The sequence below is a fragment of the Streptomyces sp. NPDC044719 genome, assembly GCF_056433405.1.
Window position 1 is genome coordinate 221632 of sequence record NZ_JBWKHE010000008.1, and the last position, 57671, is coordinate 279302.

Below are 57671 nucleotides of genomic sequence, written 5' to 3' on the forward strand. Positions count from 1 at the left end.
GCTCGTGATCGCGACCGGCGCCCGGCCGATCCGGCCGGACCTGCCCGGGGTCGACGCGCCCGGGGTGCACGGGGTGCAGACGCTGGACGACGGGCAGGCGCTGCTCGACACGCTGGCACGCACGCGTGGCCGTCGAGCGGTGGTCGTGGGGGCCGGCTACATCGGCGTGGAGATGGCCGAGGCGCTCATCAACCGCGACTACGAGGTGACGGTCGTCAACCGCGGCAGCGAGCCCATGTCGACCCTCGACCCCGACATGGGCCGCCTGGTGCACGAGGCCATGGAGGGCCTGGGCATCACGATGGTGAACGACACCGAGGTCACCGAGATCCTGACGGGCGACGACGGCCGGGTACGCGCGGTGGCCACGAAGGACCGCGACTTCCCGGCGGACGTCGTCGTGCTCGGCATCGGCGTGCGCCCCGAGACGACGCTCGCGAAGGCGGCCGGCCTCCCGCTCGGCACGCACCACGGTCTGCTCACCGACCGCTCGATGCGGGTGCGCGGGTACGAGAACATCTGGGCCGGCGGCGACTGCGTCGAGGTCCTCGACCTGGTCTCCGGCCAGCAACGGCACATCCCGCTCGGCACCCACGCCAACAAGCACGGCCAGGTCATCGGCACCAACGCCGGCGGCGGCTACGCCACGTTCCCCGGCGTGGTCGGCACGGCGGTCAGCAAGGTCTGCGACCTGGAGATCGCGCGCACGGGACTGCGCGAGAAGGACGCCCACCGCGTGGGCCTGCGCTTCGAGGCGGTCACCATCGAGTCGACGAGCCGCGCCGGTTACTACCCGAACTCCTCCCCCATGACGGTCAAGATGCTCGCCGAACACCGCACGGGCCGCCTCCTCGGCGTGCAGATCGTGGGCAGGGAGGGCGCGGGCAAGCGCGTCGACATCGCGGCGGTCGCCCTCACCGCGGGCATGACGGCGGAACAGATGACGACCCTGGACCTCGGCTACGCCCCACCGTTCTCCCCCGTCTGGGACCCGGTCCTGGTAGCGGCCCGCAAGGCGGCGGCGAAGGTCCGCGAGACTTCATAGCGGCGGCGGGGCCATGCCCTTTTTTCAGGGGCGCGGGGAACTGCGCGAACAGCCACGAAGGCGCCGCACCCGGCCGCGCACCCGCACCCCCACGGCGAGCCCCCTACGCGGTCCCAGCCGTACCGTTGATCCGGTCGATCGCCTGCCGCGCCTGCTCCGCCGGCGGCCGCGACGGCAACGAGGACACCGACGCCGAAGCAGCCGTCACCGCCGGCGGCTGCTCCCCCGCCGGCTTGGCGTGCGAGGCCACGCGGGTCGACCGCAGCCGATGACTCACCGCCTCCTCCAGCGTCACGGGCCGCCGCATCTGGGACGCCAGCCGCCCGGCCTCCTGGCCGAGGCGGGCCACGTCCTCCCAGGGCAGCCGCACCACCAGCGTGAGCTCCGCCTCGCCGTCGGGCAGTGCGTGCATCGCGGGAGTAACTCGGTCGTTCATCGCCTGTTCCTCACGTCGGCCCCGCGACCCGCCTTCCCCGCGCCGCGGGCGGTTGCCGACACATACGCACGCCCCGACGGCAGCGTTCACCGGACTCGGCGATTGCCGGGCTCACCGACGCACGGGCAGCAGCAGGACATAGCGAAGCTCCTGCCGGTACGCGGGAAGCAGCACCTGCGAGGTGACGGTGAGAGTCTCCGGACAGACGTGGGGCAGGCGCAGTTCGTAGCGGTGGCCGTGCCGGTAGGCGAGGACCTTGGGGCTCTGGTCCCAGAGGTCGCGGCACACGCGGTCGTCGAGGACGGCGTCGCGCAGCGCGCCGAGGTCGGCGTCGTCGGGACGGGTCACCAGCGCGAACCGCAGCAGGGCGAGGTACTGCGCGGCGTGCCGGGGCCAGTCCACGATCTGCTCGCGGGCCTCGGTCGTGGTCAGTGCCCAGCGCATCAGGTTGGCACCGGGCTCCAGGACCCAGGGGAACCAGCGGGCCATGGCCGCGTTGTGGTCGAGAAGGTTCCACGCCTGGTCGGTGAGGTAGGTGGGGAAGCCGGTCTGCGCCGAGGCGAGGGCGTCGGTGGCCTCGTCCTGGTCCCCACCCCCGGCCGGCTGCCCACCGGCACCGCCGAGGGCGTGCCCGTAAAGGGCCATGCGTTCGTCGGGGCCGAGCAGCAGGGCCCTGGAAAGGCGCTCGAGTATTTCACCGGAAAGCGGGGCGTGCAGCCCGGTTTCGAGATTCCGATACCAGCGTTCGCTGACACTCATGCGGTCTGCAACCTCTTTTTGAGGTAACGGTCTCCCTCTGTTCATTTTGTTTCCCGCGTCGACGCGCCAGGCGCGCAGCAGATCGGGCAGCGAAGAAACAGACTGGACGTGACGGGACACCGCTCGGAAACACTCCCTCTGCGTATTACCGGGGGAACACACCGTAACAAGCGCTGGGGTGGCAGGCGAGGCTTCCGGCAAAAAGCTGCCGGTTGACGCATCTCGTCGACCGCTGACAGCATCGCCGACGTAAGGCGATCACGCATTCCCCACGTCCCCACGTAATGCGGTCCGAGCGTTTATTCGGCCCGGCAATCAATTCGCATTCCACACCCATGCGCGCGTTCGCGCCAGGATTTCCCGCTGTCTGAACGCCTATCCGAACGCAAGGAGTACGCATGACCGTCTCCACCGCCGAACCCGGCACGATCACCGGCTCCCTCCTCCTCGGCGACAGCCGCAGCCTGCACCGCGTGACCGAGAATCTCGCCCGGGGCATGCGGGTGGCCCAGCCCTTACGGGACACCCTCGCCAACCGGGAACTGGCGAAGACCCTCTCGTCGTGGAACTCCGCCCCAGGGCGTCCCGACGCGTTCGTCGCCTCCCTCTTCCCCGAGCCGTCGCAGGTGCCGAACGTCCCCTTCCTGCCGAAGGAACGGCTCCTGTCACCGGCGGAGAAGAGCGCCGCCGCCGACGCCTTCACACGGGTACTGGAGAGCTGCGAGTTCACGAGCGGTCCCGCCGTCACGGCCTTCGAGGACGCCGTCGCCGACCACGCCGGGCTGTCCTGCGCCGTCGCGACCGGCAGCGGGACGGACGCGCTCGCCATCGCCCTGCGTGCCGTGGGCGTCGAGCCGGGCGACGAGGTGATCTTGCCGGCCAACAGCTTCGCCGCCACCGAGAACGCGGTGTTCGCCTGCGGTGCCGTACCCGTACTCGCCGATGTGACCACTCCGGACGGCAACCTCGACCCCGAGTCGGTGGCGGAGCGGATCACCCCGCGTACCGTGGCGCTGCTCCCCGTCCATCTCTACGGCAAGCTCGCCGACATGGCCGCACTGCGGGCCGTGGCCGACCGGCACGGGCTGCGGGTCGTCGAGGACGCCTGCCAGGCGATCGGGGTGACCGGTGTCGGGCGGTACTCCGACGCGGCGGCCCTCAGCTTCAACCCGTACAAGAACGTGGGGCTGTGCGGGAAGGCCGGTGCCGTGGTCACCGGCTCGGCCGAGATCGCCGAGCGCTGCCGGGTGCTCGGCTACCACGGCTTCGCGCCGGGCCGGAAGAACGTCAAGTGCGAGGCGTTCGGGCTCAACGCGCGCATCGACAACACCATGGCCGCGATCGGTCTGGCCCTGCTGCCCTGGACCGGTCTGCGCGGGCTGCGGCGTACGTATCTGGCCCGGCGCTACGTCGAGGCGCTGCGGCCGCTGGCCGAGGAGGGCGTGATCGAGACTCCCGCCTTCGCTCCCGACCACTCCTGGCACCTCTTCCCCGTCCTCGCGGCCGGGGGCGCCGCGGCCCGTGACGCGCTGCTGGAGCGGCTGGCGCGGGCGAGCCGGGTGGAAACGGACGTCTACTACCCCGTCCTGACACACCGGCAGGAGACACCGGTGCGCGAGCGGTTCTTCGGGCAGGCGCACCTGCCGCGGACCGAGTGGCTGCACGACCGGGTGCTGCACCTGCCGCTGCACGCGGGTCTTTCCCTCGGCGAGCAGGACCGCGTGGTCGAGGCCCTGTACGCGGCGACGCACAGGGCGGCGGCATGACCGGCACCCTGCCGTTCGACACCGCCGGTGCCCCGGGCCTCGGTCCGTCGGCCCATCTGCGCCTGCCGGACCCGGTGGGCTGGGCCGCGTTCTCCGACTTCGACGAGACCTACCTGGCGCATGCCGCGACCTCCGCGCAACGCGCCCACCTGGCCGCGCTGGAGGAGTTCCTGCTGACCGAGGCCGTGGAGCACGGTCTGCTGTTCGGCTGGGTCACCGGCAGCTCGCTGGCCTCCGTACAGGAGAAGATGGCGCGCTGCGGCGCCCGCGTCCTGCCGCACTTCGTGGCCGGCGCGCTCGGCACCGAGCTGACGTTCTTCCCCGACGGCGTCGCCCGCCCCGACCCCGAGTGGCGGCAGCTGCTGCGGGACAGCGGGTTCGACCGGGGCCGGGTGGAGGGGGCCGTGGAGCAGCTCGCCCGGCACGGGACCGCGTTGTTCCCGCAGCACGACCCGCACACCGGGCACCCCACCGAGTTCCTGGTCAACTACTACTTCCGCTCCCTCGGTGACCCGCGGCGCGACGAGCGGAGCCTGGACCTCGTGCGCGAGGTCGCCCGCGAGTACGGCCTCGGGCTCAACATCAGCCGCTGCAACCCGGCCACCGGGGACCCGGCCGACTGCTACGACGTCGACTTCCTCCCGCCGGTGTGCGGCAAGCGCAACGTCGTCCGGCATCTGTGTGCCCGCTACGGCGTCGCACCGGAGCGGACCCTGGCCTTCGGCGACAGCGGCAACGACCTGGAGATGCTGGGCGCCGTGCGCCACGGCTACCTCGTCGCCAACTGCACGCCCGAGGCCAGGAGCCGCTTCGCGCGGGTGTCGCCGCACCCGCACGCCCAGGCCCTCCTCACCGCCTTCCGTCACCACCTCGGCCACTGAACCGCTCCCCCGGCCCGGTGCGCCCGGGCCGTCGGGCCGTCCCTGAAAGAGGCAGACCATGCAGTTAGGAATCATCGGCGCCGGCGGCATCGCCCTCGCCCACCTGCGCGCCGCCGAGACCGTCCCCGGCGTCGTACCGGCCGGCGTGTACGACGTGCTGCCCGAGAAGGCCGCGGAGCTGGCCGAGCGCTTCGGCTGCCCCGTCTTCTCCTCGACGACCGAGCTGTACCGGCATGTCGACGCGGTCGTCATCGCCTCGCCCAACCACACGCACGCCGACTACGCCGAGGAGGCCGTCCGGCACGGCCGGCACGTGCTGTGCGAGAAGCCGATGACGACGACGGTCGCGGAGGCCGAGCGCATCACCGCGCTGGCCGAGGAGAGCGGCCTGGTGTGCGCCATGGGCTTCAACTACCGCTATCTGGAGGCCATCGGCGAGATCAGGAACCTGGTGCGGAACGGGGAGCTGGGCTCCATCCTCTTCGCGGAGGCCGGCTTCCGGCGCGGCAGCGCCCTGACCCGCTCCCGCTTCACCTGGCGGGACAGCGCCCTGGGCCGCTCCACGAGCGGCTCCCTCGGCGACCTGGGTGTGCATCTGGTCGACATGCTCGACCGGCTCTTCGACAGCCCCGTGGACAGTACGAGCTGCCGCACCAAGCTCCAGGTCAACGTGCCGCAGAAGGAGGGCCAGGACGTCCAGGTGGACGACTACGCCTTCGTCAGCGGCCGGCTGGAGAACGGCACCTTCTTCAACCTGGTCACCTCCAAGTCCTCACTGCCGGAGGAGCTCGGCTTCTCGCTGAAGATCATCGGGGATCGCAAGGAGCTGTACTACCACTCCAAGGACGACACGACGTACTTCCTGAAGTCCCGTGTCACCTGGGAGCAGGGCACGTTCGCCCGCGAGGAGAGGCTCGCCTCGCCGCCCGGTGAGGTGCCCGGGTGGAGCGACACGTTCCGGCACCAGTTGCGGGAGTGGCGCGACGCGGTCTCCGCACAGGACACCGCCGGCGCGCGCGGCGACGGCAGCGCGCTGGCCCGCTTCGGCGACGGGCTGCGCAGCCAGCGGGTGCTGGAGCGCCTGCTGGCGGGCGACGAGCAGGACGCGCTCGCCGCCGCGGTGCCCTCGTGACACCGCGCGACGCACGGGGCAGGGGAACCGCGGGGAAGAGGAACGTCTCTTGACCGGGACCTCGGCGCGGGCCGCGCCGCACGACACCGCTGTGGCGCGGCCCCTGTTCAGTCCGTTCGCCGTCGTCGCCTCGTGCGTGGGCTTCGCCCTGATCGGGGCCCTGCAGGCACTGTACGGTCCGGCGATCCCGGCGTTCCGCACGGAGTTCGGCCTGTCGCCGGCCGCCGCCGGGCTGAGCCTGAGCGCTCACTTCGTCGGCGGTGTGGCCGGTGTGCTGCTGCTCAACCGGGTGCACGGGCGGCTGGGCAACAGAACCCTGCTGTCCGCCTCGTACGCGCTGATGGCGCTCGGCGGGGCCGGCTTCGCGCTGGCCTCCGCCTGGCCGTGGGCGCTGGCCTGCGCGCTGCTGACCGGGGTGGGCTTCGGCGGCATCGACTACGGGCTCAACCAGCTGTTCTCGGTGGGGTTCGGCCGCCGCAGTCCGGCGATGCTCAACATCATCGGCGCGGCGTACGGTCTCGGTGCGGTGGGCGGTCCCGCGCTGCTGGGGCTGCTGGGCCCGGGCGAGTATCCGGCCGTCTTCGCCGGGTTCGCCGCGCTGTCCGCCGTGCTGGTCCTGGGGCAGCGCGGCGTCCGGGAGGGCGGGGAGACACCCGCGCCACCGGCGCCCGGCCAGGAGGACGACGAGGACGAGAAGGGGACGCCCGGACTGCGGACTTCGGCGGTCCTGGTCGTCACGGTCTTCATCGCGCTGTACGTCCTGATGGTGGCGGTGGAGACCGGGGTCGGCGGCTGGGAGCCGACACATCTGGAGTCCGTCGGGCACGACGCGGCGACCGCGGCCACGGCCACCTCGGCCTTCTGGCTGATGGTGACCGTGGGGCGGCTGCTGGTCGCACCGCTGACCCTGCGCTGGTCGGTTCAGACGATCATGGTGGTCAGCTCCGTCGGCATGGTGGTCTGCCTCCTGCTGGCCCTGATCCCGGCGGCGGCCCCGTACGCGTACGCCGGTGTCGGCCTCTTCCACGCGCCGATCTTCCCCACGGGGCTGCCGTGGCTGTCCCGGGCGGTGCCGCGGGCGCGGCGGGCCGGGGCCTATGTGATCGCCGCCTCGATGATCGGCGGGGTCGCGGCCGGGCCGGTGCTGGGCAAGGGCATCGAACTGGCCGGGGTCGACGCCGTACCGGTGCTGCTGGCCCTGCCCGCCGCGGGCTGCCTGGCGGCCACCTGGTGGCTGATCCGGGCGACCCGCGCGGGTACCTGAGGTCCGGGTCGGGTCAGCGCCCGGTGTGCGTGTGGACGTACTCCACGAGCCGCGTCAGCGCGTCCGGGTCGGTGGACGGCATGACGCCGTGGCCGAGGTTGAAGACATGGCCCTCCAGACCCGCCGCCGCGTCCAGGACCTCCCGGGTCTTCGCCTCGACGGCCTCCGTCGGGGCGAACAGCACGGTCGGGTCGAGGTTGCCCTGGAGCGCCTTGCCGGGGCCGACGCGGCGGACGGCCTCGTCCAGCGGGACGCGCCAGTCGACGCCGACGACGTCCGCGCCGGCCTCGCCCATGAGGCTCAGCAGTTCGCCGGTGCCGACGCCGAAGTGGATGCGCGGGACGCCGTAGCCGGCCACGGCCTCGAAGACCTTCGCCGAGGCGGGCAGCACCGAACGCCGGTAGTCGACGGGGGCCAGAGCGCCGGCCCAGGAGTCGAACAGCTGGACCGCTGAGGCGCCCGCCTCGATCTGCACCTCGAGGAAGGCGGTCGTGATGTCCGCGAGGCGGTCGAGCAGGTCGGCCCAGAGCTCGGGGTCGCCGTACATCATCGCCTTGGCGTTCTCGTACGTGCGGGACGGGCCGCCCTCGACGAGGTAGCTGGCGAGGGTGAACGGGGCGCCGGCGAAGCCGATGAGGGGCGTGGCGCCGAGCTCGCGCGTCAGCAGGCCGATGGCCTCGGTGACGTAGGAGACGTCCTCGGGGGTCAGGTCGCGCAGCTGCGCGAGGTCCGCCCGGGTGCGGATCGGGCGCTCGACGACCGGGCCGACGCCGGGCTTGATGTCGAGGTCGACGCCGATGGCCTTGAGCGGGACGACGATGTCGCTGAAGTAGATCGCCGCGTCCACGTCGTGCCGGCGCACCGGCTGGAGCGTGATCTCGGTGACCAGATCCGGCCGCATGCAGGACTCGAGCATCGGAACGCCCTCGCGGACCTTGCGGTACTCCGGCAGTGAGCGCCCGGCCTGCCGCATGAACCACACCGGAGTGTGCGGCACGGGCTCGCGCCGGCAGGCCTTGAGGAAGGCTGAGTCGTACGTGGCGGACGGCTGCTGGGCCCGGGGGGCGTCGTTGGCACTCACGGGCCAAGTTTCGCACGGCGTCAAGGAGCGCGATTCAGCCCCTGGAGCGGCGCGGGGTGTCTAGCCCGGCACCCGGGGCCCGGTCCCCGTAACCTTCCCGCATGGCTGCGGCTCAGGGACGACTGTCGGACGGCGCTGGCGGAATGGACGAAGCGAAGGACACCGAGAACGACCGGAGGGAGGCGGACACCGCCCCGCTGCCCTTCCGGTCCGCCGTCGACGCGCTCAGGACGGCGCGGCTGCGGCCCCAGATCGAGATCGAGCCGACGCGCCCGCCGCAGCGGCTCGCCCCCTACACCTACGCGCTGGAGGCGGCGGTCGTCGACGGCGACCAGGACCTGGCCGACGGCCGGCTGGTGCTGCTGCACGACCCGGCGGGGCACGAGGCCTGGCGGGGCACGTTCCGGCTGGTGACGCTGGTACGCGCGGAGCTCGAGCCGGAGATGGCTGCGGACCCGCTGCTGCCGGAGGTGTGCTGGTCCTGGCTGACCGGCGCGCTCCAGGCGCGCGGGCTGGCGTGCGGGGAGCCGAGCGGCACCGTCACGCGCGCGAGTTCGCACTACTTCGGCGGTCTGTCCGCGCGCCCTGCCGCCTCGCAGATCGAGATCCGCGCGTCGTGGACGCCGCGTGAGGGCATGGGCGGGGTTCCGGACACGGCCGGGCACCTGGCGGCCTGGTGCGATCTGCTCGCCCAGGTCGCGGGACTGCCGCCGGCCGGTCCTGGCGACGCGTCGGTGGTGACCCTGCCGCAGCGGCGGGGACCCCAGTCCCGCTGACCGCGGGCCCCTGACCGACCCCTGACCGCCCCGCACTGATCGACCTTGTGCGGGGCGGTCAACCATGTCCGGTCGACGATCACACCCGCATCCCCCTCTTGGCCGAATCACTTTGTCGATACGGCCACTTTCGACCGCGTAGCGACGCAGAGCGAAACCGTTCGACCTTCGAATGATCGACCGCGTGTCCGAATTGCACGGATTGTTATCACCGAATCGTGATCATTCTCTAAAGGCGGGCGGGTTCGGTGCCGAAGACGACTGTGACCTTGAAAGCACGGTTCGTCCCGGCTTCATCCCCACGAGCCGGCCCCGTCCCGCACCCCAGGAGGCCTGGTGTCCGTTCTCCTCGAGCAGCCCGCAAGCCTGGTCGCCTACCGCCCGAACAAGCCGACCGCCATGGTGGTCGTGGCCGACCCGCGCGTCCGCTCCACCGTCACCCGCCACCTGTGGGCGCTCGGTGTGCGCGATGTCATCGAGGCCTCGTCCATCGCGGAGGCTCGTCCCCGCATCGGCAACCCCCGCGACATCTGCGTCGCCGACGTCCACCTGCCGGACGGCTCCGGCCTCACCCTGCTGTCGGAGACCCGCGCGGCGGGCTGGCCCAACGGCCTCGCCCTCTCCGCCGCCGACGACATCGCCGCCGTGCGCAACGCGCTCGCCGGCGGGGTCAAGGGCTACGTCGTCACCGGCACCCGCACCAACGTCGGGCTCCCCACCCGGCCGGGCGCCGCCCCCATCGGAGCCGCCGCCGCGCGTCTGCACCGCCGCCCCCCGGGTGCCCCGAGTCACCCGGGCGGCTACCGCGAACTGTCCGGCCGTGAGGTCGAGGTGCTGCGACTGGTCGCGGAGGGCCAGTCGAACAAGGCGATCGGCGTCTCGATGGGCCTGTCCGCACTGACCGTCAAGAGCCACCTCGCCCGCATCGCCCGCAAGCTCGGCACGGGCGACCGCGCCGGCATGGTGGCGGTGGCGCTGCGGACCGGGATCATCCACTGATCCGCTCCGCCATGACCCTTTGTGATCATTCACTCACCTGAACGGGATCGGCCGCCGGTCCCCTCCACCCCAGGCGTGGCTCGCGAACCCCGTACTTCCCCGACGTGACTGGTTTGCGACCCTCGGGCGCCCGTCGACGGAACGTTCCGTCGGCGGGCGCTGTCCATACATGGATACCCTTGACATGTGACCGACGCCCACGACACCGCAGCAGACAGCCCACTGCGAACCACCGGAGGCGCCCCTCCGGACGACGGCGGATCTTCTGCTACGGAGGCGCCGATCCCCTTGCTCGAGCCGCGCGAGGGCATTCCGCCCGTGATCGCGGACGAGACCGCCCTGGCCCGGGTGATCGCCGCCTTCGAGGCGGGGACCGGCCCGGTAGCCGTCGACGCGGAGCGGGCGTCCGGCTACCGCTACGGCCAGCGCGCCTACCTGGTGCAGCTGCGCCGCGAGGGCGCCGGCTCGGCTCTGATCGACCCCGTGGCCTGCCCCGACCTGTCCGCCCTGGGCGAGGCCCTCTCCGGCGTCGAGTGGGTGCTGCACGCCGCCACCCAGGACCTGCCCTGTCTGCGCGAGATAGGCATGGTGCCGACGCGGCTCTTCGACACCGAGCTGGCCGGGCGGCTCGCCGGCTTCCCCCGGGTCGGCCTCGGCGCGATGGTCGAGGGCGTGCTCGGTTTCGTCCTGGAGAAGGGACACTCCGCGGTCGACTGGTCCACCCGGCCGCTGCCCGAGCCCTGGCTGCGGTACGCGGCGCTGGACGTCGAGCTGCTCGTCGACCTGCGCGACGCGCTGGAGAAGGAGCTGGACCGGCAGGGCAAGCTGGAGTGGGCCCGCCAGGAGTTCGACGCGATCGCCTCGGCCCCGCCGCCGGAGCCGCGCAAGGACCCGTGGCGTCGTACGTCGGGCATGCACAAGGTGCGCCGGCGGCGGCAGCTGGCCGTCGTGCGGGAGCTGTGGCAGGCCCGGGACCGGATCGCGCAGCGGCGGGACGTCTCGCCCGGCAAGGTGCTCGGGGACGCGGCCATCGTGGAGGCCGCGCTTGCCCTGCCGGCCAACGTGCACGCGCTCGCCGCGCTGAACGGTTTCGGACACCGGACGGGCAAGCGGCAGCTGGAGCAGTGGCAGGCGGCCGTGGACCGGGCGAAGGCGCTGACCGAGGCGCAGCTGCCGCAGCCGGGGCAGCCGGTCGCGGGGCCGCCGCCGCCGCGGGCCTGGGCCGACAAGGATCCCGTCGCCGCGGCGCGGCTGTCCGCCGCCCGGGCGGGCGTTTCGGCGCTGGCCGAGCAGATCAATATGCCGCAGGAGAATCTGATCACGCCGGATACGGTGCGGCGGGTTTGCTGGGAGCCGCCGGGTGTCGTGGATGCGGAGTCTGTGGGCGCTGCCCTTGGGGGATATGGGGCTCGGGCTTGGCAGGTGGAGTTGGTGACACCGGTGCTGGTGGAGGCGCTGGCCGTCAAGGAGGCCTAGCCGCCGTAGGGCTTCGCGTCGTACGGCGGCTGCGGGTCGCATGTGGTTGTTCGCGCAGTTCCCCGCGCCCCTAGGGCATCGTCACTTGGTCGCTCCCCTGGTGAAGCCGTTGTAGATGAACCTCTGCAGGAACAGGAAGACGATCAGCGTCGGGGCGATGACCAGGATCGCGCCTGCCGAGATGGTCTCCCAGTGGGCGCCGAACGGGCCCTTGAAGCGGAACAGGGACGTCGAGATCACGCCAAGATCTTCGGAGGGCATGTAGAGGAAGGGGATGTAGAAGTCGTTGTAGACGTTGATCCCCTTCACGATCACGACCGTCGCGATCGCCGGTTTCAGGAGCGGGAAGATGATCTTCCGGTAGATCGTGAAGGCGTTGGCGCCGTCCAGCCGGGCCGACTCGTCGAGCGAGACCGGGATCGATCGTACGAACTGCAGGAAGATGTAGATCGAGACGATGTCCGTGCCCATGTAGAGCGCGATCGGTGCCCAGAGGCTGTCGAACATGCCGAAGCTGTTGACGATCTGGAAGGTGGCCACCTGGGTGGTCACCCCGGGGACCAGCGCGGCGACCAGGAACAGCGCCAGGACCAGCTTGCGGAAGCGGAACCGGAAGCGGTCGACGGCGTAGGCCGTCATGGAGCCGATCAGGATCGTGCCCCCGATGGCGACCACCAGGATGATCGCCGTGTTGGCGAACGCCGAGAGCATCCGGCCGTCCTGGAACGCCGTCACGTAGTTGGAGAAGTTCAGCGGATCGTCGGGCAGCGTGAGCGCGCCGCTGTCGTCCGCCATCTCCCCGGAGGTCTTCAGGGAGGTCAGGAAGACCACGGCCAGCGGCAGGAACACGACCAGTGTCGCGAGGACGAGGGACAGATACACGAGGGCCCGGGCCACCGTACGGCGCGTCATACGAGGTCCACCTTGTCGTCCGGGACGAGGCGCCGCTGCACCCAGGTCACCGCCAGGATGATCAGCAGCAGTACGACGGCCGCCGCCGAGGCGAGGCCCGTCTTGTTGAACTGGAAGGCCAGCTTCACGGTCTGGATCACGAAGGTCTCGGTGCCGGTCGCGCCGCCGGTCATGATGTACGGGATCTCGAAGACGGACAGCGCCCCGGAGACGGACAGGATCACCGAGAGGCTCAGCACTGGCCGGATGCCGGGCGCGATGATGTGGCGGAACTGCTGCCAGCGGTTCGCCCCGTCGATCTCGGCCGCCTCGTACAGCTCCCCCGGGATGGACTGGATCGCCCCGAGGAAGAGGACGAAGTTCAGGCCCATGTACCGCCAGACCGAGACCCCGGCGAGGGAGACGTTGGCCGAGGCGGGGGTGCCGAGCCAGGCGCGGTCGCCGTCGTGGCCGAGGAGGCCCAGGATCGCGTCCAGGGTGCCGCCGTCCTGGAAGAAGTACAGGAACACGAAGCCGATGGCGACGCCGTTGATCAGGTACGGGAAGAAGAGCACGCCCTTGAAGAAGTTGCGGAAGCGGACGTTGAAGCTCAGCACGGTGGCGAAGTAGAGGGCGGCGGCGATCTGCACCACCGACGCGGCGAGGTAGTACCCGCTGACGAAGAACACCTCGAACAGCTCGGAGCGGGTGAAGAGTTCGGCGTAGTTCTCGGAGCCCGTGTAGTGCAGCTCGGGGCTCACGCCGTCCCAGTCGGTGAAGCTGTACGCGACCATGTTGACGATCGGCGCGTAGGTGAACGTGATCAGCAGGAGGAGCGGGGCGAGGAGGAACAGCCAGGGGGTCACGCCCCGCCACCGCCGGGTGGTCCGGGCCATCAGGACCCCAGGTTCCGCTGCGCCTCGGTCCACTTGCCGCCGAGTCCGGCCAGGAAGTCGTCCAGGCTGCCCTTGCGCGCACCGCGGGCCAGATCGACGAGGTCCTGGCGGTAGTCGGGCTTGTAGATGCCCACCTCGGACTGGTTGTCGATGGACTTGACCTCGGCACCCTTGGTGTCGTCGATGTCGAGGAGCTTCACGCCCGCCTCCTGGTACGGCTTCAGCACCTCGGGCAGCGGGGCGTCCTTGAGGGGTGAGAGGGCGAGGTTGGCGTCCGCGTAGCCGGACTTGTCGGTGAACCAGTCGATCCAGGCGCGGGCGGCGGCCTTGTGGTCGGAGTTGACGTTGACGGCCTGCTGGTAGTCGGGGGACGTCACCGCGCAGAAGGTGCCGTTCTTCTGGGCGGGGAAGGGCATGAAGCCGATGTCGGCCGGGTCGGTGCCGGCCTGCTTCGCCGCGTCCCGCATCTGCACGATCGCCCAGGAGCCGAGCCACATCGTGGCGATCTCGCCCTTGGCCAGCTTGGGCTTGGACGCCTCCCAGTTGGTGGTCGTCGGGTCCTTCTCGATCAGGTCCGACTTCACGATGTCGTGGAGCAGCGTGTCACCGACCCGCAGATCGGCGCCGTCGGCCCACGGATCGCCCTCGGCGAGACGTGTGGTGGCCCCGGTGTCGCAGCCGACCGAGCCGTTGACGTTCGTCCACTGGGTCAGCGGCCACATGTCCTTGAAGTTGGTGTAGTACGGGACCGCCTCGGACTTGGCCTTGATCGCCTTTAGGTCGTCGAGGAACTCGGCCGGGGTCCGGGGCCAGTCGGTGATGCCGGCCGCGCTCCACACCTTCTTGTTGTAGACGAAGCCGGGGACCACGCCGATCGGGCTCTGCCCGTAGACCTTGTCCCGCACGGTGGAGTAGTCGGTGAAGCGGTACTTCTTGCTCCGCTCGGCCCGGGTGCCCAGCGAGGCGAAGAACTTCGGGTAGTCCTTCTTCTCGATCACGGCCGGGATCATGAGGACGTCGCCGTAGTTCTCGGTGTTCATACGGATCTTGACCTCGCCCTCGTAGTCCGTGAGGCCCTCGAACTCGACCTTCACCTTGGGGTAGGTCTTGCTGAACTCGGCGGCGTACTTCTTCATCGTCCCGTCCTGCACGAGGTCGGTCCGATGGGTGAGGACGGTGATGGTCCCGCTGACCTTGCCGGGATCGTCGGGCGCCTCGGCATCCGCGCCCTGGGACGTGCCTCCGGTGCCGGTGCAGCCCGAGGCGAGCAGGGCGGCACCCACGGCGAGGGCGAGGAGAGTACGGCGGTTCATGTGCATCAGCTCCGTTCGCGGAGGAGAACTCGGGACGGAAGAGCACGTGCGGTATGGCTGGTTCGGCACTCTGACAGCGCTTTCCTCAACCGGTAAAGTCCCATTCCCGCCAACGATGCGAAACCTGGACACGACTCTTCACTGGACCGGTTAAGGGAGTGCGCATGCTGGAGGCCACACCGCTCGGCGACGGATGGATCCTGCGGCACGAGTCGGACACGCTGCCGGCCTCCGTGCCCGGCTGTGTGCACACCGACCTGATGGCGGCCGGGGTGATTCCGGATCCGTTCCTCGGCCGGGGCGAGTCCGAGGTGGCGTGGGTGGGGCGCCGGGACTGGACGTACGAGCGGGAGCTCGGGGCCCCCGGCACACAGGAGCAGACCGACCTGGTCTTCGACGGGCTCGACACCGTCGCCGAGATCTCCCTGGACGGCCGGCCGCTGGGCACGGTGCGGAACATGCACCGCTCGTACCGGTTCGATGTGACGGGGCTGTCCGGGCTGCTGTCCGTGCGGTTCGTCTCCGCCTACGCGGAGGCCGAGGCCGTGCGGGGACGCCTGGGCGAACGGCCCGCCGCCTACGCCGAGCCCTACCAGTATCTCCGCAAGATGGCCTGCTCCTTCGGCTGGGACTGGGGGCCGACCCTGGTGACGGCCGGGATCTGGCGGCCGGTGCGTCTGGAGCACTGGTCGACGGCCCGGATCGCCCGGGTGCGTCCGCTGGTCACGGTCGAGGAGGGCGTGGGGGTCGTCGAACTGGCCGTCGACGTCGAGCGGACCCGGGTGGAGGTGCCGCTCGCCGTGGAGGCGACGGTGGGCGGGGTGCGAGCCCGAGTGGAGCTGGACGGGGCGCACGGGGTGGTACGGCTGCGCGTACCGGACGCGGAGCTGTGGTGGCCGCGCGGCTACGGCGAACAGCCGCTGTACGACGTCGAGTTGCGGCTGCTGGGCGACGGCGGCGCCCTGGACGTGTGGCGGCGGCGGATCGGCTTCCGGAGCGTGGAGCTCGACCGGCGGCCCGATGCGCACGGCACCGGGTTCACGCTCGTCGTCAACGGTGAGCGGCTCTTCGCTCGCGGCGTCAACTGGATCCCCGACGACGTCTTCCCGTCCCGCGTCACCCGCGAGCGCTACCGGGAGCGGCTGGAGCAGGCGGCCGGGGCGGGCGTGGACCTCGTACGGATCTGGGGCGGCGGGCTCTACGAGAGCGAGGACTTCTACGACGCCTGCGACGAACTCGGGCTGCTGGTCTGGCAGGACTTCCCGTTCGCCTGCGCGGCCTACCCGGAGGAGCAGCCGCTGCGCGGCGAGGTGGAGGCCGAGGCGCGGGAGAACGTCGTACGGCTGATGCCGCATCCGTCGCTGGTGCTGTGGAACGGCAACAACGAGAACCTGTGGGGCTTCCGGGACTGGGAGTGGGAGCCGAGGCTGGCCGGGGACTCCTGGGGCGAGGGCTACTACCTGGGCGTGCTGCCGCGTGTGGTGGCCGAGTTGGATCCGACCCGGCCGTACACGGCGGGCAGCCCCTGGTCCGGGTCCTGGCGGCACCACCCCAACGACCCCGCGCACGGCACGCACCACTCGTGGGAGGTGTGGAACCGGGAGGACTACGCCGGCTACCGGCTGAGCGTGCCACGGTTCGTCGCCGAGTTCGGCTGGCAGGCGCCGCCCGCGTACGCCACCCTGCGCCGGGCGCTGCCCGGGGAAGCCCTCGCGCCGGACTCCCCCGGCATGCTGCACCACCAGAAGGCCGACGACGGCAACGGCAAGCTGGAACGGGGGCTGGCCCGGCACTTCGCCGTGCCGGACGGGGACTTCGCACGCTGGCACTATCTGACGCAGGTCAACCAGGCACGTGCCGTCGCCGCCGGGATCGAGCACTGGCGCTCGCACTGGCCGGTGTGCGCGGGCACGGTCGTCTGGCAGCTCAACGACTGCTGGCCGGTGACCTCGTGGGCGGCGATCGACGGGGACGGCCGGGAGAAGCCGCTGTTCCACGAGCTGAAGCGGCTGTACGCGGACCGGTTGCTGACGCTCCAGCAAAGTGACGGCGGGCTGGTGCTGGCCGCCGTGAACCAGGGGGCGGAGGAGTGGAGGGGGACGCTGACCCTGCGCCGGATGTCCGTCGAGGGCGAGATGCTGGGGCAGGCAGATCTGGAACTGACGGCCGGAAGGCGGGCCGTGGCCCGGGTCGCCGTCCCGCCCGAGCTGACGCCCGACGGGCCGAAGGAATTCCTGGTGGCGGACGCGGACAGGGGCGGGGACGCGGACGGCCTCCGGGCGCTGTACTTCCCGGTGCCGGACCGCGAAGTCCCTTACCCCGCACCTCAGTTCGAGGTCGCGCTCACGCCCGGCGGAATCACCGTGACCGCCCGCACCCTGGTCCGGGACCTGCTGCTCCAGGCCGACCGGCTGGATCCGCAGGCCCGGGCCGACCGGGGGCTGGTCACGCTGCTGCCGGGTGAAGAGGTGACCATCGGGGTGCGCGGCTGGAAGACTCCGGACCCTCGTCGTGCCCGTTCGGCCCTGTACTGCGTGGAGCCCACCCGATGACGGCGACGCCGGCCCCCCGCGTCACCATCAAGGACGTCGCCGCGCGTGCCGGTGTGTCCAAGGGTGCCGTGTCGCTCGCCTTCAACCACAAGCCGGGCCTGTCGGAGGCGACCCGGGACCGGATCTTCCGGGCGGCGCGGGAGCTGGGCTGGGCACCGAACCTCACGGCGCGGACGCTGGCCGGTTCGCGCGTGGACGTGGTGGGTCTCGCGGTGTGCAGGCCGGCGCGGATGCTGGGGCTGGAGCCCTGGTACATGGAGTTCGTCTCGGGTGTCGAGAGCGTGCTGGCCGAGCACTCCTGCTCGCTGCTGCTGCGGCTCGTACGGAACATGGACGAGGAGGTAGGGGTCCAGGAGGCCTGGTGGCGGGGGCGGCAGGTCGGCGGGGCGATCCTCGTGGACTTCCGGGCCGACGATCCCCGGGTGGGTCTGGTGGAGCGGCTGGGGCTGCCGGTCGTCGCCGTCGGGCATCCCTCGCTGACCGGCGGGCTCACGTCGGTATGGACCGACGACGCGACGGCGGTGACGGAGGCGGTGCGCTATCTGGCGGCGCTCGGGCACCGGCGGGTCGCCCGGGTGGGCGGGGCGGCGGACCTCGGGCACACGGCGATCCGGACGGCGGCGTTCGACGAGGCGGCGGGGGCGCTGGCCGGGGCGTGGCAGGTCGCGACGGACTTCTCCGGGGACGCGGGGGCTCGGGCTACCCGGTCCCTGCTGACGGCCGCGCCGCCGGACCGGCCGACGGCGATCGTGTACGACAACGACATCATGGCGGTGGCGGGGCTGTCGGTCGCGGCGGAGATGGGGCTGCGGGTGCCGGAGGACGTGTCGCTGCTGGCGTGGGACGACTCGCAGCTGTGCCGGCTGACGCATCCGACGTTGTCCGCGATGAGTCATGACGTGCACGGGTTCGGGGCGGAGGTGGCCCGGACGTTGTTCTCAGTGATCACGGAGGGTGGCGGCGAGTCTCATCCCGTGCCTACGCCAGTCCTGGCCCCCCGGGGGTCCACTGCGCCGCCTCGGTGAGCGCCGTACGGGGGTGCCGGCGCATCGTGGCTGGTAGCGCAGTTCCCCGCGCCCCTGTCGGTGCACTCCAAGATGTGACCTTCACCGCTCCGCCTGTCAGGACTGTGCAGGTACGTTACCCGTAAGTAGCATGGGCCTGAGCGCGCGCTCAGCGCACCTCGCAGCAGCAATGCAGTTCCGGACCCTGGAGGAGAGCCATCGTGCCTCGTACCGTCAGGGACGTCGTCTTCGTCGACGGCGTCCGCACCCCGTTCGGCAAGGCGGGACCGAAGGGCATCTACCACGAGACCCGTGCCGACGACCTCGTCGTGAAGGCGATCCGGGAGCTGCTGCGCCGCAACCCCGGTCTCGACCCGAAGAAGATCGACGAGGTCGCCATCGCCGCGACCACGCAGATCGGTGACCAGGGCCTGACCATCGGCCGCACCGCCGGGATCCTCGCCGGTCTCCCGCAGTCCGTGCCGGGCTACTCCATCGACCGCATGTGCGCCGGCGCCCTGACCGCCGTCACCTCGGTCGCCGGTTCCGTCGCCTTCGGCGCCTACGACGTCGCCATCGCCGGCGGTGTCGAGCACATGGGCCGCCACCCCATGGGCGAGGGCGTCGACCCGAACCCGCGGTTCGTGAGCGAGAAGCTGGTCGACGAGTCGGCCCTGTTCATGGGCATGACCGCGGAGAACCTGCACGACCGCTACCCGCAGATCACCAAGCAGCGCGCCGACGAGTACGCCGTGCGCTCCCAGGAGAAGGCCGCCAAGGCGTACGCCGACGGCAAGATCCAGGCCGACCTGGTGCCGATCTCCGTACGCCGTACCTCCCCCGAGGCCGGCGAGACGGGCTGGGGCCTGGTCACCGCCGACGAGCCGATGCGCCCGGGCACGACCCTGGAGAACCTCTCCGGCCTGAAGACCCCGTTCCGGGTGCACGGCCGGGTCACCGCCGGTAACGCGGCCGGTCTGAACGACGGCGCCACCGCCTCGGTCATCGCCTCCGAGGACTTCGCGCGGGAGAACGACCTCCCCGTGAAGATGCGCCTGGTCTCCTACTCCTTCGTGGGTGTCGAGCCGGAGGTCATGGGCTACGGCCCGATCCCGGCGACGGAGAAGGCGCTCGCCCAGGCGGGCCTGTCGATCTCCGACATCGGCCTGTTCGAGATCAACGAGGCCTTCGCCGTCCAGGTCCTGGCCTTCCTGGACCACTACGGCATCGCCGACGACGACGCGCGCGTCAACCAGTACGGCGGCGCCATCGCCTTCGGCCATCCGCTGGCCTCCTCCGGCGTCCGTCTGATGACGCAGCTGGCCCGCCAGTTCGAGGAGCAGCCGCACGTCCGCTACGGCCTGACCACCATGTGCGTCGGCTTCGGCATGGGCGCGACGGTCATCTGGGAGAACCCGCACTTCGAGGGGGACAAGTGAGCACCACCGCCGAGCTTCTCAAGCAGGCTTCCGAGCTGTTCCCTGACGAGGTCGTCACGAGTGCGCACGTACGCCACTTCGACCTCCCGCTGGGTGCCGGGCGCTTCGCCCTGATCACCCTGGACAACGGCCACGACCACACCAAGCCGACCACCTTCGGCCCGGCCTCGCTGGCGAACCTGAACGCCGCGATCGACCAGGTCGAGAAGGAGGCGGCGGACGGCGAGATCACCGGCGTCGGCCTCACCGGCAAGCCGTTCATCTTCGCGGTCGGCGCCGACCTCAAGGGCGTGGAGATCCTCAAGGAGTACGAGCACGCCCTCGCCATCGGCAAGGGCGGCCACGAGGTCTTCAAGCGGCTGTCGAAGCTGGCCGTGCCGACCTTCGCGTACTACAACGGCGCCGCGATGGGCGGCGGTGTCGAGGTCGGTCTGCACTGCACCTACCGCACCGTCTCCGCGGCCCTCCCGGCGTTCTCGCTCCCCGAGGTCTTCCTCGGTCTGGTCCCCGGCTGGGGCGGCTGCGCCCTGCTGCCGAACCTGATCGGCCCCGAGAAGGCCGTCTCGGTGATCATCGAGAACAGCCTCAACCAGAACAAGCAGCTCAAGGGCAAGCAGGTCTACGAGCTCGGGATCGCCGACGCGATCTTCGAGGGCGCGGACTTCCTGGAGCAGTCGCTGACCTGGACCGCGGCCGTCCTCAAGGGCGAGCTGGAGATCGAGCGCCCGGTCATCGACCGCGGCGAGGCCTGGGACCAGGCCGTCGCCAAGGGCCGTTTCATCGCGGACTCCAAGGTGCACGGCGCCGCCCCGGCCGCCTACCGCGCCCTGGACATCATCGCCGCCGCCAAGAACGGTGACCTCCAGCAGGGCTACGACGCCGAGGACAAGGCGCTCGCCGACCTCATCATGGGCGGCGAACTGCGCTCCGGCATCTACGCCTTCAACCTGGTGCAGAAGCGCGGCAAGCGCCCGGCCGGCGCCCCGGACAAGAACCTGGCCCGCCCGGTCACCAAGGTCGGTGTCGTCGGCGCCGGTCTGATGGCCAGCCAGCTCGCGCTGCTGTTCCTGCGCCGCCTCGAGGTGCCGGTCGTGCTGACCGACATCGACCAGGAGCGCGTCGACAAGGGTGTGGGCTACGTCCACGCCGAGATCGACAAGCTGCTCGGCAAGGGCCGGATCAACCAGGACAAGGCCAATCGCCTCAAGGCGCTGGTGTCCGGTGTGCTGGACAAGGCCGAGGGCTTCGCGGACGCCGACTTCATCATCGAGGCGGTCTTCGAGGAGATCGGCGTCAAGCAGCAGGTGTTCGCGGAGGTCGAGGCGGTCGCCCCGGCGCACGCCATCTTCGCGACGAACACCTCCTCCCTCTCCGTCTCGGAGATGGCGTCGAAGCTCAAGAACCCCGAGCGGGTCGTGGGCTTCCACTTCTTCAACCCGGTCGCGGTCCTCCCGCTCCTGGAGATCGTGCGCGGCGAGAAGACCGACGACGCCTCGCTGGCCACGGCGTTCGCCGTCGCCAAGAAGCTGAAGAAGACCGCGGTCCTCACCAAGGACGCCCCGGCGTTCGTCGTGAACCGCATCCTGACGCGCTTCATGGGCGAGATCCAGAACGTCATCGACGAGGGCACCCCGGTCGCGGTCGCCGAGAAGGCCGTCGAGCCGCTCGGTCTGCCGATGTCGCCGCTGGTCCTGCTGGAGCTGGTCGGCCCGGCGATCGGTCTGCACGTCTCGGAGACGCTCAACAGGGCGTTCCCGGACCGCTTCACGGTCTCCCCGAACCTCGCGGCGGTCGTCAAGGCGGGCAAGCGCGGCTTCTACGTCTACGACTCCGGCAAGCCGGAGCTGGACCCCGAGGTCGCCGCGCTGCTGAAGCAGGGCGACACCGTCCTGACGGAGGAGCAGGTCCGCGACCGTGTGCTCGACGCGGTGGCGCAGGAGATCGGGATCATGCTCGACGAGGGCGTCGTCGCCGAGGCGCAGGACATCGACCTGTGCCTCATCACGGGCGCCGGCTGGCCGTTCCACCTGGGCGGCATCACGCCGTACCTGGACCGTGAGGGCGTCTCCGAGCGGGTCAACGGCAAGAGGTTCCTCGCGCAGGGCGTGGCGAGCGTCCCCGCGTAACGCGTAACCCCTGAGGGGGGTGGGGCGTACGGTAACAATCCGTGCACCCGCCCCCCTCTTTGTATGCACGCACAGATAGGATCCTCACACAATCCGACCATTGTTTACCCGGCTCTGACGGTCTCCACCAGAGACCACCGGATGCCCTAGAAGGAGTCTCCGTGGCGTCCTCCCGCCGCCGCCCAGCCAGACGCAGGGTTTGGCCCAAGATCAGACTCCTGCTCCTCGTGGCGGTGGTCGCCGCCGGCGGCACGGCGCTCTATCCCGTGTGGAAGGCGGCGAACCCGGATCCGCCCGAGCTGAAGGTCCGGTACCGGACCGACACACAGGCGACGGCCCCGGTGGCCAAGCCGTCGCTGGAGGTCTTCAACGACACGGAGAAGGCACTGCCGTTGAGCGATGTGACGCTCCGGTACTACTTCACCGCCGACGACGCCCCGGGCGCCGCGCCGTACGCCTTCAACTGCGTCAACGCCGTCTTCGGCTGTTCGAACGTCGCCGGCCGGATCGTGGCGATGGACAAGGCCACCGACACCGCCGACCACTACCTGGAGGTCAGGTTCGGGGAGGGCGCGGGCAGTCTGAAGCCCGGCGCCAACAGCAAGGGCATCGACCTCCAGCTCTTCCGCACCGACCACAAGAAGCTGAAGCAGTCCGACGACCGCTCCTTCGACGCCGAGATGACGAGCTACAAGGAGGCGGAGAACGTCACCGCGTACAAGCGGGGCGTCCTCGCCTGGGGCGAGGAGCCGGACGGCACCAAGGCGAGCGACGAGAAGAAGGCCTCGGCGAAGGCCGCCGCGCCCGACCCGGTGCCCGCTCCCCCGGCCGGGGTGCTCTTCGACGACTTCACCTACCAGGGCGCCAAGGACCCGGCCCTTTTCAAGCACGGCTGGCTGGTCCGCACCAGCAAGGGCGGTCCCGGCGTCGAGAACACCTGGTCGGCCGACGGCGTCACCTTCCCCACCGCCAAGGGCTCCCTGGCCGACGGCCAGGTGCTCAACCTGCGGGCGAGCACGGACGGCACCAAGTCCGGGACCAAGCAGGCCAGCCTCGGCACGGCCGCCAGCAAGTTCCGCGACGGCACCTACGCGGCCCGGATCCACTTCAGCGACGAGCCGTCCTCCGGAGACGCCGGCGACCACGTCAACCAGACCTTCTACACCATCGGCGGCAAGGGCTCGAAGTACAGCGAGCTGGACAACGAGTACATGCCCAACGGCGGCTGGGGCCGGCCCGGTCCCAAGCTCGACACCGTGACCTGGTACGACCACAAGACGAACGACCGTGTCTACGAGACCACGAAGAAGAGCCTCGACGCCTGGCACACCGTGATGATCAGGGTGAAGGACGGCGTGGTCGCGTACTGGATGGACGGCGAGAAGCTCTTCCTCAGCAACGGGAAGTACGCCCCGCGCGCCGACATGTCGGTGAACTTCAACCACTGGTTCATCGATCTGCCGTTCAAGGGCGACCGTGCGTGGGACATGAAGGTGGACTGGCTCTACTACAACGCGAACAAAACCCTGTCGGTGAACGAAGTCCAGTCCGCGGTCGAGGGCTTCACCGACAAGGGTATGAACTACTTCGACACGGTTCGGGAGTCCCGGTGAGGAAAAGGCGGTCCAACGCCCACAGGCACGCTGCTGCGGAGGCGGAGAAGAAGCCGGTGGTAAGCCGGCGATCCGCCCTGCTGATGGGCGGTACAGGAGGCGTCGCCATGGCCGGCGGCGGCGCGTGGCTGGGCCAGGTGATGGCCCAGCCCGCCGCCGCGCCGGCCGCCGAAGGCGCCATCGGAGGTCTCACCACGCCTCCCCTCTACGCCCCCTCCGGCCGCCGCCCCAAGTACCGCCGGGCGAGCTGGTCCCAGCAGTTCCAGTCCGGCCACGGCTGGACCCCGGGCGGCGCGGGCACCACATCGGCCGAGGCGAACGACAAGTCCCAGTTCGTGCGGGGCACCCAGTCGGTCCGGGTCACCACCAACGGCACCGGCAAGCAGTCCTACGTCCGCAAGACCGGCCTGTCGGCGATGAGCCTGTCCGGCAAGATGATCCGGCTCGTCTTCCGCGTCGACGACGTGACGAACCTGGCCAAGATGGTCTTCTACCTGGGCAGCGGCTCCCTCGCGAACCACTTCGCCTGGACGTTCCACGCCCACTCCAAGACAGGGGCCAACTACGTCCAGTCCGGCGAGTGGGTGACGGTCCACCTCCAGTGGGCGGACGTCAGCGGGGCGGCCGGCACGTACTCCATCGGCGCCGACGGCAAGCCGTCCACCAAGACAGGCTTCACCGACATGTCGTTCGCGGTGTACGACAACGCGGGCGGCCCGGTCACCTACCGGCTCCAGGCCGTCGAGCTGATACCGGACACGGTCTCCGTCTTCCCCAAGGGCGTCGTCTCCATCACCTTCGACGACTCCCACAAGTCGATCCACGACCTGGCCCGTCCGGTCATGGACGGCTACGGCTTCCCCGGCACGGTCTACAACATCGCCGACGCCATCGGCACGGGCAGTTTCCTGACGCTGAACCAGATGAAGTCGATGCAGGACTTCTCCGGCTGGGAGATGGCGGGCCACTCGTACGCCAACGCCGTCCACACGGCCAGTTATCCCAAGCTCACCGCCGAGCAGGCCGACGACGACTTCCGGAAGCTGCGCGAGTGGCTGGTGTCCAACGGCTTCACCAGCGAGCACTTCGCCTATCCGCACGGCGCGTTCCAGAAGACCTCCGACGGCGTCCCCGTCGACCAGATCGCGAGCCGGCACTTCACCACGGCCCGGTCGATCATCTCCGAGACGATCGAGTCGTTCGCCCCGGCGATGCCGTACCGCCTCAAGGCGATGACGGGCATCAACGACGGCAACGGCATCGGCGGTACGGCGCTGTCGAAGCTGACCGCGGCGGGCGGCCGGCTCGACCGGTGCGTGAACAGCGGTGACTGGCTCATCCTCTGTCTGCACAAGGTCACCGAGGGCCCACCGGCGACGAGCACCGAGATCGGCAAGGCCGGTCTGGAGACCCTGATGAAGGCGATCGACGACCGGAACATCCCGGTGCTGACGGTCGAGGAGGCCATGGCCTCGTACACCTGAGTCCCGGACGCGGGAGAGGGGCGGCCCCCCGGCCGCCCCTCTCCCGTGTTCTCTGCCCAGGGCCTACCAGCCGCCCTGGCCGTTCCCCTGCCGCCCTTGCTGCCCCTGCTGCTGCCAGGAGGGGTCCTGGTACGGGTACGCGTCCTGCTGCGGCGGGTGGCCGTGCCCCTGATACTGCTGCTGGTACGGGTCGGGGTACCCGTGCTGCCCCTCGTACTCGCCCTGCCACTGCTGCTGCCCGGCCGGGGCCGGCGCCCCCCAGCTCACACGCTGCTGCGGTACCGCCGCGTGCTGCTCCTCGTCGTAGCCGGGGATCGGCTGCGGCTGGGAGGGGATGCCGCCCGTCGGGCGGGGCCGGGTGCGCAGGGCCACGCCCTCCAGACGCATCAACTGGAGTGTCTCGGTGACCTTCTTGTCGGAGTACGGGTCCTCTTCCTCGAAGATCTCCGTCACATCGTCCTCGTGATCACCGGCCACCGACACCTCGACGCCGCCCTGGCGGGTGCCCCAGCTCCCCTTGTGCAGGGTGAACAGGGCGTAGAAGCGCAGCGGGGTCAGCAGTGTCAGCTGGATCACGCCGTAGATCGGCGCGAGCAGGAACATGCCGAACCGCTTGATGAAGCCCATCCCGCGCCGCGGGAAGTCGAGGTAGCGCACATTGCGCAGATAGCCCATCAGCACCATGAAGACCAGGTAGTCGCCGATGTGGTGGACGAACTGCTGGGGCTTGATGATGGGCAGGATGACCATCGAGTAGAACATCGCCGAGCCGAAGACCAGCCACAGCGCGAGTTCCATGCAGGTCAGCCAGAAGGCCGGCCGGTACTTCTTCTGGTGCCGGAAGGCCCACAGCGACTCGCGGAAGAAGGACTTGTTCCAGCGGACCTGCTGGCGCAGGAAGTGCGGCAGCTTCTCGGGGACGGCGGTGTAGCCGACGGCCGTCTCCTGGAAGACGACCTGGCCCTCCATCAGGCAGTAGTTGGTCATCCGCCGGTCGTCGCCGAAGACGGCCGGCTTGCCCAGGAACTGCTGGTTGAGGAAGTCCGGCAGGTACTTGCGCACCAGCGTGCCGCGGTACGCCGACAGTGCGCCGCAGCAGCACAGCACCGACTTCAGCCGGGAGTAGGCGGCCCGCTCGAAGAGGAACGAGTTGCCGTAGCGCAGGTCCTGGAGCCGGGTGAAGATGTTGCTGTCGTGGTTGAGCGCCAGCACCATGCCGGTGGAGGCCATGATCTTCTCGTCGGCCAGCGGCAGCAGCAGCTCACGCACGGTGTCCCGGGACAGCACGGTGTCCGAGTCGACGCAGAGGAAGATGTCGGAGTACGGGGCGGCCTCGAAGCCCAGCGCCAGCGCCTCGCGCTTGCCCTTGTTCTCCGGCTGCACGCTGACGGTGTACTTGACGCCCTTGGCCTCGAACTCGCGGCGCAGCTTCTTCGCCGCCCTGATGCCGGAGTCGTTGGCGCTGGCGTCGTCGATGATGTGGATCTCGTTCGGCAGGCGGCTCTGCGCGAGGAGGCTGCGCATGCCCTGCTCGAACATCACCGGGTCCTCGTTGTAGATCGGGATGACCGCGGTGACCCAGGCGTTCTCCAGGTACTCCAGCTCCTCCCGCCCGGCCTTGGCCGGACGGTAGAAGAGCGCGCCGAACATCTTCAGGGTCAGCAGACCCATGGCACCCATGGAGTACAGGTGCAGGGAGCCGGCGTCGAGCCGGGTGGCGATCAGCGCGGCCAGGCCCAGGAAGACGAAGTACGAGACCTTCAGGTGCCGCCGCTTCCGGTGCGCTCGCCGCCCACCGGAGTCGACGGCCCCGGGTATGTACGTATCTTCGGAAGTCACAGCTTGACCACCCGCGGATGGTCGGCGGATTTGCCCCGGGTGTCGAACAACGCGCGGGCACGGTCGGCGAGTTCACCGAGGTCGATCTCGCGGTGCGGCTGGAGCAGGATGGTCAGGTCGGCGGTCTCGGCGGCGGCGAGATAGTCACCGGCCCGCTCGACGGGCATCCCGCCGACGCGCCAGTCCTCGACCCGGGGGTCGAAGTAGACGAGCTCGGCACCCCGCGCGAGGAGGTTCTCCGCGACGGCCAGCGCGGGGCTCTCCCGCTGGTCGGAGATGTCCGGCTTGTAGGTGACGCCGAGCAGCAGCACCCGGGAGCCGCGCACGGCCTTGCCCTGGTCGTTGAGCAGATCGGCCGCGCGGTTCACCACATGCACGGGCATCCGCTGGTTGATCTCCTGCGCCAGCTCCACGAACCGAAACGGGATGCCCAGCGAACGCACCTTGTACGACAGGTAGTTGGGGTCGATCGGGATGCAGTGCCCGCCGACGCCCGGGCCGGGGTGGAACGGCGCGAAGCCGAACGGCTTCGTGGACGCGCACCGGATCGCGTCCCACAGATCGACACCGATCTCACGGCAGAACATCGACATCTCGTTGACGAGCGCGATGTTGACGTGCCGGTAGGTGTTCTCGAGCAGCTTGGCCATCTCGGCCTCGCGGGTGCCCTTGGCCTCGACGACCCGGTTCACGAAACGCTCGTAGAGGGCGCGGGCCGCCTTGGTGCAGTCGGCCGTGATGCCGCCGACGACCTTGGGCGTGTTCTCCAGACCGAAGTGGGGGTTCCCCGGGTCGATGCGCTCCGGGGAGAAGGCGAGATGGAAGTCGGCCCCGACCCGCAGTCCCCCGGCCTCCAGCCGCGGCCTGACGACCTCGTCGGTGGTCCCCGGGTACGTCGTCGACTCCAGCACCACGAGCGTGCCGGCCCTGAGGTGGGCGGCGATGTCGTCCACGGCGGCGTGCACCGCGCCGAGGTCGGGAGCGCCGTGGTCGGTGAGCGGCGTCGGCACGCACACCACGACGGCGGCGGCGTCCGCGATGACCTCGGCCCCGTCGGTGGCCTCGAAGCCCTGCTCCCGCATGGCGCGCACATCGGAGTCGGTGATGTCGTCCACATGCGAACAGCCGGCGTTCAGCCCGTCGACCACTCTGCGGCTGCGGTCGAGGCCGACCACCTTCAGTCCCGCGGCGGCCGCGGACCTGGCCAACGGCAGCCCCACGTAACCGAGTCCGACAACGACAAGATCCACCGTGGAGGATCTGCTCACGACATCATTCCCCAACCCCGTTGCCACGGCCCCGGCCAGGCGCACAGCAACCGGCCCCCCGAGCAAAATCGAACAAGTGCGAAGAGGTTAACAAGACCTTCACTTTTTGACCACGTTCACCCGAGGTGCGCCTTGTCACGCACACATCCGTACAACCCTTGACACACCTGGTGTGTCTGGAGCGACGGGAGCCACAAGAAGAACGGTCCTGTACGGGTGTCAGATCTCCCGCCAGGCCTCCAGCGCGAGCCCGGGTTCGTCCTTGCGGCGGGTGAGCAGCAGCGTCCCGGTCGAGGGCGAGAGGGAAGCCGCCACGACCTCGTCACGCTCGTCGAGCGCCACCGCCACCACGGCGTCGGAGGGCAGCTGGGGACCGGACTCGGTCCACCAGGCACCGGCCGACTCCTGTTCGGTCGGATAGGCGGCGAAGGCGACCCGGCCGCTCGCCGACCGCTGGGCGAGCACGGTGCAGTCGTGCCCCTCGATGTCACAGCGCACGGCGGACACCGGCCCGGGTCCGGCGGAGGCGATGAGCGTCACCGGCTTCTCGCCCGGCCGCCAGGCGCACACATCGCCAGAGGTGTCCGTGAAGAAGAGGGTGGTGTGCTCGGCGGACGTGGCGAGCGCCCGGAGCGTCCCCGGCCGCACGGGCACCTCGACGCCCTCCGTCCGCACCGGCGTCCTGCCCGGCTCCTCCTGCCGCCAGTGCAGCACCCCGCCGGGCACGGAGGCGTACACCTCCACCAGCCCCGACTCGCCCGTCACGGCGGCCGGCTCGCCCTCCACGTCGTGCCCTTCGAGGTTCTGCCAGGGCCCCCAGCCGCCCTTCTCCTTCTGGTTGCGCAGGCTCACCCCGCCGCCCTTGTTGCGGACGAAGACATAGCCACGTCCCGCCGAGTCCACGGCCACGGCCGGCGGGCCCGTCCGGTCACCCTTCTTGTCCGGGTGCCCGATCGAGACCCAGTCCAGGGGCGCGAGCCGCGGCCGGAAGTGCGTCGAGTGCACGAGCCCCGACTCGCCGGGCACGGTCGGCCGCCAGGCGGCCAGATGGGCGTAGCCGTCGGCACCCTGGCCGATCGCCGGATCCGGGTGCAGCTTCTGGCTGCCGCCGACGGTGCGGGCGGCGTCCCAGGGGCCCGCGGGCCCGCGTTCCGCACGGCACAGGACGGCGTCGCCGGAGGGGAGATAGACGGTGAGGCGGCCGTCGCGGCCGCGGATGAGCCAGTCGCCGTTCACCAGTTCACTTTAGTCGTGCGGGACGGCTCGGCGCCCGGCCCGCCCCCTGCCTGGCCGGCAACCGCCGTGCGACCCTGGCCGCATGAACGACAACGCGCCTGTCCTCGTCGTCGTCGACGCCGCGAACGTCGTCGGGTCGGTACCGGACGGCTGGTGGCGGGACCGACGGGGTGCCGCGGAGCGGCTGCGGGACCGGTTGGCGTCGGACGGGGTGCCCGGCGTCTCCGGGCCGGTGGAGATCGTGCTCGTGGTGGAGGGGGCGGCCCGGGGGGTGGAGTCGGTGCCGGGGGTGCGGGTGGAGTCGGCGCCGGGCAGCGGTGACGACCACATCGTGGAGGTGACCGCGGGGGCGGCCGGGCGGTCCGTACTCGTGGTCACGGCGGACCGGGAGCTGCGGCGGCGGGTCGGGGAGCTGGGGGCGGAGGTGGCGGGGCCGCGGACGGTACGTCCGTAGGTGCGGGCGTCTTGGGCTGGGCCGGGTGTTGCGCGACGCGGCGCCATGAGGTGCGCGGCGTCGGTGCCGGGGCGGGGTGGGCACGCGGCCCGGCGTGGCGGGGTGCCTCCCCCACTCTCGGCTTCGCTCGAGGTGGGGGGACTCCCACCGCGGACTAGGCCTGGTCCGCGGTCTTCGTCTCCTCTCCCCTTGCGAGGCGGCTGTGCGAACGGCCGTAGAGGAAGTACACGATGAACCCGGCTGCCATCCAGATCCCGAACCGCACCCACGTCTCGGCGGGCAGGTTGATCATCAGCCACAGGGAGGCGCAGACCGACAGGATCGGGATGACCGGCACCCACGGGGTCCGGAAGGACCTGGGCAGGTCGGGACGCGTCCTGCGGAGGATGATCACACCGATGGCGACGACCACGAAGGCGAACAGCGTGCCGATGTTCACCAGCGCGGCGAGTTCGGTCAGCGGCGTGAAGCCCGCCAGCACCGCGATGACCACACCGAGGAGGATCGTCGGCCGGTGCGGGGTCTTGAACCGCGGGTGGACGCGCGAGAAGAACCGCGGCAGCAGCCCGTCACGGCTCATCGCGAAGAACACCCGGGTCTGGCCGAGGAGCAGGATCATGCACACCGTCGTCAGGCCGACCGCGGCCCCGAAGCTGATGAAGCCCGCGAACCACGGATGCCCGGTCGCCTTGAACGCGTCGGCGAGCGGCGCGTCGACCGACAGCTCGCTGTAGTGCTGCATACCGGTCACGACGATCGACACGAGAACGTACAGCGTCGTGCAGATCAAGAGGGAGCCGAGGATGCCGCGCGGCATGTCGCGCTGCGGGTTCTTGGTCTCCTCCGCGGCCGTGGCCACGACGTCGAAGCCGATGAAGGCGAAGAACACGACGGAGGCGGCGGTGAAGATGCCCATCACGCCGAAGTTGGAGGGCGCCCAGCCGAACATGAGCTGGATCAGGGGGGAATCGAGACTGGAGCCGGCCGGTACCGGCTTCTCCTTCGGGATGAACGGGTCGTAGTTGTCGCCGTTGATCAGGAACGCACCCGCGATGATCACGACCATGACGACCGTCACCTTGATGGCGACGACGAGCGACGTGATCCGCGCGGACAGCTTCATGCCGATCACGAGGATGCAGGTGAGGACAAGGACGAGCGCGGCGGCGAGGATGTCGAAGCCGAAGTCGTCGGCGCCCTCCCGGCTGCCCAGGCCCGCGGGCATCGTCCAGCCCGCGTTCTCCAGGAGCGACTGGATGTAGCCCGACCAGCCGACGGCCACCACCGCCGTACCCAGCGCGAACTCCAGAACCAGGTCCCAGCCGATGATCCAGGCGGGCATTTCTCCGAGGGACGCGTACGAGAACGTGTAGGCGGACCCGGCGACGGGGACCGTGGACGCGAACTCGGCGTAACAGAGTGCGGCCAGGGCACAGGCGACGCCGGCCGCGACGAAGGCCAGAGCCGTCGCGGGCCCGGCATTGTCCTTGGCGACAGTGCCGGTGAGTACGAAGATGCCGGTGCCGATGATCACGCCGACGCCGAAGACGGTCAGATCCAGCGCGGACAAGGACTTCTTGAGCGCGTGTTCTGGCTCCTCGGTATCGCGGATGGACTGCTCGACCTTCTTCGTCCGGAAGAGGGTGCTGCTCACGGGGTACCTCCCACGCTTGTCGTCCTCGACATGATCGAGAGGTGGCACACTCCGTATGCCCCGGCGCGGACTGATTCACGCCAATGGGCCGGTTCCACCACCCTCACGGTGGGAAAACCGGCCCATCGGAACCCGTTCGGCTGCGTCCGCCGCGAGCCGCGTCAGTCGCGCACGGACTCCACGGAGTCCACCGCGTCCACGGCGCCCTGCTCGTACCGCCCGTCCAGCTTGGCGACCAGTCCGGTCACCTGCCGGGCGATGTCCGGCGCGGTGAGGCCGATCTCGGCGAGGATCTCGGCACGCGTGGCGTGGTCGAGGAAGCGCGGCGGGATGCCGAAGTCCCGCAGCGGCACATCCACTCCCGCGTCGCGCAGCGCCTGCGCGATCGCCGATCCCACACCGCCGACGCGGCTGTTGTCCTCGACGGTGACGACCACGCGGTGCCGCTCGGCGAGCGGGGCCATGGCCTCGTCCACGGGCTTGACCCAGCGCGGGTCGACCACGGTGGTGGAGATGCCCTGCTTGTCGAGCAGCCCGGCGATCTCCAGGCACATCGGCGCGAGGGCGCCGACGGAGACCAGCAGGACGTCCGGCCGGTCGGTGCCGGGCTCGCGCAGCACGTCCATGCCGCCGACGCGGCCGACGGCGGGCACGGCGGGGCCGACGGCGCCCTTGGAGAAGCGGACCACGGTCGGCGCGTCGTCGACCGCGACGGCCTCGCGCAGCTGCGCGCGGACCTGGTCGGCGTCCCGCGGCGCGGCCAGCCGCAGCCCGGGCACCACCTGGAGGATCGACATGTCCCACATGCCGTTGTGGGAGGCCCCGTCGGTGCCGGTGACACCGGCCCGGTCCAGGACGAAGGTGACACCGCACTTGTGCAGGGCCACGTCCATCAGCACCTGGTCGAAGGCGCGGTTGAGGAAGGTGGCGTAGACGGCGAACACCGGGTGCACTCCGCCCGTCGCCAGGCCGGCCGCCGAGACGGCGCCGTGCTGCTCGGCGATGCCGACGTCGTAGACCCGGTCGGGGAAGCGCTTGGCGAACTTCTCCAGGCCCACCGGCTGGAGCATGGCGGCCGTGATGGCGACGATGTCCTCGCGCTCCTTGCCGAGTTCGACCATCTCGTCGCCGAAGACGGAGGTCCAGTCGGCGCCGGAGGTCTTGATCGGCAGGCCCGTGTCGGGGTGGATCTTGCCGACGGCGTGGAAGCGGTCGGCCTCGTCCTGGAGGGCGGGCTGGTAGCCGCGGCCCTTCTCGGTGAGGCAGTGCACGATGACCGGACCGCCGAACCGCTTGGCCTTGGCGAGCGCGGACTCCAGGGCCTCGAGGTCGTGCCCGTCGATGGGGCCGACGTATTTCAGGCCGAGGTCCTCGAACATGCCCTGCGGGGCGATGAAGTCCTTCAGGCCCTTCTTGGCACCGTGCAGGGTGTCGTAGAGCGCCTGGCCGACCACGGGGGTGCGCTCCAGCACCTCCTTGGTGCGGGCGAGGAACCGCTCGTAGCCGTCCGTCGTCCGCAGCGTGGCGAGGTGGTTGGCGAGGCCGCCGATGGTCGGCGCGTAGGACCGCTCGTTGTCGTTGACGACGATGACGAGGGGCCGGTCCTTGGCGTCGGCGATGTTGTTCAGCGCCTCCCAGGCCATGCCGCCGGTCAGGGCGCCGTCACCGATCACGGCGACCACGTGGTCGTCGCGGTCCTTGATCTGGTTGGCCTTGGCGATGCCGTCGGCCCAGCCGAGGACGGTCGAGGCGTGCGAGTTCTCGATGACGTCGTGCTCGGACTCTCCTTGCGAGGGGTAGCCGGACAGGCCGCCCTTCATCTTGAGCTTGGAGAAGTCCTGACGGCCGGTGAGCAGCTTGTGGACGTAGGACTGGTGGCCGGTGTCCCAGAGCACCTTGTCCCTGGGCGAGTCGAAGACCCGGTGCAGGGCGATGGTGAGCTCCACCACGCCGAGATTGGGGCCGAGGTGACCGCCGGTCTTGGAGACCGCTTCGACGAGGAAGCTCCGGATCTCCTCCGCCAGCTGGTTCAGCTCCTCCAGGCTGAGCCGGTCCAGATCGCGCGGTCCCCTGATACGGGTCAGCAGCGGCACCCGTGCCTCCTTGCAGTAGAGCTGATCGAGCTGTTGCCGGGCGTGTCGAGTCTAATGTTCCGCCCCTGAGGGCTGCGCCGAGGCCGTGGGGCATACATCACGCTTTCGGCTGTACCCAACTTGTGCCACACCTACGACACAACTGTGCCCGGCACCTGTCGATGCCGGGCACAGGGGGTCGGTCAGCGCTACGCGCGCCCCGCGGTCTTCTGCGTCTTACGCGTCACGGCATCGATCACAACCGTGGCCAACAGCACACCACCCGTGATCATGTACTGCACCGGAGAAGCAATACCCTCCAGCGCCAGCCCGTACTGGATCGACACGATCACCAGCACACCGAGCAGCGCGTTCCACGTACGCCCGCGACCGCCGAACAGCGAGGTCCCGCCGATCACCGCCGCGGCGATCGCGTTCATCAGCAGGTCACCGCCGCCCGCGCCCTGGTTCGCCGCGGCGATCTTCGACGCGATGAACAGACCGCCGACCGCGGCGAACGTGCCGGAGATCGCGAACACCGAGATCCGGACCAGCTCCACGTTGATACCGGCACGCCGCGACGCCTCGACGCTGCCGCCGAGTGCGAACACCTTGCGCCCGTACGCCGTACGCCGCAGCACGAAGTCCGTGACCAGCAGGACCACGATGAAGATCACCACGGCCAGCGGCAGGCCCTTGTACTGGTTGAAGACGATCGCGACGGCGAAGGCGAGGACCGCCAGCAGCACGGTCCGCACGATGGTCTCGCTCAGCGGCCGCGACGGCACGCCCGCGGCCTCGCGCCGCCGGTTGCCGAGGAAGGAGCTGAGGAAGTACCCGGCGGTCACGACCGCGGCCAGACCGTAGGCGGCGGCCACGTCGGAGAAGTAGTAGCTGGTCAGCTGGGCCACGACTCCGTCCGGGTCGAGGTTGATCGTGCCGTTGTCGCCCAGGATCTGGAGCATGAAGCCGTTCCAGAACAGCAGACCGGCCAGCGTGACGGCGAACGCGGGGACGCCGATCTTCGCGAAGAAGAAGCCGTGCAGCGCGCCGGCGACCGTGCCGGTGACGATGGCCAGCGCGAAGGCCAGCCACTCGTTCATGCCGTTGGTGACGTTGAGCACGGCGAAGCTCGCGCCCGCGACACCGCTGACCGAGCCGACCGACAGGTCGATCTCGCCGAGCAGCAGCACGAACACGATGCCGACGGCGATCATGCCGGTGCCGACCATGGCGACGGACATGTCGGACAGGTTGCCCGCGGTGAGGAAGTTGGAGTTCAGGCTCTGGAAGATGATCCAGATGATGGCCAGGCCGACGACCACCGGGATGGAGCCCAGGTCACCGGACTTCATCTTCCGCTTGAACTCGGTGACGTAGCCCGCGAAGCCCTGTTCGCGCACCAGGAGCCGCGGGTCGACGACCGTGACGGCGGCCTTGGCAGCCTCGGGGTTCTCCACGACGTGGTCCTCGGGGGTTCCCGGAGTCGCGGAGGTCTTGTCGATGCTCACTTGGAAGCCTCCCCGTTCGTGCGCGCCGCACGGCGGGTCACGGCGTTGTCGGTGGCGCCGGTGATGGCGGAGATGATCTCTTCCTGCGAGGTCGACTTGACCTCGAAGATGCCGTTGTTGCGACCGAGGCGCAGCACGGCGACCTTGTCCGCGACGGCCTTGACGTCGGCCATGTTGTGGCTGATGAGGATGACGGCGTGGCCGCGCTCGCGCAGCCGCTCGACGAGGTCGAGGACCTGGGCGGTCTGCTCGACGCCGAGGGCGGCGGTGGGCTCGTCGAGGATGACCAGCTTCGGCTCGCCGAGCATGGACCGCGCGATGGCCACCGTCTGGCGCTGACCGCCGGAGAGCGAGGCGATCGGGATGCGCACGCTGGGGATGCGGATCGACAGCGTGTCGAGCAGCTCGCGGGAGCGGCGCTCCATCTCCACCTCGTCCAGGACACCGCGCTTGCGGATCTCCCGGCCCAGGTAGAGGTTGCCGACGACGTCGATGTTGTCGCACAGCGCGAGGTCCTGGTAGACGGTCGCGATGCCCAGGTTCTGGGCGTCGTGCGGCTTGTTGATCTGGACGGACCTGCCGTCCCATTCGATGACGCCCTCATCGATGGGGTGCACGCCGGCGATCGTCTTGACCAGCGTGGACTTTCCGGCGCCGTTGTCGCCGACCAGGGCGACCACCTCACCGGCGTGGACCTCAAGCTCTACGTCGGTGAGCGCCTGTACGGCACCGAACCGCTTGGAGACCCCGCGCAACGCCAGCACGGGCGTAGCGGACACGTGAACCATCTCCTTCGCCGCCTGACCCGGCGGGAGGTTGTGCAGAAGTGTGGGAGGAGTGATCACTCCGGCGCCCCGCGTAGCTTGCGGGGCTGGTGTGCGGGGCGCCGGAGGAACTCGGGGTGACTACTTGAGGCCGATCTTGTCGCACGCGGCCTTGTACTTGCCGGTGCAGATCTCGCTCACGGTGTAGATGCCGTCCTTGATGACGGTGTCCTTGATGTTGTCCTTGGTCAGCGACACGACCGGGACCAGGACGGAGGGGATGGCCTTGGTGGTCGGGCTGTCGACCTTGTCCTTGGCGATGGAGTCGAGCGACTTGCCCTGGGCGAGCGCGACGGCCATCTCGGCGGCGACGTCGGCCTCCTGCGGGTAGGGCTTGTAGACGCTCATGTACTGCTCGCCGGTCACGATGCGCTGCACGCCGGAGAGTTCGGCGTCCTGGCCGGTGACCGGGATGTCGGCGATGCCTGCGGCCTTCAGGGCCGTGATGATGCCGCCCGCCATGCCGTCGTTGGCGGAGTAGACGCCGACGATCTTGTCCTTGCCGAGGGCGGAGATGGCGCCCTCCATGTTGGCGTTGGCGTTCTCCGGCTTCCACTCCTTGGTGTCGTACTCGCGGCCGACCTTCACCTTGCCGTCGAGAACGGAGTGCGCGCCCTCCTTGAACTGGGCGGCGTTCGGGTCGGTGGAGGACCCGTTCATCATGACGATCTGGCCGTCCTTGGCCTTGTCGCCCAGGGCCTTCAGCAGGGCCTCGCCCTGGGTCTTGCCGACCGTGACGTTGTCGAACGAGGTGTAGGCGTCGATCGGGCCCTCGGCCAGGCGGTCGTAGGCGACGACGGGAATGTTCGCGTCCTTGGCCTTCTTCACCGAGCCGGCGATGGCCTTGGAGTCCACCGCGTCCACGATCAGCACGTCGACCTTGTTGGTCACCATCGTGTCGACCTGCTGGTTCTGGGTGCTGGCGTCCTGCTTGGCGTTGGCGTAGACGACCTCGCCCTTGTTGCCCGTGAGCTCCTTGACCTTCTTCTCGATGAGCACCCGGTCGAACTTCTCGTAGCGGGCGGTCGCGTTCTCCGGAAGGAGCAGGCCGACCTTGATGTCGTCGCCCTTCTTGGCGGACCCACTGGAATCGGCGTTGTCGCCGGACTCCTTGGCGCTGCCACAGGCAGCAAGCGAAACGGCCATCGCACCGGCGGCAATCGCAACGGCGGCGCGACGCATACGCGTGTTCACTTCAGAAACCTCCCTGACGAGGCCGCGACATTGCGGCCGAGGTGGCTGGAAGTCAACTCGGCCACACGTGCGACGTCAAGAAGTAAATCCTTAACGAGATGGCAACGGTGCCATCCGTTCTCTAAGTGAAGGCGGGCGTCGCCGCCTGCAGCACTCCAGGGGCAGTTCCGTCCAAAAGCGTCGAATCCCCCATCTCGCTGAGGGCGAGAGCGAGCGCTCCGAGGACCTCCGCGCGGCCGCCGAGGGCGCCCGGGAGAACGGACAACTGCCGGGCCGCGCTGGGGATCGCGTAGCGCCCCACGGACTCCCGGATCGGCCCGAGCACCAGCTCACCGGCCTCGGCGAGATCACCGCCGAGGACCACGCGGCTCGGGTTCAGCAGATTGCAGAGATTGGCCACTCCGCTGCCGATGTGGCGGCCGACGTCGGCGACCACCCGGCGGCAGCCCGGGTCGCCGTCCCGCGCGAGCCGTACGACGCCTTCCATGGTCAGGTCGGTGCCGTGGCTGGACTGCAGGAGCGGGAGCACATAGCGCGCGGCCGCGAAGGTCTCCAGGCAGCCGCGGTTGCCGCAGCGGCAGACGGGGCCGGATTCGTCGAGTGTGATGTGCCCGATCTCCCCGGCGGTGCCGCCCGGGCCGCGATAGATCTTCCCGTTGATCACCAGACCGGCGCCGACACCGCTGGCGACCTTGATGTACGCCAGGTCGCGCACCCCGCGGCCGCTGCCCCAGACCATCTCGCCGAGGGCGCCGAGGTTGGCGTCGTTGTCCACGTGCACCGGCACGCCGAGCCGCCCCCGCAGCTCCTCGGCGGGCTTGGTGCCGGTCCAGCCGGGCAGGATGGCGGTCGAGCCGAGGGTCCCCGACTCGACGTCGATGGGGCCCGGCACGCCGAGACCGACCCCGGCGATCTTGGAGCGGTCGACCCCGGTGGCCTCGATCAGCCGGCTGACCAGTTGTTCCGCCCGGTCGAAGCCCTGAGTCGAGGAGGCGTCCACGTCCAGCGGCTCGGACTCCTCGGCGAGCACCTGGTGGGCGAGGTTGCCGACCGCGACACGCAGGTGGGTGTGCCCGAAGTCGACCCCTATGACGATCCCGGCGTCCCCGCTCAGCGACACGCTGCGGGCCCGGCGCCCGCCCGCGGAGGTGGGCGTGACCTCGACGGTTCCGCCGTCCTTCAGCTCCCGGACGATGTTGGAGACCGTCGCCGCGGACAGGCCTGTCGTCCGTGCGATCTCGGCCTGGGTGAGGGAGCCCGCCAGCCGCACGGCTCGTACGACCCGCTCCAGGTTGGCTCGGTGCAGCGACGACTGCGACCCCGGAGTCTCCACGACGACCTCCTGCGCGCGGGGCCGCTTCGATGAGACCCCGTCCATGTCCAACTAGTGAACTCTAAGCTGAGCTGTTCGGGTCGCCTCCCGTCAAGAGGTTGAACCGTTTCCGGGTCCATGGACACACGCCCGCACGCCGCCCCCGAGAGCGGGAGCGGCGTGTACGCGAGCGAACGCGCAGGGTTATTTGAGCGCGCCGGCCGTCAGCCCCTGCACCACCTGCCGCTGGAAGACGATGTACGCGGCGAGCACCGGCAGCATCGCCATCACCAGGCCCGCGAAGAGGCCGGACCAGTCGCCCTTGTAGCCCTGGCTGACGGCGAGCTGGACGAGGCCCTGGGTGAGGACGCGCTTGTCCGGGTCCGTGTTGAGGACCGTGGGGAGCATGTACTGGTTCCACTGGCCCAGGAAGTTGAAGATGCCGACGCTGATCAGGCCCGGCTTGGCCATGGGCAGCATGATCTGGAAGAACGTACGGCTGTGGGAGGCGCCGTCGACGAAGGCCGCCTCCGCGATGGACGTCGGCAGGGTCCGGAAGAACGCGGTCAGGAAGAACACCGTGAACGGCAGCGAGTAGGCGATGTAGACCAGGATCAGCCCGTGGATGGTGTTCAGCAGGCCCATGTTGTTCACGACGTAGAACAGCGGGACCAGTGCGAGCATGATCGGGAAGCTCATGCCGCCGATGAAGAGGAAGTAGATGAAGCGGTTGCCCGGGAAGTCGAAGCGGGCCAGAACATAGGCCGCCATCGAGCCGAGCACCAGCGTGCCGACGAGCGAACCGCCCACCACCAGGACGGTGTTGAGGAAGTAGTCGCTCATGTTGGCCTCGGTCCACGCCCGCGACCAGTTGTCGAAGTGCAGCGTGTCCGGCAGCGACCAGGGCGAGGAGAAGATGGACCGGTCGTCCTTGAAGGACGTCATCACCGCCCACAGCAGCGGCATGACCACCATGAACGCCCAGATGACCAGGACGCCGTGGGAGAAGACGTTGAGGACCGTGCCTTCCTTCTTCGCCTTCGGCGGCGGGCCCGCCGGGATGTCCTCCTTGGTGATGGGCGCGCCGGACTCGGCCGGTACGGGCGCGGGGGTCTGCGTCGTCTTCATCAGTACTCCAGCCGCTCGCGACGGCCCAGCCGCATCACCACGGCGGCGAAGGCCAGCGTGACGACGAGCAGGGCGACACCGATGGTGGTGGCGTAGGCGGCCTGCCCGTCACGGAACGCCTTCTGGTACACGTACAGGACCATGACGGTGGTCGAGTAGTCGGGGCCGCCCGGCCCGGTCGTCATGATCTGCACGACCGCGAAGGACTCGGCGCCCAGGGCGAGGATGCCCATGTAGACCCAGCCGGACTGCACGGTGTCCCACAGCAGCGGCAGGGTGACGCGGAAGAAGGTCGTGGCGCGGCCCGCCCCGTCCAGCAGGGCCGCCTCGTACATCTCCGCCGGGATGGAGGCCATGCCGGCGGAGAAGAGCACCACGAAGAAGCCGACCGTGGACCAGACGAGCACCGCCATGACGGCCCACAGCGCGAGGTCGGGGTCGCCGAGCCACAGCGGCTGGACGTCGAGACCGATCCCGCGCAGGATCGAGTTGATCGCGCCGCTGTCCGGGTTGTACGCGAACGCGAACAGCAGCGCGACGATGGCGATGGACAGCACCTGCGGAAAGAAATAGACGATCTTGTAGAACGAGGAGCCCCGGACGCCGGTGACCACCGGTCCGTTCCTCCTCTTCCGTCCGCCGACATTGATCATGAAGGCGAAGAACAGCGCCAGGCTGATCGTGACGACCGGCAGCAGAAGCGCGAACAGCAGACTGTGCTGCAACGACTTCCAGAAGATCTCGTCGTCGAGCAGCCGGCTGTAGTTGTCGAAGCCGACCATCTTGAATTCGGGGCTCAGGCCGGTCCAGTCCGTGAACGAGTAGTAGATGGACTGGATGAACGGCCAGACCACGAAGAGCGCGTACAGGCCGAGGGGCAACGCGAGGAAGCCCACGATGAACCGGTACTTGCCGTGCTGCATCGCCACTCCGGTGCCGTTGCGGAAATGAGTTTCCGGTGCCGTTACTGGTGCTTGTAGTGCTTGATCGAGTCGTCCTTGGCGGCCTCGTCGGCGAAGCCCTGGATCTTCTTGATCGCCTCGGCCGGGGTGAGGCGGCCTGCCATCATCTCGCCCAGGCCGGACACACCGATCTTCTCCTTCTGCAACTGCACGTACCAGTCCTGGAGACGGGGGTTCACCACGTTGTCGCCGGCCTTCTCCAGGGCCGCGACACCCGACTTCAGACCCGGGGTGAGGGCGATGCCGTCGGTGCCGCCGTTGTACGCGGTCAGCGACTTCACCTTGCTCGTGAAGTTCTTCGAGGACGCCTCACTGAGCATGATGCGCAGCTGCTCCATGCCGCCCTCGGCGTTCTTCGCCTTGGACGGGACGATGAAGGGCTCGCCACCGGAGGCCCAGATGGTGCCGAAGGGCAGCTTGTCGGAGGAGTCGAGTCCGGTGGGCGCGGAGACGGACAGGGCGAAGTCCTCGGGGATGACCTTGGCCGACTCGTTCTCCACCCAGGAGCCGTTCGGGATGAACAGCGCCTTGCCCTGGGCCCAGGCGGTCTGCGACTGGATGTGGTCCAGACCGGGGGTGCCCTTGAGGATGTAGCCCTTCTTGAAGAGCTCGTAGTAGGCCTCGAAGCAGGCCTTGACGGCCGGGTGCTTCCAGGCGTTGGGCTCCAGGTTGTCGATGGCGTCCAGGACCTCGACGCCGCCGACCTTGCCGATCATCGGGTAGAGCGAGAAAGGCAGGTAGTACGGGTACTTGCCCGCGTACGTCCAGCCCGCCATGCCCTTCTTCTTGGCCTTCTCGCAGACCGCGAGCATCTGGTCCCAGGTCTCGGGGTACTGCTCGTCGAGCGAGTCCAGGGCCTTCTGCGAGTACCAGACGCCGTAGACCGTGTAGGCGTAGTAGAAGATCCAGACCTTCTCCCCGTCGAACTGGCCCATCTCGACGATGCCGGGGCGCAGCGTGTCCCGGACCTTCTTGTCCGGGTCGTCGTAGGAGGGCGCGTCCAGCAGCGGGGTGAGGTCGGTGAGCTGGTCCTTGCCGACCAGGACGCCCATGTCCATCTGCTCGGCGCCGGAGTTGTCGATGAGGTCCGGCGGGGTGCCCTGGTTGAAGCGGGGCTGGAGCGTGGACTGGATCTTCTGGGTGGCGGAGAACTTCACCTTCACCTTGGGGAAGTTCTTCTCGTAGATCTTCACGGCGTCCTCGGCGTACTCCTTGCCGAAGCCGCCGTCGAACAGGACGAATTCCATGCCCGCCGTGTCGTTGACACCGAGCGGGTTCTCCGCGGTCTTCTTGCCGGCCTTGGCCTTGTCGCCGCTGTCGTCGCCGCCGCTGCTGGCGCAGGCGGACAGGAAACTCATCGTCGGTACGGAGATCAGCCCGAGCGCGGCGGACCTCTTGATCAGATCACGGCGGCCGACACCCTCGGTGCCGTGACTCTCGGCGGAAGTGGATCCCATGCTCAAGTCCTCGCCTTCTCCAGGACTCAGGCGGTGAACCGGATCCTCCCCGGCACCGCGATCGGGTCAAGCTGGGTCGTGCAGGAAAGTGCGGGTGGTGACGTGTGGATGGTGTGAAGCGCCCGACAGGTATAGTCCACTTCCCGCCAGCGGATCAAGATCGAACACAAGGTTGGCCGTGGGTCTTATCCGAGTTGAGACCTCGCGGAAAGTCGAGCGGTCCGTGTACTCCTCGGCGGAAATATCCCGGCCGCCGCCCCTGAATGCCACAACCAACACCCTTGACACTCCTCACCACTTGGGCAACTACTGGTCCTTGCGCGTCGAAGTTGACAACGTTGTCCACTGCGCAGGGAGGGTACCCGTTGATGGAGCGTAAAGCTCGGCACAGATGGGGTTCGGCGGTCGTGTCGGCGACCGCCTTCGCCGTGGCCCTGGGTTCACAGGGCATTGCGGTCGCACTGCCCGAGGCCCCCGAGAGACCCGATCGGGGGTTCGCCTCCTCCTTCGAGGCGGACGACCCGGTTCCGGACTGGTTGAACACCGTCGACACCGCGCCCGACGGAAGCAAGCGGGCCTCGGGTGTCGACGGCGGCTACAGCAGCGGCATACCGGGCAATGTCACCGACCAGGTCACCGACGTCCGGGCCAGTGCCGAGAACACGGGCGGGGGCGAGGTGAAGGAGAACCTCGTCGACGGCGAACCGAGCACCAAGTGGCTCACCTTCGAGCCCACCGGCTGGGCCGAGTTCGGCTTGGACAAACCAGTCAAACTGGTGCGATACGCACTGACGTCGGCCAACGACCACGCCGAACGCGACCCGAAGGCCTGGACCCTGAAGGGCTCCGCCGACGGCAAGGACTGGAAGACCCTCGACTCCCGCTCCGGCGAGTCCTTCTCCGAGCGGTTCCAGACAAAGACGTACGACCTGGCGGAATCCGCCTCGGCCGAGTACCGGCACTTCCGGCTCGACATCACCGGCAACAACGGCGGCGACATCCTCCAGCTCGCCGACCTCCAGCTGTCCACGGGCGGCGGTGACGGCCCCGTCCCGCAGGACATGCTCTCCCTCGTCGACCGCGGCCCGAGCGGCTCTCCCACCGCGAAGGCGGGCGCCGGGTTCACCGGGAAGCGGGCCCTGCGCTACGCCGGCCGGCACACCGCCGACGGGCGGGCCTATTCGTACAACAAGGTCTTCGACGTGAACGTGGCCGTCGGCCGGAACACGCGGCTGGGCTACCGGATCTTCCCGTCGATGGCGGACGGCGACCTGGACTACGACGCGACGAACGTCTCCGTCGACCTCGCCTTCACCGACGGCACCCACCTGAGCCAGCTGCGCGCCACCGACCAGCACGGCTTCCCGCTGACGCCGCGAGGGCAGGGCGAGGCGAAGATCCTCTACGTCAACCAGTGGAACAACGTGGCCTCGCGGATCGGGTCGGTCGCGGCCGGGAAGACCGTGGACCGGATCCTGGTGGCGTACGACTCCCCGAAGGGCCCGGCGAAGTTCCGGGGCTGGCTGGACGACGTGACCCTCGAGTCCGCCGCTCCCGAGCGGCCGAAGGCGCAGCTGTCCGACTACGCGGTGACGACCCGGGGCACCAACTCCAGCGGCGGCTTCTCGCGGGGCAACAACTTCCCGGCTACGGCGGTGCCGCACGGCTTCAACTTCTGGACGCCGGTGACCAACGCGGGCTCGCTGAGCTGGCTGTACGACTACGCGCGGTCCAACAACTCCGACAACCTGCCGACGATCCAGGCGTTCAGCGCGAGTCATGAGCCCAGTCCCTGGATGGGCGACCGGCAGACCTTCCAGGTGATGCCGTCCATCGCGGCCGGCACCCCCGACCTGGGCCGGGAGGCACGGGAGCTGGCCTTCCGGCACGAGAACGAGACCGCGCGGCCCTACTACTACGGGGTGCGGTTCGAGAACGGGCTGAAGGCCGAGATGGCGCCGACCGACCACGCGGCCGCCCTGCGCTTCACCTACCCGGGCGACGACGCGAGCGTCCTCTTCGACAACGTCACCGACCAGGCCGGCCTGACCCTCGACAAGGAGAACGGGATCGTCACCGGCTACTCGGACGTGAAGTCCGGTCTTTCGACGGGCGCGACCCGGCTGTTCGTCTACGGCGCGTTCGACAAGCCGGTGACCGAGGGCTCGTCGTCCGGAGTCAAGGGCCATCTGCGCTTCAAGGCCGACGACCGGACCGTCACCCTGCGCCTGGCGACCTCGCTGATCAGCGTCGACCAGGCGAAGGACAACCTCCGCCAGGAGATCCCCGAAGGCCGGTCCTTCGAGGCGGTGAAGAGGAGCGCCCAGCGGCAGTGGGACCGGCTGCTCGGCAAGGTCGAGGTCGAGGGCGCGACACCGGACCAGCTGACGACGCTGTACTCCAGCCTCTACCGGCTCTACCTGTATCCGAACTCCGGTTTCGAGAAGGTCGGCGGGAAGCACAAGTACGCCTCGCCCTTCTCCCCCATGCCGAACCCGGACACCCCGACCCACACCGGCGCGAAGATCGTCGACGGCAAGGTGTACGTCAACAACGGCTTCTGGGACACCTACCGGACGACCTGGCCCGCGTACTCGTTCCTGACCCCGTCGCGGGCCGGTGAGCTGGTCGACGGGTTCGTGCAGCAGTACAAGGACGGCGGCTGGACCTCGCGCTGGTCCTCCCCCGGCTACGCGGACCTCATGACGGGCACATCCTCGGACGTGGCGTTCGCGGACGCGTACGTCAAGGGTGTCGACTTCGACGCGAAGGCGGCGTACGACGCGGCCGTGAAGAACGCGATGGTCGTCCCCCCGAACCCGGGCGTCGGCCGCAAGGGCATGACCACCTCCCCCTTCCTCGGCTACACCAGCACCGAGACGCACGAGGGCCTGTCGTGGGCGCTGGAGGGCTACCTCAACGACTACGGCATCTCCCGCATGGGCCAAAAGCTCTACGAGGAGACCGGCGAGCGGCGCTACAAGGAGGAGTCGGAGTACTTCCTGAACCGCGCCCAGGACTATGTGAACCTCTTCGACACGCAGGCCGGGTTCTTCCAGGGCCGGGACGCCAAGGGCGACTGGCGGGTCGAGTCCTCGAAGTACGACCCCCGGGTCTGGGGCCACGACTACACCGAGACAAATGGGTATGGATACGCATTTACCGCCCCGCAAGACAGCCGGGGCCTGGCGAATCTGTACGGCGGCCGGAAGGGCCTGGGAGACAAGCTCGACGACTACTTCTCCACACCGGAGACGGCCTCCCCGGAGTTCGTCGGCTCCTACGGCGGTGTCATCCACGAGATGACCGAGGCGCGGGACGTGCGGATGGGCATGTACGGGCACTCCAACCAGGTCGCCCACCACGCGATCTACATGTACGACGCGGCCGGGCAGCCCTGGAAGGCGCAGGAGAAGGTCCGCGAGGTGCTGTCGCGCCTGTACACGGGCAGCGAGATCGGCCAGGGCTACCACGGCGACGAGGACAACGGCGAGCAGTCGGCCTGGTACCTGTTCTCCGCGCTCGGCTTCTACCCGCTGGTGATGGGCAGCGGCGAGTACGCGATCGGCTCACCGCTGTTCACGAAGGCGACCGTGCGTCTGGAGAACGGGCGCGAGCTGGTGGTGAAGGCGCCGCGGAACAGCGCGAAGAACGTGTACGTGCAGGGGCTGAAGGTCAACGGCCGGACGTGGTCCAAGACCTCCCTGCCGCACTCGGTGGTCGCCAAGGGCGGTGTCCTGGAGTTCGACATGGGCCCGCGGCCGTCGTCCTGGGGCACGGGCAAGCACGCCGCGCCCGTGTCGATCACCCGGGACGACGAGGTGCCGACGCCCCGCGCGGACGTGCTGAAGGGCGAGGGTGCCCTGTTCGACGACACGTCGGCGACGGACGCGGCGGTGACGTCCGTGGACCTGCCGGTCCCGGAGGGCGCCGAGGCGGTCCAGTACACGCTGACCTCGTCGACGGACCGGTCGAAGGCGCCGGCCGGCTGGACGCTCCAGGGCTCCTTTGACGGCACGACCTGGCGGACCCTGGACCGGCGCTCCGATGAGTCCTTCACATGGGACAGGCAGACACGCGCGTTCACGGTGAGGTCACCGGGTACGTACGAGAAATACCGCCTGGTCCTCGACGGCGAGGGCACCCTGGCGGAGGTCGAACTGCTCTCCTGAGCAATCGAGTTGGGGGTCTCATGCCGCTTCCCGTGCCCGTCCTGCCCGAGGGTGTCGACCCGGCCTGGCTGCCGTCCGCCGCCTTCCGGGCGGTCGGCGGCCGACGGACGCTGATCCGTGGCTCGGGCCCGCTGGAGGAGACGGTGCACGGGGAGGTGGCGGAGGCCTGCCTGCGGTTCGGGGGCCGGGTCGTGCGCGACGCCGAGCCGGAGGGCGGCGCGTACGACCTGGTCCTCGACCTCGGCGTCCATGACCTCGGTGACGAGGACTACACGGTCGCCCGGGAGAACGCCACGACGACGGTCACCGCCTCCGGCGGACGCGGGCTGCTCTACGGCCTGTTCCATGTCGTACGGCTCGGGGAGGCGGCGTTCTCCGGCGAGCGGGCGCGGGAGACCCATCACCCCGCTCTCGCCCTGCGCATGCTCGACCACTGGGACAACGTCGTCGTGCACCCGGTCATGGGCCAGGTGGAACGCGGGTACGCGGGCGGCTCGCTGTTCTGGGAGGACGGACGGGCGCGCAAGGACCTGGAACGGGTGCGGGCGTACGGCAGGCTGCTCGCGGCGTGCGGGATCAACGCGGTCGCCGTCAACAACGTCAACGTGCACGAGACCGAGGCACATCTGCTGACCGACCGGATCGGCGAGGTCGCCGCGATCGCCGATGCGCTGCGGCCCTATGGGGTCCGCACCCACCTGTCGGTGTCCTTCGCCGCGCCGGTGGTGCTCGGCGGGCTGCTCACGGCCGACCCGCTGGACGAAACCGTGCGCGGCTGGTGGGCCGAGGCCACAGCAGCGGTGTACGAGGCGATCCCCGACTTCGGCGGGTACGTGGTGAAGGCCGACTCGGAGGGCCAACCGGGGCCGTTCGCCTACGGCCGCAGCCACGCCGACGGGGCGAACCTGCTGGCCGCCGCATTGGAACCGCACGGCGGCACCGTGCACTGGAGGGCGTTCGTCTACGACCACTGCCAGGACTGGCGGGACCGGAGGACGGACCGGGCCCGGGCCGCCTACGACCACTTCGTGCCGCTGGACGGCGCGTTCGCCGCCAACGCCGTGCTCCAGGTGAAGCACGGGCCGATCGACTTCCAGGTGCGCGAGCCGGTCTCGCCGCTGATCGGGGCGATGCCCTGCACCCGGCTTGCGGTGGAGCTGCAAGCCACCCAGGAGTACACCGGGCAGCAGCGGCACGTCTGCTGGCTGGGGCCGATGTGGAGCGAGGTACTGCGGTTCCGGCACCGGCCGGAGTCGTCCGTGGGGGAACTGGCGCGGGGCGGGCTGATCGCCGTGTCCAACGCCGGAGACGACCCGTTCTGGACCGGGCATCCCCTCGCCCAGGCGAACCTCTACACCTTCGGGCGGCTGGCCTGGCAGCCGGACGCCGAGCCGGGCGAGGTGCTCGGCGAGTGGATCGGGCTCACCTTCGGGCCGGGGCCGGCGGAAGGGCTGCACGCCGTGCTCGACGGCTCGTGGCGGACGTACGAGAAGTACACCGCTCCCCTCGGCGTGGGTTTCATGGTGCAGCCGGGGCACCATTACGGGCCGAGCGTGGACGGATACGAGTACAGCCCGTGGGGGACCTACCACTTCGCCGACCGGGACGGGATCGGCGTCGACCGCACTGTGGCGACCGGCACGGGCTACGCCGGGCAGTACGCCAAGCCGTGGGCCGAGCTGTACGAGTCTTTGGGCACCTGCCCCGACGAGCTGCTGCTGTTCTTCCACCACGTGTCGTACGGGCACACCCTGCACAGCGGCAAGACGGTGATCCAGCACATCTACGACACACACTTCGAGGGCGTGGCGGAGGTCGAGGAGGCCCAGGAGGTGTGGGCCTCGCTGGCCGGGCTGATGGATCCCGTGCGCCACGCGCGGGTGGCGGAGCGCTACGAGGAGCAGCTCCGCGGCGCCCGCGAGTGGCGCGACCAGATCAACAGCTACTTCTTCCGCAAGTCCGGGGTGCCTGACGAGCAGGGGCGGAGGATCTACCTTTGATCTTGCGCATGAGTCGGGCGGAGACGCCCGTGGCGACATGAACCAAACACTACAGTGATCGCGTGACCACGGAACGTGCGCAAGTGAGGCGGCTGTTCGGGCATCGCGCCCGGCTGGCGCTGACCCCTGCACAGGTCCAACTCATCGACGCCCAGGCTTATGCCGCACGCGCGACGTGGAATCTCCTGCACGACTTCTGGACGATGACGCCGAAGTGCCGCCGGTCCCTCAAGGCCGCGGACGAGGCGATCCGGCAGGCCCGCAAGGAGATCGACTGGCTCGCCGTCCTTCCCGCCCAGGCCGCCCAGGCGGTGCTGAAGACGTACCACCAGGCCTGGAAGAACTGCTGGGAAGGCCGGGCCGACGAGCCGAAGTTCAAGGCCCGCCTGCGCACGGTGATGTCCGTGGACATCCCGCAGGGCCGCGACCTGCAGATCACGCGCGTGCACCGGCGCTGGGGCATGGTCAACATCCCCAAGGTTGGCCGGATCCGCTTCCGCTGGACCAGGGACCTCCCGGTCGGCGGGCACGCCGACAAGGACAACCGGATCACCGGTGCCCGGCTGATCAAGGACGCGCTCGGCTGGCACATCGCCTTCCGCGTCCAGACCCTCGATGCCGCCCCCGAGCCGCACACCGGTCCCGAGGTCGGTATCGACGTCGGTGTCAACGTCCCGCTCGCCCTGTCCGACGGCAACCACCAGGACCACCGCCGCCCCTCGCGGCTCGAAGACGGCACAGCCGACCGCGAAAAGTGGCTGAACCCCGGCGAGAAGGCCAAGCTGCTCCGTCTGGAGCGGCGCGCCGCGCACCGCAAGAGCTTCCGCAAACGCGGAGAGAAGACCTCCCGCCGACTGTGGAACACCTACGATCAGATCAAGCGGCTACGCGCAACAGCCACGCGCCGCGCCACCGACTGGCAGCACCAGACCACCACCAAACTCGCCCGCACATACGGCGTGATCGTGGTGGAAGAACTGGACATCCCGAACATGGTCAAGTCCGCCAAGGGCACCATCGACAGCCCAGGGAAGAACGTCGCGCAGAAGTCCGGCCTGAACCGCTCCATCAGCCAAGAGGCATGGGGTCGCACCGTGACGATGCTGACCTACAAAGCCGCACGCCACGGCGGCGCCCTGCGCAAGGTCCCCGCACCGAACACCTCCCTGCGTTGCTGCGCATGCGGCTTCATCACACCGGGCAGCCGGGAGGATCAGGCCACGTTCGTGTGCAAGAACCCGGACTGCGGATGGTCGGGCAATGCCGACCACAACGCCGCCCGGAACATCCTGCACCTGTACCGGATGGGCCACGCGCTCATCCCGGCTGCCGGGAGGGCAGTCGTCAGGCGCCCACGAGGCGTCAAGCCCGCCACCGCAAGGTAGGAGGGAATCTCCCGGCTTCAGCCGGGAGAGCACTTCAATGAAGGATCGCCACGCCCAGGGAGTCGAGGACCAGGGGTTCGCCCTGGTCCACCCGCTTTCCGGTGAGCAGGTCGGTGGCGGTGGTGTGGGCGGTGAGGTGGGCCGGTTCCCGGGCGTGGTTGAGGAGGAAGAGCAGGCGGGTGCCGTCGGGGGCGACGCGGGTGGCCGTCTCGACCTCCGGGTGGCCTGCGTAGGGGCCGAGCAGGTCGTGGCGGGCCAGGATGCGGCGGACGATCCCGTCGACGCCCGGCTGGTCGAGGGCGGTGGCGACGTACCAGCCCTCGCCCTCGCCGAAGCGGTTGCGGGTGACGGCCGGGGTGCCCGCGTAGAAGTCGGTGCCGTAGGTGGCGACCGGCTCGGCGCCGCGCGGGAGCACGATCTCGAAGACGAGCCGCGCCTCTGCCCCGAGCTCCGGGACGGTCTGGGCGAACTCCGGTGCTCGGGCGTCCCATTCGTCGACGCGGACGCCCATGAGGGGGGCGAGCGGACCGGGCACGTCGGTGAGGAAGGCGCGGTCGTGTGCGTCGACGCGGCCGGAGAGGAAGGTGGCCAGGACCGTGCCGCCGCGTGCGGCGACGGCTTCGAGGCGGGTGGCGAGGTCGCCCTTGACCATGTGGAGGGTGGGGGCGAGGACCACGTCGTAGGTTGTGAGGTCGGCGGTCTGCGGGATGACGTCCACGTCGGCGCCGGCCTCGCGGGCGGCCCGGTAGTAGGCGTGGACCACGTCCGGGTACTTGACCAGCCGGGACGGGCCGTCGGAGATCTCCAGGGTCCACCAGCTGTCCCAGTCGAAGAGGAGGGCGGTGCGGGCCGGGGTGCGGGCGCCGAGCGTGCGGTCGCCCAGGGCTTCCAGTTCCCTTCCCAGGGCGGCGACTTCGCGGAAGACGCGGGTGTCGTCGCGGCCCGCGTGGCCGATGACCGCCCCGTGGTACTTCTCGCAGGCGCCCCGTGAGGCGCGCATCTGGAAGTACAGGGCGGCGTCGGCACCGTGGGCGATGGCCTGGAAGGTGGCGAGACGGAGTTCGCCGGGCCGCCGGAGCGGGTTGACGTCACGGCAGGCGGTGGTGGAGGGCGTCTGTTCCATCAGCCAGAACGGGGCGCCGTCCTTCAGGCCGCGCATCAGGTCGTGGGCGAGGGCGGGCCGGGTCGGCGGGGCGTCCAGGGGCGGATAGCTGTCCCAGGAGGCGAAGTCGAGGTGGGGCGCCCAGCGGTGGTAGTCGAGGGGGCGAAAGGTGCCCATGAAGTTGGTGGTGACGGGCGTGTCGGGGTCATGGGCGCGGATCACCTCCTTCTCGGCGAGGAAGCAGCCGAGGAGGGCGTCGGTGGTGAAGCGGAAGTAGTCGAGGGTGATGCCCTGGAACGCGGTGTGGTCGGGGCCGCGCCAGTGCTCGGTGAGGGCGTTGGGCGGCTCGATCTGGTCCCAGTCGGTGTAGCGGTGCGACCAGAAGGTGGTCCACCAGGCGTCGTTGAGGGCGTCGAGGGTGCCGTGCCGGTCCCGGAGCCACTCCCGGAACGCCTCGGCGCACAGGTCGCAGTAACAGGCGCCGCCGTACTCGTTGTTGATGTGCCAGGCGAGCAGGGCCGGGTGGTGCGCGTACCGTGCGGCGAGGCGGGAGGCCACGGCGGTGGCGTGTTCGCGGTACGCCGGGGAGCTGGGGCAGAAGTTGTGGCGCTGGCCGTAGCGGTGGCGGCGGCCCTCGAAGTCGGTGCGGTTGGCCTCGGGGTGCCGCTTGGCGAGCCAGGGCGGGAGCGCGGCCGTGCCGGTCGCAAGGCACACCTGACGGCCCTCGGCGGCGGACCGGTCCAGGATGCGGTCCAGAATCGTGAAGTCGTAGCTGTCCGGGGCCGGTTGGGTGAGGGACCAGGTGAAGACGCCGACGGTGAGCGTGTCGATGCCGGACCTGGTGAACAGGCGGTGGTCGTCGTCCCAGACGTCCTCGGGCCACTGCTCTGGGTTGTAGTCGCCGCCGTACGGGATCTTCGGGGTGCGGGGCGCGGTCATGCCGTGAACTCCTCCTGGGTCTCGGTGATCACCGTGCGGCTGCCGTGCAGCAGGGACAGCAGCAGCGGGGCGGCCAGCAGGGCGGGCAGGGCCTCGGTCAGCAGGGCGGTCAGCGCGGCCGTCAGGATCAGCAGGGAGGCGGCGGCGAGGGTGGCGCGGCCGTGCCGGAACAGGAAGTACCCGGCGAGGCGGGCGGTGTCCCGGGCACGGAAGGCGAACAGCGAGGTGAGGACGAGGGCGTGCGCGCCCCAGAGGAGAGCGAAGGCGCCGATGGCGGCCAGCAGCAGCGCCCACCAGCCGGGCAGGCCGGTGGCGGAGAAGTGGGTGAGGGTGAAGGTGATGACCATCAGCCAGACCAGCAGGGGCGTCCACAGCTTCAGGGCCGGTACGGCGTTGAGCCGCCAGCCGCGCAGGAAGGCGCGGGCCGGACGCAGGTCGGTGAGGTCGCGGCTGCGGTGGTGGAGGGCGTAGAGGGCGGCGGACAGGGCCGGTCCGAGGGGCAGCAGGCACAGGGCCGCGAGCGGGAGGTTGGCGGGGTCGGGGCCGAGCAGGAGCAGTCCGGCCAGGCCCGGGAAGGCGGTGAGGAGCAGCAGCGCCTCGACAGTGAGGACGGTGTGGATCAATGCGGATGCGCGGGAGAGGGCGCCGGTGCCGAAGTCCGAGGTCCGTACGGTGCTCATGCCGTCACCTCCCCGCCGAGCGGGCGCCGCTCGGCGGCTCGCCCGGCATGAAGCCGAGTTCGAGGGAGGGGGGGTGCACCGCCATGCCGTCGCTGAGCAGCCCGGGGCCCTGGATGTGCCGGAAGCCGATGTCGCGCCGCAGGACCTTCGGCGACTCCTGGTGGTCGCCGCGCAGGGCGAGTTCGAGCCGGCCGGTGCCGACGCGGCTCCGCCAGGCGTCGGTGAGCCGGCCGCCCGGCGCATCGGGGACCCAGTGGATCACGAGTTCTCCTTCTTGAACCGCTCGTAGGCCTTGTTGTGCAGGTCGACGAGCTGCTGCATGTTCTTCGACTTCAGCTCGGCGAGGTAGGCGTCCCACTGGGACATCGGGCGCTTTCCGAGGACGAACTGGAGGGTGTTCTGGATGACGGTGTCCTTGAGCGGGGTGTCCCAGAGGGTCGCCTGTTCCTGCTCGAAGGACTGGAGCGGGTGGGCCGGGTCGATGGGCAGTTGCTCGCGCTGGGCCATGGCGTCCTGGAACTTCTTCTCGTCCGGGCTGAACGAGGAGGAGACCAGGGCCCAGCTGCCGCCGTAGGTGAAGACGCCGTTGAAGAAGCCGTAGTCCTTCTGGAGGTCCTTCGGGGCGTCCGGGTCGGAGCCCATGAGGGAGATGCCGGGCTTCAGCGTGTACTGGTCGCCGGACTCGGTGTAGGTGACGCCCTCGACGCCCCACTTGCAGAACTTCTGGCCCTCGTCCGAGTACCAGAGCCAGTCGAGGAACTGCATCATCGCGACGAAGCTGTCGCTCTTGAGGGCCTTGCTGGAGACCATGACGCCGTTCTCCAGACGGCTGCCGCCCAGCACCACGGGACCGGCGGGTCCGAGGGGCACCGGGATCATCTCGATCTTCGCGCCCTTGACCTGCTTCCCCAGGTTGTAGCGGTAGTTCTGCACCAGCTCCTGGGGGTTGGCGCTCATCGCGTAGGTCTTCTCGGCGAGGAGCTTCTGCACGGCCTGGTCGTCGGTCTGGCTGAAGCTCTCGGGGTCCATGAGCTTCTCGGCGACGAGTCTGCGCAGGTACTCGACCATCTGACGGTAGGCGTCCTGCGCGCCGGTGAAGACGAACTTCCGCGCCTTGTGGTCGAAGCTGATGTTGTCGTACGTCCAGCCGGCTCTGACGCCGAAGGCCTGGCCGAGGTAGCTGAACAGGGCGCCGCAGGGGAACGGGGTGTTGGTGCTCCAGCGGTCGGAGAGGGGGTACTTGCCGGGGTACTCCTCCTTGAGCGCCTTGAGGACGTCGTACACCTCGTCCCAGGTGGTGGGCAGGCTCAGGCCGTGCTTGTCGAGGACGTCCGTGCGGAAGGACAGCGAGTAGCCGGACTTGGCCTTCTCGTGCAGGCCGGGCAGCAGGTAGTACTTGCCGTCGGACTGGCGGATGGAGTCGAGCTCGGGCTCCAGCTTCCACTTGCGCACCTTGTCGCGGAAGTTGGGCATCAGCTTCACGTACTCGCTGACCGCGAGGACGGCCCCCGAGGAGACGAAGGCGACCTCGGAGGGATGGTACGTCTTGGGGATCAGGAACGGGGCGTCGCCGGCCCCGATGAGGACACTGCGCTTCTTCTCGTAGTCGGCCAGCGGGACGTCGACCGGCTCGAGGGTGACCCCGGTGCGCTTGGTGAGCTCCTTCCAGAACAGCCAGCCGTTCTTCATCGGGTAGACCGGGTTGTTGTTGTGCAGCACCGAGAAGGACAGTGGCTTGGCCGCCTTGAACTGCTGGCCGGCCCGGTAGTTCTTCATCGCGCCGTTCTGCTTCTTGGAAAGGTCCTTGGAGTCGCCTCCGTCCTCGCCGCTGCCGCAGCCGGTGACCGTGGCGAGCCCGATGAAGCCGGCGGCGGCGAGTATCTGGCGCCGCGAGAGCTGTCCTGCGTTCTGCACGGAGACTCCTTTGTTCCGTAGGCGAGTTGAGGAGGCGGCGGGGTGTTGCGGGGGCGGCGTCAGCCCTTGACCGCGCCGAGCATCACGCCCGAGACGAAGTAGCGCTGGACGAAGGGGTACACGCAGAGGATCGGCAGGGCGGTGAGGACGATGGTCACCGACTGGATGTTCGCGGCGACCTGGCTGAGCTGCTCGGTGCCCGCGCCCGCGTTGCCACCGCCCGTGGCGCCCTGGATCAGGTTGCGGAGGTAGACGGTGACCGGCATCAGATCGGTTCGGTCCATATAGAGGAACGCGCTGAACCAGGAGTTCCAGAAGGACACCGAGTAGAAGAGCACCATCGTCGCCACGACCGCCTTGGACAGCGGAAGGACGATCCTGAAGAGGGTGCCGTAGGTGCTCAGGCCGTCGATCTGCGCGGCCTCCTCCAGCTCGGTCGGCAGATTCTCGAAGAAGGCCTTCATCACCAGAAGGTTGAAGACGCTGATCGCGTTCGGCAGGGCGATCGCCCAGACGCTGTTCTTCAGGCCGAGGCTGGTGACCAGGATGTAGTTCGGGATCAGTCCGCCGGTGAAGAACATGGTGAACACGGCGACGCCGACGAGCACGCCGCGCCCCTTGAGGTTCTTCTTCGACAGCACATAGGCGTAACACGTCGTCAGCACCATGGCCACGGCCGTCGCGACGACCGTGTACAGCACGGTGTTGCCGTAGTTCCGCCAGAACATCTCGTCCTGGAACACGATCTCGTACGTGGTGAGGTTGAACCCCTTGGGCAGCAGGGTCACCTCACCGGCCCGGATCTGCCGCTCCCCGCTGAAGGACCGCGCCAGGATGTTGGCGAAGGGATACAGCGTCACCAGCACGACCAGGGTGAGGACCACCCCGTTGACGCCCTGGAAGACCCGGTAGGAACGGCTCGGCTTCACCACAGGCTCGTCCCCACTGTGCGACGCGAGAGCTGGTTGGCGGACGTGATGAGGACGAGGCCGATGATCGCCTCGAACAGTCCGATGGCGGCGGCGTAGCTGAAGCTGTTGGACTCCACACCGGACCGGTAGACATACGTCGAGATCACGTCGGCGGTCGGATAGGTCAGCGGGTTGTACAGCAGCAGCACCTTCTCGAAGCCGACCACCATGAACGTGCCGATGTTGAGGATCAGCAGCGTGACCATGGTGGGCCGGATGCCGGGCAGGGTGACGTGCCAGATCTGCTGCCAGCGGTTGGCCCCGTCGATGCGCGCCGCCTCGTACAGGTCCTCGTCGATCGTGGTGAGCGCGGCGAGGTAGAGGATCGTGCCCCAGCCGGCGGTCTGCCAGATCTCCGAGCCGACGTAGATGGTGCGGAACCACTCGGGTTCCTGGATGAAGCGGATCGGTTCGTGCCCGAGCCAGCCGAGGACGTGGTTGACAGGGCCGTCGCTGGCCAGCATCTGCATCGTGATGCCCGCGACGATCACGATCGACAGGAAGTGCGGAAGGTAGGACACCGACTGCACGAACCGCTTCAGGGAGCGCCGGCGCACCTCGTTGAGCAGCAGCGCCAGCACGATCGGGACCGGGAAGCAGAACAGCAGGGTGAGTCCGCCGATCCACAGCGTGTTCCGGAACACCTGCCAGAAGGTGGGGTCGCTGAGGAACATCTCCACATAGCGCAGCCCCACCCACTCCTCGCCGAAGATCGACCCTCCGGGCTCGAAGCGGCGAAAGGCGATCACGTTGCCGATCATCGGCAGATAGCGGAAGACCAGGAAGAACAGCAGCGGCAGGATTGCCAGTGAGTACAACTGCCAGTCGCGGCGCAGCGCCCGCCGCCAGCTGGTGCGGGCGGGTGCCCGTTCACGGCGGCGGGGTGCGGCTCTGGCCGAAGGCGGGTCCTGAGTGCCCGGCGGGGCCGATGTGGTGGACGTGCTCATTGCTCGGGCCTCCCGTGGGCAAGGGACGCGGAACCGAAACTTTCGAGCGCTTACCGGTAACTTCGCGGCAACTTAAGGGCACCAGAAAGCGCTGTCAATGGGTGCTGCGGCAGTCGGACGGGGCGCGTGTGCCGCGTTGGAACCCCGATGAACCTGGGTAGACCCCAGGGGCTATCGCCCGCTGTCCGTCGCAAGTTTCTGGACGACCACCGACTCCTGCGAGGTGCCGCCGTGCCCGCTTTCGACCTGCCGCTGCCGGAACTGGAGCGCCATCGCCCGGACTTGGAGGAGCCCGCCGACTTCGACGCCTTCTGGCTGAGCACGGTGAAGGAGGCCGGGCAGGCCGATCCCCTGGTGTCGGTGCGGCCGGTGGAGACGGGGCTTCGGCTGACACGGACCTGGGACGTGACGTTCCGGGGCTTCGCGGGCGATCCGGTGCGGGCGTGGTTCAGCCGCCCCGCCGGGGTCGGTGAACCCCTGCCCGCCGTGGTCGAGTTCGCCGGGTACGGGCGCGGGCGCGGCCTTCCGCATGAGCGTCTGACGTGGGTGAACGCCGGGTACGCGCATCTGCTCATGGACAACCGCGGCCAGGGCGACCGGTACGGGTGCGGCGGGGAGACCCCGGATCCACACGCCGGGGCACCGGGCGGACCCGGGCCGGCCGTACGCGGACTACGCACACCCGAGGACTATCACTACCGGCGCCTGATCACCGACGCGGTGCGGGCGGCCTCGGCGGTACGGGCGCTGCCCGGCGTGGACGCCGGGCGGACCGTCGCGGTCGGCAACAGCCAGGGGGGCGGGGTGGCGCTGGCCGTCGCGGGACTCGTCCCCGACCTGGCGGCGCTGCTGGTCACGGCTCCCCTGCTGTGCGGGATCCGGCGGGCCCTGGACCTCACGGACGCGGGGCCGTACGGGGAGATCGCCGCGTACTTGTCCGTCCATCGGGGGGCTGAACGGGACGCCTTCCGCACGCTTTCCTACGTCGAGGGTGTCTCCTTCGCGCGTCGTGCGCAGGCGCCGGCTCATTTCGGAGTGGGGTTGCGGGATGTCGTATGTCCGCCGAGTGGGGCGTACGCGGCGTTCAACCGCTATGGCGAGTTGGCCGGGAGGGACCCGCGCAGGGAGATCCACGCGTATCCGTTCAACGGGCACGAGGGTGGGGACGCGGTGCATGTTCGCCGTCAACTGGACTGGCTGGCGGGGGTGCTTGCGGCATAGCGGGAACGGTGCGGCGCCGTCGTGGCCGGCCGCGCGGTTTCCCCGCGCCCCGTTGAGGGGCGTTGTTGGTAGCCTCGTGGCGACGTGAGGTATCCCAGCATCCAGCAGTTGCAGCTGTTCCTGCTCCTCGCCGAGGAGTTGCACTTCGGGCAGGCGGCCCGGCGGGCGTTCATGGCGCAGCCGACGTTCTCGCGGCACATCACCGCTCTGGAGGAGCGGTTGGGTGTCGCCGTGGTGGACCGGACGACGCGCAGGGTCGCGTTGAGCGCGGCGGGTGAGGCGCTCGTGGGGCGGGCCCGGACCGTGGTGGAGGCGGCCGAGGAGCTGCGCCGCGAGGCGGAGAACCAGGCCAACGCGGCCGCCGGCCGGATCGTGATCGGCTCGCTGGAGGCGATCACCTCGATGGACCCGATCCCGGCCGTCCTGGAAGAACTGCGGGAGAACTCCCCGCAGGTGGAGGTCGACGTCGTCCGCATGGGCTTCGACGCCGGCCCGG

General features: G+C 69.6%; 44 protein-coding genes (2 of these 44 only partly in view). 20 read left to right on the forward strand and 24 right to left on the reverse strand.

What is annotated here, in order from left to right:
- A protein-coding gene (locus tag AC07DF_RS30515) for an FAD-dependent oxidoreductase (protein WP_478978469.1) crosses the window boundary here: on the forward strand, positions 1-1045 show its 3' portion. 353 nt of this gene lie to the left of the window's left edge; 1045 of the gene's 1398 nt are visible here — the last part of the coding sequence; the start codon falls outside the window, past its left edge; its stop codon occupies positions 1043-1045.
- Between the two features lie 103 nt (positions 1046-1148).
- Here AC07DF_RS30515 and AC07DF_RS30520 read toward each other — a convergent pair whose 3' ends face one another.
- Both AC07DF_RS30520 and AC07DF_RS30525 read right to left on the reverse strand, forming a co-directional pair.
- Positions 1149-1481, reverse strand: coding sequence for a hypothetical protein (locus tag AC07DF_RS30520; RefSeq protein WP_189721638.1), 333 nt, complete (start codon positions 1479-1481; stop codon positions 1149-1151).
- A gap of 111 nt (positions 1482-1592) precedes the next feature.
- Positions 1593-2402, reverse strand: a complete 810-nt coding sequence (locus AC07DF_RS30525; RefSeq protein WP_478978473.1) for a helix-turn-helix domain-containing protein — start codon at positions 2400-2402, stop codon at positions 1593-1595.
- 236 nt (positions 2403-2638) lie between these two features.
- Between AC07DF_RS30525 and AC07DF_RS30530 the strand changes: the two genes are divergently transcribed.
- Genes AC07DF_RS30530 through AC07DF_RS30545 form a run of 4 tightly spaced genes read left to right on the forward strand, consistent with a single transcriptional unit; the run spans position 2639 to position 7283 of the window.
- Positions 2639-4006 (forward strand): DegT/DnrJ/EryC1/StrS family aminotransferase, encoded by a 1368-nt coding sequence (locus AC07DF_RS30530; protein ID WP_478978476.1) that lies wholly within the window; start codon positions 2639-2641, stop codon positions 4004-4006.
- Entirely contained in the window at positions 4003-4887 is an 885-nt protein-coding gene (locus AC07DF_RS30535) for an HAD-IIB family hydrolase (protein ID WP_478978479.1), read from the forward strand. Before AC07DF_RS30530 ends, AC07DF_RS30535 begins: the two co-directional genes overlap by 4 nt.
- 58 nt (positions 4888-4945) lie before the next feature.
- Entirely contained in the window at positions 4946-6019 is a 1074-nt protein-coding gene (locus AC07DF_RS30540) for a Gfo/Idh/MocA family protein (RefSeq protein ID WP_478978482.1), read from the forward strand.
- A 49-nt stretch (positions 6020-6068) separates the two neighbouring features.
- A complete protein-coding gene (locus AC07DF_RS30545; RefSeq protein ID WP_478978485.1) occupies positions 6069-7283 on the forward strand; it encodes an MFS transporter in 1215 nt (404 codons plus the stop codon).
- Positions 7284-7296: 13 nt separating this feature from the next.
- On the opposite strand, the gene hemE is transcribed toward AC07DF_RS30545, so the two are convergent.
- A complete protein-coding gene (hemE, locus tag AC07DF_RS30550; RefSeq protein WP_478978488.1) occupies positions 7297-8364 on the reverse strand; it encodes a uroporphyrinogen decarboxylase in 1068 nt (355 codons plus the stop codon).
- Positions 8365-8465: 101 nt separating this feature from the next.
- On the opposite strand from hemE, the gene AC07DF_RS30555 reads away from it, so the two are divergent.
- The 3 genes from AC07DF_RS30555 to AC07DF_RS30565 all read left to right on the forward strand — a co-directional run bounded on the left by AC07DF_RS30555 (position 8466) and on the right by AC07DF_RS30565 (position 11615).
- Positions 8466-9140, forward strand: a complete 675-nt coding sequence (locus AC07DF_RS30555; RefSeq protein ID WP_478978491.1) for a DUF3000 domain-containing protein — start codon at positions 8466-8468, stop codon at positions 9138-9140.
- A gap of 336 nt (positions 9141-9476) precedes the next feature.
- Positions 9477-10139, forward strand: a complete 663-nt coding sequence (locus AC07DF_RS30560) for a response regulator transcription factor (RefSeq protein WP_184589340.1) — start codon at positions 9477-9479, stop codon at positions 10137-10139.
- A gap of 186 nt (positions 10140-10325) precedes the next feature.
- Entirely contained in the window at positions 10326-11615 is a 1290-nt protein-coding gene (locus AC07DF_RS30565) for a ribonuclease D (RefSeq protein ID WP_478978495.1), read from the forward strand.
- 81 nt (positions 11616-11696) lie between these two features.
- On the opposite strand, the gene AC07DF_RS30570 is transcribed toward AC07DF_RS30565, so the two are convergent.
- Genes AC07DF_RS30570 through AC07DF_RS30580 form a run of 3 tightly spaced genes read right to left on the reverse strand, consistent with a single transcriptional unit; the run spans position 11697 to position 14715 of the window.
- Positions 11697-12527 carry a carbohydrate ABC transporter permease gene (locus tag AC07DF_RS30570; RefSeq protein WP_478978498.1) on the reverse strand — a complete coding sequence of 277 codons (831 nt, stop codon included), beginning with the start codon at positions 12525-12527 and terminating at the stop codon, positions 11697-11699.
- On the reverse strand, positions 12524-13402 hold the full coding sequence (locus tag AC07DF_RS30575; RefSeq protein ID WP_478978501.1) for a carbohydrate ABC transporter permease: 879 nt from the start codon (positions 13400-13402) through the stop codon (positions 12524-12526). The genes AC07DF_RS30570 and AC07DF_RS30575 overlap by 4 nt, the downstream gene beginning before the upstream one ends.
- Positions 13402-14715, reverse strand: a complete 1314-nt coding sequence (locus AC07DF_RS30580; RefSeq protein ID WP_478978504.1) for an ABC transporter substrate-binding protein — start codon at positions 14713-14715, stop codon at positions 13402-13404. The genes AC07DF_RS30575 and AC07DF_RS30580 overlap by 1 nt, the downstream gene beginning before the upstream one ends.
- A gap of 164 nt (positions 14716-14879) precedes the next feature.
- Between AC07DF_RS30580 and AC07DF_RS30585 the strand changes: the two genes are divergently transcribed.
- The 6 genes from AC07DF_RS30585 to AC07DF_RS30610 all read left to right on the forward strand — a co-directional run bounded on the left by AC07DF_RS30585 (position 14880) and on the right by AC07DF_RS30610 (position 24933).
- Positions 14880-17267 carry a glycoside hydrolase family 2 protein gene (locus AC07DF_RS30585; RefSeq protein WP_478978507.1) on the forward strand — a complete coding sequence of 796 codons (2388 nt, stop codon included), beginning with the start codon at positions 14880-14882 and terminating at the stop codon, positions 17265-17267.
- Positions 17264-18292, forward strand: coding sequence for a LacI family DNA-binding transcriptional regulator (locus AC07DF_RS30590; protein WP_478978510.1), 1029 nt, complete (start codon positions 17264-17266; stop codon positions 18290-18292). The genes AC07DF_RS30585 and AC07DF_RS30590 overlap by 4 nt, the downstream gene beginning before the upstream one ends.
- 200 nt (positions 18293-18492) lie before the next feature.
- On the forward strand, positions 18493-19710 hold the full coding sequence (locus tag AC07DF_RS30595; protein WP_478978513.1) for a thiolase family protein: 1218 nt from the start codon (positions 18493-18495) through the stop codon (positions 19708-19710).
- Positions 19707-21836, forward strand: coding sequence for a 3-hydroxyacyl-CoA dehydrogenase NAD-binding domain-containing protein (locus AC07DF_RS30600; protein ID WP_478978516.1), 2130 nt, complete (start codon positions 19707-19709; stop codon positions 21834-21836). Before AC07DF_RS30595 ends, AC07DF_RS30600 begins: the two co-directional genes overlap by 4 nt.
- Before the next feature lie 161 nt (positions 21837-21997).
- A complete protein-coding gene (locus AC07DF_RS30605; RefSeq protein WP_478978519.1) occupies positions 21998-23449 on the forward strand; it encodes a cellulose binding domain-containing protein in 1452 nt (483 codons plus the stop codon).
- Between the two features lie 56 nt (positions 23450-23505).
- Positions 23506-24933, forward strand: coding sequence for a polysaccharide deacetylase family protein (locus tag AC07DF_RS30610; protein WP_478978522.1), 1428 nt, complete (start codon positions 23506-23508; stop codon positions 24931-24933).
- 63 nt (positions 24934-24996) lie between these two features.
- Here AC07DF_RS30610 and AC07DF_RS30615 read toward each other — a convergent pair whose 3' ends face one another.
- From AC07DF_RS30615 to AC07DF_RS30625, 3 genes are all read right to left on the reverse strand, one after another.
- Positions 24997-26772 (reverse strand): glycosyltransferase, encoded by a 1776-nt coding sequence (locus AC07DF_RS30615; RefSeq protein ID WP_478978525.1) that lies wholly within the window; start codon positions 26770-26772, stop codon positions 24997-24999.
- Positions 26769-28040: a nucleotide sugar dehydrogenase gene (locus AC07DF_RS30620; protein ID WP_478978528.1), complete on the reverse strand. Its 1272-nt coding sequence runs from the start codon at positions 28038-28040 to the stop codon at positions 26769-26771. The genes AC07DF_RS30615 and AC07DF_RS30620 overlap by 4 nt, the downstream gene beginning before the upstream one ends.
- Positions 28041-28259: 219 nt before the next feature.
- Entirely contained in the window at positions 28260-29276 is a 1017-nt protein-coding gene (locus AC07DF_RS30625) for a PLL family lectin (protein WP_478978531.1), read from the reverse strand.
- An 82-nt stretch (positions 29277-29358) separates the two neighbouring features.
- Here AC07DF_RS30625 and AC07DF_RS30630 point away from each other — a divergent pair, with 82 nt between their 5' ends.
- A complete protein-coding gene (locus AC07DF_RS30630; RefSeq protein ID WP_478978534.1) occupies positions 29359-29730 on the forward strand; it encodes a PIN domain-containing protein in 372 nt (123 codons plus the stop codon).
- Positions 29731-29884: 154 nt separating this feature from the next.
- Here the strand turns inward: AC07DF_RS30630 and AC07DF_RS30635 are convergent, their stop codons facing one another.
- The 9 genes from AC07DF_RS30635 to ngcE form a co-directional block, all read right to left on the reverse strand.
- The gene (locus AC07DF_RS30635; RefSeq protein ID WP_478978537.1) at positions 29885-31384 is read right to left on the reverse strand and encodes an amino acid permease; all 1500 of its coding nucleotides are present in this window, start codon (positions 31382-31384) and stop codon (positions 29885-29887) included.
- Between the two features lie 161 nt (positions 31385-31545).
- Positions 31546-33477 carry a 1-deoxy-D-xylulose-5-phosphate synthase gene (gene dxs, locus AC07DF_RS30640; protein WP_478978540.1) on the reverse strand — a complete coding sequence of 644 codons (1932 nt, stop codon included), beginning with the start codon at positions 33475-33477 and terminating at the stop codon, positions 31546-31548.
- A gap of 188 nt (positions 33478-33665) precedes the next feature.
- A complete protein-coding gene (locus AC07DF_RS30645) occupies positions 33666-34967 on the reverse strand; it encodes a sugar ABC transporter permease (protein ID WP_478978542.1) in 1302 nt (433 codons plus the stop codon).
- Positions 34964-35755 carry an ATP-binding cassette domain-containing protein gene (locus AC07DF_RS30650; RefSeq protein WP_478978545.1) on the reverse strand — a complete coding sequence of 264 codons (792 nt, stop codon included), beginning with the start codon at positions 35753-35755 and terminating at the stop codon, positions 34964-34966. Before AC07DF_RS30650 ends, AC07DF_RS30645 begins: the two co-directional genes overlap by 4 nt.
- A gap of 117 nt (positions 35756-35872) precedes the next feature.
- A complete protein-coding gene (locus AC07DF_RS30655; protein WP_478979271.1) occupies positions 35873-36973 on the reverse strand; it encodes an ABC transporter substrate-binding protein in 1101 nt (366 codons plus the stop codon).
- A gap of 133 nt (positions 36974-37106) precedes the next feature.
- Complete coding sequence (locus tag AC07DF_RS30660) at positions 37107-38318, reverse strand: ROK family transcriptional regulator (protein WP_193477486.1); 1212 nt, start codon at positions 38316-38318, stop codon at positions 37107-37109.
- A gap of 183 nt (positions 38319-38501) precedes the next feature.
- Positions 38502-39425, reverse strand: a complete 924-nt coding sequence (locus tag AC07DF_RS30665; RefSeq protein ID WP_478978549.1) for a carbohydrate ABC transporter permease — start codon at positions 39423-39425, stop codon at positions 38502-38504.
- Positions 39425-40348, reverse strand: a complete 924-nt coding sequence (locus AC07DF_RS30670) for a carbohydrate ABC transporter permease (protein WP_478978552.1) — start codon at positions 40346-40348, stop codon at positions 39425-39427. Before AC07DF_RS30670 ends, AC07DF_RS30665 begins: the two co-directional genes overlap by 1 nt.
- Before the next feature lie 41 nt (positions 40349-40389).
- Positions 40390-41844, reverse strand: coding sequence for an N-acetylglucosamine/diacetylchitobiose ABC transporter substrate-binding protein (gene ngcE / locus AC07DF_RS30675; RefSeq protein WP_478978555.1), 1455 nt, complete (start codon positions 41842-41844; stop codon positions 40390-40392).
- A 368-nt stretch (positions 41845-42212) separates the two neighbouring features.
- Between ngcE and AC07DF_RS30680 the strand changes: the two genes are divergently transcribed.
- The 3 genes from AC07DF_RS30680 (at position 42213) to AC07DF_RS30690 (ending at position 49401) form a co-directional block, all read left to right on the forward strand.
- A complete protein-coding gene (locus tag AC07DF_RS30680; protein ID WP_478978558.1) occupies positions 42213-46016 on the forward strand; it encodes a GH92 family glycosyl hydrolase in 3804 nt (1267 codons plus the stop codon).
- 20 nt (positions 46017-46036) lie between these two features.
- Positions 46037-48016 (forward strand): alpha-glucuronidase, encoded by a 1980-nt coding sequence (locus AC07DF_RS30685; protein ID WP_478978561.1) that lies wholly within the window; start codon positions 46037-46039, stop codon positions 48014-48016.
- Between the two features lie 62 nt (positions 48017-48078).
- On the forward strand, positions 48079-49401 hold the full coding sequence (locus AC07DF_RS30690) for an RNA-guided endonuclease InsQ/TnpB family protein (RefSeq protein ID WP_478978564.1): 1323 nt from the start codon (positions 48079-48081) through the stop codon (positions 49399-49401).
- 34 nt (positions 49402-49435) lie between these two features.
- Here AC07DF_RS30690 and AC07DF_RS30695 read toward each other — a convergent pair whose 3' ends face one another.
- The 6 genes from AC07DF_RS30695 to AC07DF_RS30720 are packed head-to-tail and all read right to left on the reverse strand — an operon-like array spanning position 49436 to position 55954.
- Positions 49436-51442: a beta-galactosidase gene (locus AC07DF_RS30695; protein WP_478978567.1), complete on the reverse strand. Its 2007-nt coding sequence runs from the start codon at positions 51440-51442 to the stop codon at positions 49436-49438.
- Entirely contained in the window at positions 51439-52122 is a 684-nt protein-coding gene (locus AC07DF_RS30700; protein ID WP_478978570.1) for a hypothetical protein, read from the reverse strand. The genes AC07DF_RS30695 and AC07DF_RS30700 overlap by 4 nt, the downstream gene beginning before the upstream one ends.
- A gap of 4 nt (positions 52123-52126) precedes the next feature.
- On the reverse strand, positions 52127-52384 hold the full coding sequence (locus tag AC07DF_RS30705) for a GH39 family glycosyl hydrolase (protein ID WP_478978573.1): 258 nt from the start codon (positions 52382-52384) through the stop codon (positions 52127-52129).
- Entirely contained in the window at positions 52381-54036 is a 1656-nt protein-coding gene (locus AC07DF_RS30710) for an ABC transporter substrate-binding protein (RefSeq protein ID WP_478978576.1), read from the reverse strand. The genes AC07DF_RS30705 and AC07DF_RS30710 overlap by 4 nt, the downstream gene beginning before the upstream one ends.
- Positions 54037-54095: 59 nt before the next feature.
- A complete protein-coding gene (locus AC07DF_RS30715) occupies positions 54096-54968 on the reverse strand; it encodes a carbohydrate ABC transporter permease (protein WP_478978579.1) in 873 nt (290 codons plus the stop codon).
- Positions 54962-55954, reverse strand: a complete 993-nt coding sequence (locus AC07DF_RS30720; RefSeq protein ID WP_478978582.1) for an ABC transporter permease — start codon at positions 55952-55954, stop codon at positions 54962-54964. The genes AC07DF_RS30715 and AC07DF_RS30720 overlap by 7 nt, the downstream gene beginning before the upstream one ends.
- Positions 55955-56185: 231 nt before the next feature.
- On the opposite strand from AC07DF_RS30720, the gene AC07DF_RS30725 reads away from it, so the two are divergent.
- Together AC07DF_RS30725 and AC07DF_RS30730 are read left to right on the forward strand one after the other, a co-directional pair.
- A complete protein-coding gene (locus tag AC07DF_RS30725; RefSeq protein WP_478978585.1) occupies positions 56186-57175 on the forward strand; it encodes an acetylxylan esterase in 990 nt (329 codons plus the stop codon).
- A gap of 84 nt (positions 57176-57259) precedes the next feature.
- Positions 57260-57671, forward strand: partial view of a LysR family transcriptional regulator gene (locus tag AC07DF_RS30730; RefSeq protein WP_478978588.1) — the beginning only. Its footprint extends 509 nt past the window's final position; only the first 412 of its 921 coding nucleotides appear in the window; the start codon lies at positions 57260-57262; its stop codon lies beyond the right edge, outside the window.

What these genes read in the sequence shown, in the direction of transcription:
- AC07DF_RS30520 (WP_189721638.1), bottom strand. Translation starts at nt 1,481, where the DNA reads ATGAACGACCGAGTTACTCCCGCGATGCACGCACTGCCCGACGGCGAG.
- AC07DF_RS30575 (WP_478978501.1), bottom strand. Translation starts at nt 13,402, where the DNA reads ATGGCCCGGACCACCCGGCGGTGGCGGGGCGTGACCCCCTGGCTGTTC.
- AC07DF_RS30530 (WP_478978476.1), top strand. Translation starts at nt 2,639, where the DNA reads ATGACCGTCTCCACCGCCGAACCCGGCACGATCACCGGCTCCCTCCTC.
- AC07DF_RS30655 (WP_478979271.1), bottom strand. Translation starts at nt 36,973, where the DNA reads ATGCGTCGCGCCGCCGTTGCGATTGCCGCCGGTGCGATGGCCGTTTCG.
- AC07DF_RS30680 (WP_478978558.1), top strand. Translation starts at nt 42,213, where the DNA reads ATGGAGCGTAAAGCTCGGCACAGATGGGGTTCGGCGGTCGTGTCGGCG.
- AC07DF_RS30695 (WP_478978567.1), bottom strand. Translation starts at nt 51,442, where the DNA reads ATGACCGCGCCCCGCACCCCGAAGATCCCGTACGGCGGCGACTACAAC.
- AC07DF_RS30700 (WP_478978570.1), bottom strand. Translation starts at nt 52,122, where the DNA reads ATGAGCACCGTACGGACCTCGGACTTCGGCACCGGCGCCCTCTCCCGC.
- AC07DF_RS30535 (WP_478978479.1), top strand. Translation starts at nt 4,003, where the DNA reads ATGACCGGCACCCTGCCGTTCGACACCGCCGGTGCCCCGGGCCTCGGT.
- AC07DF_RS30720 (WP_478978582.1), bottom strand. Translation starts at nt 55,954, where the DNA reads ATGAGCACGTCCACCACATCGGCCCCGCCGGGCACTCAGGACCCGCCT.
- AC07DF_RS30555 (WP_478978491.1), top strand. Translation starts at nt 8,466, where the DNA reads ATGGCTGCGGCTCAGGGACGACTGTCGGACGGCGCTGGCGGAATGGAC.
- AC07DF_RS30580 (WP_478978504.1), bottom strand. Translation starts at nt 14,715, where the DNA reads ATGAACCGCCGTACTCTCCTCGCCCTCGCCGTGGGTGCCGCCCTGCTC.
- AC07DF_RS30650 (WP_478978545.1), bottom strand. Translation starts at nt 35,755, where the DNA reads ATGGTTCACGTGTCCGCTACGCCCGTGCTGGCGTTGCGCGGGGTCTCC.
- AC07DF_RS30585 (WP_478978507.1), top strand. Translation starts at nt 14,880, where the DNA reads ATGCTGGAGGCCACACCGCTCGGCGACGGATGGATCCTGCGGCACGAG.
- ngcE (WP_478978555.1), bottom strand. Translation starts at nt 41,844, where the DNA reads ATGGGATCCACTTCCGCCGAGAGTCACGGCACCGAGGGTGTCGGCCGC.
- AC07DF_RS30540 (WP_478978482.1), top strand. Translation starts at nt 4,946, where the DNA reads ATGCAGTTAGGAATCATCGGCGCCGGCGGCATCGCCCTCGCCCACCTG.
- AC07DF_RS30665 (WP_478978549.1), bottom strand. Translation starts at nt 39,425, where the DNA reads ATGAAGACGACGCAGACCCCCGCGCCCGTACCGGCCGAGTCCGGCGCG.
- AC07DF_RS30670 (WP_478978552.1), bottom strand. Translation starts at nt 40,348, where the DNA reads ATGCAGCACGGCAAGTACCGGTTCATCGTGGGCTTCCTCGCGTTGCCC.
- AC07DF_RS30685 (WP_478978561.1), top strand. Translation starts at nt 46,037, where the DNA reads ATGCCGCTTCCCGTGCCCGTCCTGCCCGAGGGTGTCGACCCGGCCTGG.
- AC07DF_RS30590 (WP_478978510.1), top strand. Translation starts at nt 17,264, where the DNA reads ATGACGGCGACGCCGGCCCCCCGCGTCACCATCAAGGACGTCGCCGCG.
- AC07DF_RS30570 (WP_478978498.1), bottom strand. Translation starts at nt 12,527, where the DNA reads ATGACGCGCCGTACGGTGGCCCGGGCCCTCGTGTATCTGTCCCTCGTC.
- AC07DF_RS30630 (WP_478978534.1), top strand. Translation starts at nt 29,359, where the DNA reads ATGAACGACAACGCGCCTGTCCTCGTCGTCGTCGACGCCGCGAACGTC.